This is a genomic window from Pseudomonas sp. SM4, assembly GCF_051913165.1.
Classification (GTDB): domain Bacteria; phylum Pseudomonadota; class Gammaproteobacteria; order Pseudomonadales; family Pseudomonadaceae; genus Aquipseudomonas.
Genome location: NZ_JBODOE010000004.1, coordinates 330,467 through 388,137, shown reverse-complemented (window position 1 = coordinate 388,137; position 57,671 = coordinate 330,467). Strand labels below are relative to the sequence as shown.

Here is a 57,671-nt window from a genome sequence, read left to right as displayed (position 1 = left end):
TACGCCAATCATGTGAACACCGAAAATCCCTGTGGGAGCTGGCTTGCCAGCGATGACGGCCGATCAGACGCCAAGACTCTAAAGCCTGCTGCTCTGCTACCATGTCGCGCAATCGCCCCAGCCCGTGACGACGTCCGCCCATGCCCCACGCTTCCCGCTCCACCTCCCTGCCTGAATTGACCGCCCTGTTCGGCGCTGTGCAACAGCACTTCGTCAACGTGATCGTGCCCCTCTGGCAAGGTCCGGGCTGGAACGCCGACATGGCGTTGCCCTTTGAGGCGCTGGACGCCGCGCATCAACCGCTGCCAGCGCAACGCTATCGAGCGATGGCCTGCGCGCGCCAGTTGTATCTGTTTTCCAGTTTGATCGGGGTGGTGGATAACGCTGAAGTGCGCGCCGCGGCGCTGTTTCGTTCGCTGCAACGGCATTTCCATGATGCCGAGCACGGGGGCTGGTTCTACAGCATCGACGCGCAGGGCAAGCCGCTAGATCAGCGCAAGGATCTCTACACCCACGCCTTCATCCTGTTCGCCTGCGCGCATTACTGGGCAAAGTCCGGCGATCCGCTGGTCGAGTCGACCCTGAATGCGGCGCTGGAAATCATTGGGCGACGCTTTGCCATGGGTGATGGTTTGTACGAGGCCTGCCTTGATCGTGACTGGATCACCCTGGAAACCGGCCCTTTGCAGAATCCTTTGATGCACTTGGCCGAAGCCTTCCTCGCCACGCTCGCCGCTCGCGAAGATGCCCAGACCCAGACCGCGTTGCTGGAGTTATGCACAGCCATGCACAAGCGCTTCGTCGATCCGCAATATGGTGTGTTGATGGAGAAGCCGCTCGGGGCTGTGGATAACTGGTACGAACCCGGCCATCAATTCGAATGGTATTTCCTGCTCGAATCGTCAGCGTTGTTGCGTGGTTCGAAACTGCATGCAGCGCTGGATCGGGCGTTTGCGTTCACCGAGCAATACGGCGTGGTGCAGCCATCCGGCGCGGTGCGGGCGATGCTCGATCTGGAATCAAACGGACGTCCACGAGATTCGACCCAACGGATCTGGGCTCAGGCGGAATATTTGCGTGCGCTGACCTTGCGTCAGGGCAGTGAAGCGGTGGTGCTGCGCCAATTGCAGGCGTTGCAGCAACGGTTTCTGCATGCGGGTGGCTGGTATGAGTGCCGGGATGAATTGGGTGAGGTTAGTCGCAAGGACATGCCTTCGACCACGCCGTATCACCTTGCGACTTGCTATAGCGGCCTGGCTGAATATTTGCGCTGATCTCATGGCACATGAGATCCAGTGTGCTGAGGAGATCTACTGTGGCGAGGGGATTTATCCCCGTTGGGCTGCGCAGCGGCCCCGCTCTTTTTAGGGCCGCTTCGCGCCCCAACGGGGATAAATCCCCTCGCCACAATAAATCCCCTTCTCCACAAATCTGTTCTCAACAGAGATCCGGGTTACATCAGGCAATCCACTTCTTGTCCCCGGTGAAGCTGATGGTCAGCCAGCGCGCCGCATCCGGTTTGCCCAGCTTCGCCGAAATCGCCTCGCGCAATGCATCCAGCTGCCCGACATTGCTCAGCGCATAGTCCGCCGGCAACACCACATGAATCTCGATAAACCGCGCCCGCCCGTGCTTCTGCACGTATGACACGTAGTCGTCGAAACCATGCTCGACCTTCGCCTCTTCCATCACCTGACGCACTTGATCATCCAGCGTGTCCGGGGCAATCCCCAGTACATCGCGCAACGCCGGGCCAAGGATCTTGAACGCCGGTGGCAGCATGGTCAGGGCCAGCACGATCAGAATCAGCGGGTCGACATACACCGCCCACTGGCCATAGCCCTGGGACTTGAGCAGCAGCGCCGCAAGGAAACTGATCAACAGGCCCACGGACAACATCGCGTCCACCAGCCAACTGATGTTGTCGAACTGGATCAGGCTGGATTTGAGTTTGCGGTTACGCCGGCGCACGTAGAAGAAGTAGGCGAACTCGACAACGGTAAACACCGCGGCATAGATGATCACCAGCCCCAGTTCGATCTCCCGACCACCGTTGATGATGCCAAACACACCGTTGAGAAACGCGTAGATCGCGATCAGCAGCAGGAAACTGCCTTCGATCACCAACACCATGGGCTCCAGATGCCAGAAACCAAACTGGAAACGGTGGTTACTTTTTTTGGCGATCAACTTGGCGGTGATCAGCATCAGGACTTTGATGAACGTTGCGATCAGCGAGAAAAAACCATCGAACAGGATGGATTGGGAACCAGAAACAAAACCGGTGACGATCCCGGCAATCGCCACGGCGAACATCAGAATGGTCGATTGTTTGAGCAGTGCCTGCTCACCTCGGTTACTCACTTTAACTCCTCGAAAAACCTTGAAAACCGCGGGGTGCGGTTGGGTTGTTGCGAGGGGAGTTTACCTTATCGGCATTTTTTGCCTGTTCTGGCCTCATCGCTGGCAAGCCAGCTCCCACAAATATCGAGCCGTTCACAAGATTTGTGTACGCCAATAAACCTGTGGGAGCTGGCTTGCCAGCGATTGGCCGTAACGCGGTATCAGGCCTTGTTACGCTCAATCGCAAAGCCAGCCCAGGTCTGGCTCACCGGCATCAACTCCAGGCTGTTGATGTTGATGTGCGCCGGCGCATTCATCACCCAGAAAATCGTCTCGGCAATGTCTTGCGGCTGGATCGGCTCGGCACCGGCGTAAGTCGCGTTGTATCGCTCCTGATCGCCGGCAAAACGCACCAGCGAAAACTCGCTCTCGCACAAACCTGGCTCGATGTTGCTGACCCGTACGCCAGTGCCCTGCAAGTCGCAGCGCAGGTTCAGCGAGAACTGTTTAACGAACGCCTTGGTCGCGCCATAGATGTGACTGCCCGGATACGGGTAGTTGCCGGCGATGGAGCCGAGGTTGACGATGCCGGCGCCACGGCCATGGGCGATCAAACGCGGCAGCAGCAAACGCGTGGCGTACATCAGGCCTTTGACGTTGGTGTCGACCATGGTGTCCCAATCGTCCAGATCGCACTTCGGTGCAGGATCAACGCCCAGCGCCAGACCGGCGTTGTTGATCAGGCCACGCAGCTTGGCGAAGGACGGCGGCAGGTTGGCAATCGCCTCTTCCATCGCCTTGCGATCACGCACGTCGAGCACCAGGCCATGCACTTCGGTCTGCTTCGACAATTCGGCGCACAGCGCATTCAGGCGTTCCTCACGACGGCCGGTCAGCACCAGTTTCCAGCCATCCGCAGCGAAACGACGGGCGCAGGCTTCACCAAATCCTGACGTTGCGCCGGTGATAAACAGGGTGTTGGACATCGTGTTCTCCTTGCTTCGGCCACCTGGGCAGCCCTTGGAATAGAAAATCAGCCAGCAGCATGCCCGGCCCGCGAATATCGGGCAACCACCGCCTCCGTGTAGGAGCTGCCGAAGGCTGCGATCTTTTGATGTTGTTTTTCAAGATCAAGAGATCGCAGCCTTCGGCAGCTCCTACATGATCGAACAAAAAATGATCAACTTTCGCAACGCTATACAGGGCGTGGCCTGTAGCCATGTGCAAGCATGTTATCCACAGTCCCTTCCACAGTTTCCGGGGGCAAGTGCAAACGCGCAAAGCCGCGCCACACAAGGCTTTGCGGGGGAAATAGAAAGTTTTTTGCTTGACCCTGAAGCGGCAGATGTGCGGCACATGGCATTCTGCACGACTGGCCGGTCAGCACAGTGATTGCGCGAGGCCAGTAATTACGGCCCTCAGCGAGGTCTTTCCAGAGTTTAATCACAGACTTATCCACAGGATCGCTGCCACTGAATTGCCTCTGAGGCGATGTCCAAAAAAAGGTTGACAACGACGCCTTCAGCTCGCGGAAAAGCGCCTGATCAAAAAACAACCACACTCTTGCAAGCCACGGATTACAAGGCGTTCAGCCAGATACACCCACGTTATTCACAGCCAGTTCCACAGTAACCGGGGACAAGTCAAAACTGTGGAAAAACAGCTATTTGCAGCGTCTATATGTCGCGCTTTGGCAGCTTGGGGAATTTGTTTTCCACAATTTGACGGAACAGCCGTTTTCCCTGTAGGAGCTGCCGCAGGCTGCGATCTTTTGATCTTGAAAAACAACATCAAAAGATCGCAGCCTGCGGCAGCTCCTACAGGGGATTGCGGGTATTAAAAAGCCCCGGGACTTGCGTCGCCGGGGCTGTGTACAACCATGAAAGAATCAGTGCCCGCCCAGATAGGCGTTACGCACCTCCTCATTCACCAGCAACTCCTTGCCGGTGCCGGTGAGGCGAATCTCGCCGTTGACCATCACATACGCGCGATCCGACAGCTTCAGCGCATGGTTGGCGTTCTGCTCGACGAGGAAAATCGTCATGCCGGTTTTCGCCAACTCCCGCAGGGTCGAAAAAATCTGCTTCACCACGATCGGCGCCAGGCCCAGGCTCGGCTCATCAAGCAGCAACAGCTTCGGCCGACTCATCAACGCGCGGGCAATCGCCAGCATCTGCTGCTCCCCACCGGACATGGTCATCGCCCGCTGGGTACGGCGCTCTTCCAGCCGTGGAAACAGCGTGAACATGCGCTGCATGTCCTCTTTGGCGTACTTGTCGCCAATCGGGATGGTGCCCATCAGCAGGTTTTCCTCGACGGTCATGTCGGGAAACACCCGCCGGCCTTCCGGCGACTGCGCGATGCCGTGGGAGGCGATGTAGTGCGAGGACTTCTGGGTGATGTCGACGCCCTGATAAATGATCTGCCCGCCCGCCGCCCGTGGCTGACCGAAGATCGACATCAGCAACGTCGATTTGCCGGCACCGTTGGAGCCGATCAGGCTGACGGTTTCCCCCTCGTTGATCTGCAGCGAAACACCTTTGAGCGCCTGGATCGGTCCGTAGAACACGTCGAGGTCTTTGAGTTCGAGGATCGGTTGCGTCATACCAGCTCCTCTTCGTCGGCGCCGAGATAGGCGGCAATCACTTTCGGGTCGTTACGAATCGCTTCAGGCCCGCCTTCGGCGATGACGATGCCGTGGTCCAGCACCACGATGTGGTCGGAAATACTCATAACCATGCCCATGTCGTGTTCGATCAGCACCACGGTCAGATCGTGCTCGTCGCGCAGCAGCCGGATCATCGCGCTCAGCGCTTCGGTTTCCTGAGGGTTGAGGCCGGCGGCCGGTTCGTCGAGGCAGATGATCTGCGGCCGCGTGCACATGGCCCGAGCAATCTCCAGACGGCGTTGCTGGCCGTAGGAGAGTTCACCGGCGAGACGGTTGGCGCAGTCGACCAGATCGACCACTTCCAGCCAGTAGAACGCAACGTCCAGCGCGTCGCTTTCAGCCTTGCGGTAGCCCTTGGTATTGAGGATGCCGGCGAGCATGTTGCGGTTGACCCACATGTGTTGGGCCACCAGCAGGTTTTCCAGCACCGACATTTCCTTGAACAGGCGAATGTTCTGGAATGTCCGCGCCAGCCCCGCACGGTTCACCAGGTGCGTACCACCGAACATCTTGTAATACAGACGGCTGAGGAAGGATTTCGGCGAGACGAAGTCGGTCGCTTTAAACGACTCGCCCAACAACTGGATGACGTTGGTCTGCTGGCCGCGCACATTGAGTTCGATCTTGCCGCCGGAGGCTTTGTAGAAACCGGTCAGGCAGTTGAACACCGTGGTTTTGCCAGCGCCGTTAGGGCCGATCAGGGCGAAGATCGAGTTGCGTTTAACCTTCAGGCTGACATCGCTCAAGGCCTTGATGCCACCGAAATGCATCATCAGTTTTTCAACAGAGAGTACGACTTCACTCATGGCGCAGTCCTCTCATAGTGAATGGCACCTTTGCGTGGAGTGACCCCGGTGCGGCTGATGCGGATCAGCCCGCGAGGTCGCCAGATCATCATCAACACCATCAGGATGCCGAACAGCAGCACACGATATTCAGCGAAACCGCGCAGCAGTTCCGGAGCGACGGTCAGCACGAACGCGGCGATCACCACGCCGATGGTTGAGCCCATGCCGCCGAGCACGACGATGGCCAGAATCAGCGCCGATTCGAAGAAGGTGAACGACGTCGGGTTGACGAAACCTTGATAGGTGGCGAAAAAAACACCGGCCAGACCCGCCGTCGACGCGCCAATGGTGAACGCCGAGAGCTTGACCAGCACGTGGTTGAGGCCCATCGAACGGCAGGCGATTTCGTCTTCACGCAAGGCTTCCCACGCGCGACCGACCGGCATCTTCACCAGACGATGCTTGATGTACAGCACGGCCAATACCACGAGGAACAACACCGCGTAGATGAAGTAATACTTCACGTCCGGGTTGTAGGCGATGCCGAAGAACTCGTGGAACGGCACCCCGCCATCCTTCGCGCGTTTGCCGAACTCCAGACCGAAGAAGGTCGGCAGTGGCGCCGGCATGCCGTTCGGGCCGCCAGTCAGCGACAACCAGTTATTGAGGATCAGGCGAATGATTTCACCGAAGCCCAACGTCACGATCGCCAGATAGTCGCCATGCAGACGCAACACCGGGAAACCGAGGATGCAACCGGCCAGACCCGCCATAATCGCCGCCAACGGCAGCACCGTCCAGAAACCCAGACCGAGATACTGGTAACCGAGCGCCAGACCGTAGGCACCGATGGCGTAGAACGCCACGTAACCGAGGTCGAGCAGACCGGCCAGACCGACCACGATGTTCAGCCCCAACCCCAGCAGCACGTAGATCAACCCGAGGATGACCACGCCCAGCAGATAGGAGTTGGAAACAAACGGCACGATGACCGCCAGCACAATCAGCAGCGGGATGATCCAGCGCAGTCTCGATTTGTGATCGCTTGGCAGTACGTGCACACCGGAACCGGTGCTCTCGAATCCGTCGAGAATCTTCAGGCCCTTGGGCGTTTGCAGGAACAGGCTGAGGGCGAAGCGGCCAATCATGACGATACCGATGATCCACGCCACGCGGGTCGGTTCGAGATTGAAGCTGTACCCCTCAAGGACGACACCGACAATCGGCCCGAATACGATCAGGGCAATCAGGCCGGCCAGAATCGCCTCAACCAGGCTTTTTTTGATATCAATGCTTTTTTTGGTGGTTGAAGACATCGCTTACACCTTCGACACAAGAGGACGGCCCAACAGACCCTGCGGCCGGAAGACCAGAACAAGTACGAGCAGCGAGAAGCTGAACACGTCTTTGTAGTCGGAGTTGACCAGGCCGGAGAACAGCGACTCGGAGATGCCGAGGATGATCCCGCCCAGCATCGCACCCGGCAGCGAACCGATCCCGCCGAGTACCGCAGCGGTGAAGGCTTTAATGCCGATGACGAAGCCTGCGTAGAAGTCGAACGTGCCGTAGTTCATGGTGATCAGCACGCCGGCCAATGCCGCCATGGCTGCACCGATGATGAACACGTAGGAGATAACGCGGTCGGTGTTGATCCCCAGAATCGAGGCCATCTTGCGGTCTTGCTGAGTGGCGCGGCACATACGGCCGAGCTTGGTGTATTTGATCACATAGGTCAGCAGACCCATGCCGACGAACGCGGCCACCAGGATGAAGATCTTGGTGTAGGTGAGCTGAACGAAACCGGTGCCGATGTCGACGCGCCAGGCGCCAGTGAGCAGCGTTGGAACACCCTGTTGACGGGCGCCCTGGCTGATCTGGGCATAGTTTTGCAGGATCAGGGAGATGCCGATGGCGCTGATCAGCGGTGCCAGTCGGGTGGAGTTGCGCAGGGGTTTGTAGGCGACTCGCTCAATCACCCAGCCATACACCGCCGTGACGACGATGGTGAAGATCAGCGTGCCGAGCATCAGCAGCGGGAAAGATTCGATACCGAAGTAAGCCAGCAGAGCCAGACTGATTGCCGCCAGGTAAGCGGAAATCATGTAAACCTCGCCGTGGGCGAAGTTGATCATGCCGATGATGCCGTAGACCATTGTGTAGCCGATGGCGATCAGGCCATAGACCGACCCGAGGGTCAGGCCGTTGACCAGTTGCTGCAGGAAAATACCATCCATAACGCAATCTCACGCAGTGAGAACCTGCACACCTGTGGGCGGGCGGCTCTTCTAGGGAAAATACAGATTTACGTCGGAGCAATGTCAGAGCGCGATTGACCCAATCACTCCAAACCCTGTGGGAGCTGGCTTGCCAGCGATAGTGGTGGATCAGTCAACCTGTGTGTCGACTGACCTGACGCCATCGCGGGCAAGCCCGCTCCCACAGTTATGGGAGGGGATCAAATGATCGCGTCAGCCCTTACTTCTGTTTTTCCAGCTGGTGATATTTGCCAGTCGCATCCCACTGGTAAACCACGTAGTCGGAGACTTTCAGGTCACCCTTCTTGTCCCAGGCCTTCTCACCCATGACGGTTTTCACCGGATTGGCTTTCAGCCACTCGGCGGCTTTTTCGCCACTGTTGGACTTGGCGCCATTGAAGGCGGCCGCCAGGGTCTGAACCGAAGCGTAAGCGTACAGGGTGTAGCCTTCAGGCTCGGTGCCGGCCTTGCGGAAGGCATCCACCACGGTTTTACTTTCCGGCAGCATGCGCGGGTCGGCGCCAAAGGTCATCAGCACGCCGTCGACGTATTGCGGGCCACCAGCGGTGGTCACCAGTTCGTCGGTGACGATGCCGTCGTCAGACATGAACTTCACGTCTTTCAGGCCTTCAGTGCGCAGTTGTTTGACCAACGGGCCGGCTTCCGGGTGCAGACCGCCGAAGTAGACGACATCGGCGCCGGCGGCGCGGATTTTGGTGACCACGGCGCTGAAGTCTTTCTCACCACGGGTCAGGCCTTCGTACAGCACCGGCTTCACGCCACGCTTCTCAAGCTGTGCCTTGGTGGCATCCGCCAGGCCTTGGCCGTAGGTGTCCTTGTCGTGCAGCACGGCAACCTTTTTGCCTTTGAGCACGTCAACGATGTAGTCGCCGGCGACGATGCCCTGCTGATCATCACGGCCGCACATACGGAACATGGCGCTGAGGCCGCGTTCGGTCACTTGCGGGTTGGTGGAACCTGGAGTGATCGCGATCACACCGGCTTCGTCATAGATTTCCGACGCTGGAATGGTCGAAGAAGAGCAGAAGTGACCGACGACGCCAGCGACTTTCTGGTTGACCAGGTCCTTGGCGACCGTCACCGCCTGCTTCGGTTCGCAGGCGTCATCGCCTTTGACCAGAACGATTTTCTCCCCGTTGACGCCACCTGCCGCGTTGACTGCGTCAGCCGCTGCCTGTGCACCCTTCATGTACTGCTCGCCAAATGCCGCGTTGGCGCCCGTCATTGGACCCGCTACGCCGATTTTGATATCAGCCTGAGCAAACGCAGAAACACCCAACGCAGTAGCCACTGCGAGGGCCAGAAAGCCTTTCTTGTAAAACGTCTGGGACATGAGGTGGTGCTCCAAGGTTTTTTTTAGTTGGCACTGCGACTTCACTTCACTGAATGCTCAGAGCAAGGGCCGTGCCATCGGTTTTTTATTCTTCAAAAAGTCGCTGCTTTCTTGTTATTTCGACTGTTTCGTTCCCATTTTCATTGGGCGTGCAACCGTCTAAACCGCGGAAGGTGAAACCATTTATTTCTAAAGGCGCAACCCGCATGCGCCATCATTGCAACCGCGGCACCAAACGACGTGCAACCAGCCTGTAACAGCCCGCGTCACCGAACTGCACACTGCTGGTGCGGGACTGCTACAACCCGCACCATTACAGGCTAGTCGCTGCATCGGAAAGCGCCGCTTCCGGCAACATATTTCAACACTCAAATGACGATGCGCAGGCACTGGCCCGCGTGATACAGCGAGAACCCGGCCTCGTACAGGCAACTGCGCAAGCCTACGCCCGCCAAGGGCTGCATCGGTGCGAAGGGGATTGGCAGTGCTTGTGGATTGCCGTTACACAGATAGTCGGCGAAAGCCTTGCCAACCACCGTGCCCGTCGTGACGCCACGGCCGTTATAGCCAGTGACGGCCACCAGTCCCGGCGCTGGCTCGAACAGACGCATCAGGTGATCGGGGGTGAACGCGATGCGCCCGGTCCAGGTGCATTCCCATTCGACCGGTTTCAAATTGGGGAAGTAATGCTGTTGCACGCGGTCGGCCCAGGCTTTCAGGAACCATGTCGGTTTCTGATTACCGTTGCCCAGGCTACCGAGCAATAACCGCCCTTCTTTGTCGCGGCGAATGCTGCTCAACACTTGGCGGGTGTCCCACGAACCCTGCCCGCCGGGAAGAATCTCCTGCGCAGCGTCTTCGGTGAGCGGCACCGAGGCGACCTGATAGTAATAACCGGGGAAGAAGTTGCGCTTGAGTTCGGTCCAGTCGCCCTCGGTGTAGGCGTTGGAAGCGATGACCACTTGTTCGGCGAGCACCGAACCGTGCTCGGTTTGCACCGACCATTTCGCGCCCTGACGTTCGAGTCGGGTGACCGGTGAATGGTCGAACATCTGCCCGCCGAGATCGATCACGGCATTCGCCAGCCCGGTGACATAGGCCATCGGGTTGAGCGTGCCGGCGCGGCGATCGAGCAGTGCCGCAGCAATTTTTTGCGTCCCGGTGGCTTGTTCGCAGGCCTTGCCGGTCAGCAACTCGACCGGTGCGCCACGGCGTTTCCATTGTTGCTCGCGACTGCGCAGATCGGCCTCGCCCTTGGCGTTATGCGCCATGTGCAGCGTGCCTTCGCGGCGTAACTGGCAATCGATGTTGTACTTGTCCACAAGGCTGAACACCAGCGCGGGCGCGGCCCCGAGCATGCGATTGAGCTGACTGCCAACGGCCTCGCCGAAACCGGCTTCGATCTCGTCCGGTGGAATCCACATGCCGGCGTTGACCAGCCCGACGTTGCGCCCGGAGCCACCGTGACCGGCGCGATGCGCTTCCAGCACGCAGACGCTTTTGCCTTTTTCCAACAGATGCAGCGCGGCCGACAACCCGGTAAACCCGGCGCCGATCACGCAGACATCGACTTTGACTTCGCCCCTGAGCGCGGTGTTATCCGGCCTTTTTGGCGTGAGCTGTTCCCACAGACATTCTTCGCGTAACGGCATTGCCAGACTCCAACAGAAACCTGCCAAACACACAATTCAATGTAGGAAAGAAACCATTTGTGATGTAAACCCTGTGGCGAGGGGATTTATCCCCGATCGGCTGCGAAGCAGTCGTCGCTCTTAAATTTTCAGGGCCGCTGCGCAGCCCGTCGGGGATAAATCCCCTCACCACAAAAGCCCGCTCCCACAGGGGATCGGTGTCATTCCAAACTCAGTCGAACGTAATGCCCTGCGCCAGCGGCAACTCCAGCGAATAATTCACGGTGTTGGTCTGGCGGCGCATGTACCCGCGCCAGGCGTCGGAGCCCGACTCACGGCCACCACCGGTTTCTTTCTCGCCGCCAAACGCACCACCAATCTCCGCGCCGCTCGGGCCGATGTTGACGTTGGCGATCCCGCAATCACTGCCCACCGCCGACATGAATTGCTCAGCCTCACGTACATCAGTGGTGAAGATGCACGATGACAACCCTTGCGGCACCGCGTTGTTCAGGCGCAGCGCTTCCTGGAAATCGTTATAGCCAACCACATACAGAATCGGTGCGAAGGTTTCGCTGCACACCACATCACTCTGCTCGGGCATTTCAATAATCGCTGGCGACACGTAGTAGGCGTTGGGGAACTGATCTTCCAGTTGGCGCTTGCCGCCGAATACCCGGCCACCCTCGCTCAATGCCTGCTCCAGCGCATCCTGCATGTTTTCAAAGCTGTGCTTGTCGATCAGCGGGCCGACCAGATTGCCTTCCAGCGGGTTGCCGATGCGTACTTTCGAGTACGCAGCTTTCAGGCGAGTGACGATTTCTTCCTTTACCGATTCATGGGCGATCAGACGACGCAACGTGGTGCAGCGCTGGCCTGCGGTACCGACGGCGCTGAACAGAATCGCGCGCACGGCCATGTCGAGATCGGCGCTCGGGCCGAGGATCATCGCGTTGTTGCCGCCCAATTCCAGAATGCTGCGAGCAAATCGCGCGGCGACTTTCGGCGCCACTTCGCGGCCCATGCGCGTGCTGCCGGTGGCGCTGATCAGGGCGACACGCGGGTCATCGACCAGCGCTTCACCCGCGTCGCGACCACCGATGATCACTTGGCAAAGATTCGCCGGCGCATCGGTAAAATTCTTCACCACACGATCAAACAGCGCCTGACAGGCCAGCGCGGTCAGCGGGGTTTTCTCCGACGGCTTCCATACCACCGGGTTGCCGCAAACCAGCGCCAGCGTGGTGTTCCACGCCCACACCGCGACCGGGAAGTTGAACGCACTGATGACGCCGACCACGCCCAGCGGATGCCAGGTTTCACGCATGTGGTGGCCAGGACGCTCGGAGGCGATGGTCAAGCCGTACAGCTGGCGAGAAAGACCGACGGCGAAATCGCAGATGTCGATCATCTCCTGCACTTCACCCAGACCTTCCTGGGTGATTTTGCCCGCCTCCCACGAAACCAGTTCCCCGAGGTCGGCTTTGTATTCACGCAACACTTCACCGAACTGACGCACCAATTCGCCGCGACGCGGGGCCGGAATCTTGCGCCATTGCTCGAACGCATGATCTGCGCGACTGATGTGCTGCTCGACTTCGGCCGGGCCTTCCCAGTTCACAGCGGCGATGCGGCTGCCGTCGATCGGCGAATGCACCGGCACTTTGCCGTTCTGATACAGGGCCGGGTTCACACCTAGACGATCAAGCAATGCGGCAACCATGGGTCACTCCTCAAGCAAAAAACTGAATGTGTGCGGCCGCTGTTTGCACGACCGGGCAGGCCTTTAGTTGTAGCGTCACATTGGCAAGGCAACAAACGACCTTTACGCGAGATATCATTCCGTTTATTCATGCTGAGCATAGAAAGACAAGAAAAGGATCGGTCATGCTGAACAAACGCCACTTGCCCTCGATCACTGCCCTGCAGTGCTTCGAAGCCGTGACCCGCCACCTGAGCTTCACCCGCGCCGCCGAGGAGCTGAACCTGACCCAGAGTGCGGTGAGCAAGCAGGTCGCGCAGCTTGAGGAATTGTTACAACACTTATTGTTCCTCCGCGTGCGCCGACGTTTGCAGATGACCCCGGCCGGGGATTTGTACTTGGTCGAAGTACGAAAAATCCTCACGCAGGTGGAGATGTCGACCCATTACCTGCGTTCCTACGGTGGCGAGACCGAAGTCTTACGCGTATCGACGCCATCGACCTTCGGCGCGCGCTGGCTGGTGCCGCGTTTGAAAGGCTGGCGGCTACGTCATCCGTCGATTCATCTGGACCTGTGCAACGAGCAGGAAGCGGATGATCTGCTGCAGGGGCGCAGCGATCTGGCATTTTATTTCGGCCAGGGTTCGCGGCCCGGCACGGAATGCCTGAAGCTGTTCGGTGAAGAGCTGGTGCCGGTCTGCGCGCCAGGCAGCATGCCCGACAAGCCGTTTACTGATCCGACGCAACTCACCGATCTGGTCCTGCTGCAAAATGCCTCGCGCCCGCAGGCCTGGCACGACTGGTTCGACAGCCAGGGCTACCAGACCGAACACAGCTATCACGGGCCACGGTTTGAAACCTTTTATATGTGCATTCGTGCCGCGCAAGTTGGATGCGGGGTGGCACTGCTGCCACGGTTTCTGGTGGAAGAGGAATTGGCCGACGGCAAACTGGTCATTCCCTGGCAGCATGCAATGCCGAGCTCCGACGCCTATTACCTCGCCTACCCGGAGCACGCGGCGGAAGTACCGAAGGTGCGCGACTTCGTCAAATGGATGCTCGAACAGATCGACAATCCCTGACCGACCTCTCCGTAGGAGCTGTCGAGTGCAACGAGGCTGCGATCTTTTGATCTTGAAAACCAACATCAAAAGATCGCAGCCTGCGGCAGCTCCTACAGAAGCCCAGCAGAAATTGCTGGCAATCCCCACCGCTGATATGCGCCACTAGCGCTATTGATTGAGACCGCGCCACAGCGCGGCGCACCTGGAGACCCCGTTATGAGCGAGAGCGTGTTTGCCGATCGCATCGTGCAGAACCTGCTCGACACCGACTTCTACAAATTGACGATGATGCAGGCGGTGCTGCACAACTACCCCAACGTCGAAGTCGAATGGGAGTTTCGTTGCCGTAACAGCGAGGATCTGCGCCCGTATCTGGCCGAGATCCGCTATCAGATCGAGCGCCTGGCCGAGCTGAGCCTGAGCGCCGACCAGTTGAATTTCCTTGAACGCATCAGCTTCCTGAAACCGGACTTCCTGCGTTTCCTCGGGCTGTTCCGCTTCAACCTGCGCTACGTGCACACCGGCATCGAGAACGGCGAGCTGTTCATCCGTCTGCGCGGGCCATGGCTGCATGTAATCCTTTACGAAGTGCCACTGCTGGCGATCGTCAGCGAAGTGCGCAACCGCTATCGCTACCGCGAAACCGTGCTCGAACAGGCGCGCGAGCAGCTCTATCGCAAGTTCGACTGGCTGACCGCCAACGCCTCGGCCGACGAATTGTCGCAACTGCAGGTCGCCGATTTCGGCACCCGTCGCCGGTTTTCTTACCGTGTGCAGGAAGAAGTGGTGAACGTGCTCAAGCACGATTTCCCCGGGCGTTTCGTCGGCACCAGCAACGTGCATCTTTCCCGCGAACTGGACATGAAACCGCTGGGCACCATGGCCCACGAATGGATCATGGCCCACCAGCAACTCGGCCCACGGTTGATCGACAGCCAGATCGCCGCGCTCGACTGTTGGGTGCGTGAGTACCGGGGTTTGCTGGGGATCGCGCTCACCGACTGCATCACCACCGATGCCTTCCTCGGCGATTTCGATCTGTTTTTCGCCAAACTGTTCGATGGCCTGCGCCACGACTCCGGGGATCCGGTGGTGTGGGGCGAAAAATGCATCGCGCATTACCACAAGCTCGGCATCGACCCGATGAGCAAGACGCTGGTGTTCTCCGACAGCCTGACCCTGCCCAAGTCGCTGGAGATCTTCCGCGCGCTGCACGGTCGGATCAACGTCAGCTTCGGCATCGGCACCAACCTCACCTGCGACATTCCGGGTGTCGAACCGATGAGCATCGTGCTTAAAATGACCGCCTGCAACGGCCAACCGGTGGCGAAGATCTCCGACGAGCCAGGCAAGTCCCACTGCAAAGACCCGAATTTCGTCGCCTATTTGCGACACGTGTTCCAGGTTCCTGCCGATTCCCGTCTATCCAGCAAGGAGTGAATTCATGCAAGCCGTACAGCGTGAGATTGCGCAGCAGCTCAAGGTGCAACCGCCGTTCGCCGACTACCAGGCCCTGCAGGCCGAAGTCGCCCGGCGCATCGCCTTTATTCAGGATTGCCTGGTCAATTCCGGGCTCAAGACGCTGGTGCTGGGCATCAGCGGCGGCGTCGACTCACTGACCGCAGGCTTGCTGGCCCAGCGCGCGATGCGCGAACTGCGTGACCAGACCGGCGACAACGACTACAAATTCATCGCCGTGCGCCTGCCGTACGAAACCCAGTTCGACGAGCACGACGCCCAGGCCTCGGTGGATTTCATCGCCCCGGATGAACGCCACACCGTCAACATCGGCCCGGCCGTGAAGTCGCTGGCCAGTGAAGTCGCAGCCTTCGAAGGCAAGCACGCGGTCTCGGTGGATTTCGTCCTCGGCAACACCAAGGCGCGGATGCGCATGGTTGCTCAGTACACCATCGCCGGCGCGGCGCACGGGCTGGTGATCGGTACCGACCACGCGGCGGAAGCGGTGATGGGTTTCTTCACCAAGTTCGGTGACGGCGCCTGCGATCTGGCGCCGCTAAGCGGTCTGGTGAAAAATCAGGTTCGCGCGATTGCCCGCAGCTTCGGCGCGCCGGAATCGCTGGTCGAGAAAGTGCCGACGGCGGATCTGGAAGACCTGTCGCCGGGCAAACCCGACGAAGCGTCCCACGGCGTGACCTATGCCGAAATCGACGCCTTCCTGCATGGCGAACCGGTGCGCCAGGAAGCGTTCGACATCATCGTCGCAACTTACAACAAGACCCATCACAAACGCGTGATGCCATTCGCCCCGTAAGTTGCAAGCCCCTGTAGGAGCTGTCGAGTGAAACGAGGCTGCGATCTTTTGATCCGGCTTTGAAGATCAAGAGCAAAAGATCGCAGCCTTCGGCAGCTCCTACAGAAAACAAAAAAGCGTCCCGAGGGACGCTTTTTTTATGCCTGACTCAATTACTTGACGGTAATCGTGCCTTTCATCATCGAGATGTGGCCAGGGAACGAGCAGAAGAAGCCGTAGCCGCCGTCTGCAATCTTCGCCACGTCGAAGGTCAGCGAGTCGGTTTCCTTGGCGCCGATGATCTTGGTGTGAGCAATGATGCGCGCGTCACCTTCCGGCAGGTAGTTCTTGTCGATACCGGCGGCCAGGCCAGCGGTAGCGATTGGCTGCATATCAGCTTCTTTGCTGATCACCAGGTTATGGCCCATGACGTTTTTCGGCAGGCTGCCGGAGTGGGTCAGTTCGACGGTGAAGGTCTTGCAGCTCTTATCGATCACGATTTCCTTGGTGTTGAAGGACATCTGATCGGTGGAGTCAACGGTGGTTTTGCACTCGGCAGCCATCAATTGGCTGCTGGCCAGGGCCAGCAGGGATACCGCAACAACTTTGGAAAACATGGTGAATCTCCAAGGCAGGGTTAACAAAAACACTAATGGTGGAAAGACTGCCTGAAATCTTCGCAAGTTCCTATGACTTGAGTCAAAAATTGTATACAACTTTCAGGCTATGACACTCATCGAGACAATCTAACGGCCAGATTCCCCGGCCCGCCCTATGATCGGCGCATCTACTGAGACGGAGTGCCTGTCATGTTCTTTAACGGTCTGTTGTGCAGTTTGCTCGCCGCCTACGCCTGTGGCGCCAGCGGTACCTTTGAATCACCGGAGCGCGAAGTTTAGTCCTTGGATCGAGGCCTGCCAGCCATTACCCTGTGACGGATTGACCCAGGAGGAAGGCATGTCTGTGAAATCCGTGTGTGTATTTTGTGGTGCCAACGCCGGCACCGTCCCGGCTTACACCGAAGCCGCCATCGCCCTTGGCCAAGCCCTCGCCGAGCGTAAGCTGACGTTGGTTTACGGCGGTGGCGCCGTGGGTTTGATGGGAATTGTCGCCGACGCTGCCCTGGCCGCCGGCGGCGAAGTGATCGGCATCATTCCGCAGAGCCTGATGGACAAAGAGATTGGCCATAAAAGCCTGACACGCCTGGAAGTGGTCGACGGCATGCACGCGCGCAAGGCGCGCATGGCTGAACTCAGCGATGCGTTCATCGCCCTGCCCGGCGGCCTCGGCACGCTGGAAGAGCTGTTCGAAGTCTGGACCTGGGGCCAGCTCGGTTACCACGGCAAACCGCTGGGGCTGCTGGAAGTGAACGGTTTTTACAGCAAACTCACTGCTTTTCTTGACCACATCGTCGGCGAAGGCTTCGTTCGTGCGCCACACCGTGACATGCTGCAAGTGAGCGAATCGCCACAAACGCTGCTCGATGCCCTGGATAACTGGAAGCCGACCGTCACGCCAAAATGGGTCGACCAAAAACCCGGCTAACCGCAAGGCACCGATACAGGGCAGAATACGCGCCGCTCAACCTCACCTTCGACCAAGAGGAACGCCCATGGCCAAACCCAATTACTCCTTCGCCAAACGTCAACGAGACCTGGCAAAGGAACAGAAGAAAGAGGAAAAGCTTCAGCGCAAGAAACAAACAGCTGAAGAAGCAGCACTGAACCCTGAGGGTGAAGTGGCAACAGAAGATGATGTTGATGCAATTGAAGCACCGAAAGATCAGGCGCCCGACGCCTGAGCCCCACCGGGTTTGATGATCGAATCAGACCCTGCGGATTTGTGACGGGGCTGGCGGTTCCACCGCCGGCCCTCACAGCCCTTCCCCTCAGAATTTGCCACAAAACCCTGTGGGAGCGGGCTTGCCCGCGATGATTGCGGCACAGCCAAAAAAGTCATCACAGACACTCCGCCATCGCGGGCAAGCCCGCTCCCACAGGGTGCTTTATCACTCATTGATGGGCATTACGGTGACGCGCACTTCCGGGTCGTGATTGCCGCCGCCAAGGATCACCCCGCGCAACGGCGATACATCGGAAAAATCCCGCCCCCACGCCAATGTGATGTGTTCCAGCGCCGGTTGCACATTGTTGGTCGGATCAAAATCTACCCAGCCCAGCACCGGACAAAACACCGACACCCAGGCATGTGACGCATCGGCGCCGATCAAGCGTGGCTGCCCCGGTGGTGGCTGAGTCAGCAGATAGCCACTGACATAACGCGCCGCCAGGCCTCGGGAGCGCACACACGCCAGCATCAAATGAGCAAAGTCCTGACAGACCCCGCGACGCCGCTCCAGCACTTCCACCAGCGGCGTCGCCACCTGGGTCGCTTCGGCATCAAAAGTGAATTCGCTGAAAATCTTCTGCATCAAGGCTTGCACGCCGAGCATCAATGGCTGCCCAGGTGGAAAGCAGCTTTGCGAGAACTCGACGAAGCTGCGCTTCAAATGAACATACGGTGACTGGAACCGATAGCGACACGCCTCAAGTATTTCGGCGGACAACGGCTGACTGCTGTAGGTCAACGCATCGCGGGTCTGCTCCCATGCCGGCGACTGCGTGAAATCCAGTGCAGGCCGCGCCAGCACTTCCACGGTCAGCCGTGCATTGACCTGCAATTCATCGTGCGGCCGTTCGAAGGCCAATCGGGTCAGCGGGTTGCCAAACACATCCAGCTCATCGCGGCGCGCCGTCGGCTCCGGGCTGATCAACAACGCTTGTTCAGTGCAGCGCTGCCAGGCGCATTCGCGCGGCCACAGATGCGCCAGTTGCTGCGCCAGCGATACCGGACTGTCGTAGTGATAACAGGTGTCGTGGAAGATCTGGTAATGCGCGCTCATCAGACGGACACCGTACGCTGGCTGACATCATCGACATGGGCAAAATGGCGCAACGCCAGACGATCCGAGACTTGGCCGCTGGCCTCGGCGATGGCTTGCAGCAGATCCGCCAGGCCATCGAGGGCCGCACGCACGCTGTTCTCGCCGAACAACGGGTTTTCCAGACAGCCCAGATCGAACCGCGCCAGACGCTCGACCAACTGCGGCAATCCCGCCTCCCTTGGCGCACCGAAATCATCGTTCAAACGTTTCAACGTACGCGTCACCAATTTCAACTGGAACAACACCGCGTGCGGGTTTTGCTCATCGAGCAGCAACAGATCAAGCACTGGAATCAATTGCGCCACCGCCAGATAACGCGAGCGATAGGTGATGCTGCTGTTGCCCAGTTCCAGCAGCCATTCCAGCCCCGACTGATCGAACGCGCCGGCGCCGCGTAGAAATGCCGCCAGACTGCTGCTGAGAAATTGCAGACGCTCAATGCGTCGACCAATCATCAGAAAGCGCCAGCCTTCGTCGCGGGTCATGTCGTCGAGGGCAAAACCGGACAACGCCGCCAGCGACATCACCAGACGGTTGAGAAAATCCAGCAACTCGCCGAAATCCGGCTCGTCGGTGTCCAGCTCAGTGGCTTCGCGCTGCAATTCGACCAGTGCCTGCCAGTTCTCCCGCGAAAGCTTGCCGCGCACCTGCGAGGCGGCCCACTGCAAGCGTTGCAGGTTGGAGCGCAGGCTGAACGACCAGTCATCGCCGAGCAGTGCGGCCAGCAAACGTTCAGGCAACTCACCTTCGTCCGGTAACAGCGTCAGTCGCTCGCCGAGGTCGACGGCTGCCTGCAAGGCTTGCGGGTCATCGCCATCGACATACCGCGCGAGCATGATCCGCAGCAGCCGCGCACTGTCGTCGCAGCGTTCGCAATAACGGCCGAACCAGAACAGGTTTTCCACCACCCGCGACGGCAGATAGGGATCACGCCTCACAAGATCATGCACGCCGACATTGCGCTGGGTTTTCCATTGTTCGCCGCTCGGCGCCCGCTCGCCCAGCACCCAGGTGTCCTTGCTTGCGCCGCCGCGCTGCATCGACACCACCTCGGCATCAGCCTCGGCGGCCACCCGGGTCAGGCCACCGGGCAGCACACGATAACCGTCGCGACTGGCGACGGCGTACATGCGCATGCCAATCGCCCGGGGTTGCAGTTGACCGTTCTCGGCCTGCCAGATCGGCGCGTGGGACAGTTGTGCCAATTCTTGCGCCACGTAGGCATAAGGCCGCGCTTGCATGCGCAAAGCCAGATCCTGGCGCTGTTTTTCGCTCAGATCCCGGCCAAATACGGGCGCAAAAGTCTGTGAGGGAAACGCCGGTTTGATCAACAGTTCCGGCAGTTTTTCCAGCGCCTGCGCCAGCACCGGCGCTTCGCCGCACCACCACGTGGCAATCGACGGCAGGATCAGTTCTTCGCCGAACAGGTATTGGTTGATCTTCGGCAGAAACCCCAGCAACCCCGGCGACTCCAGCACGCCGCTACCCAACGCGTTAGTCACCAGCACGCGGCCCTGACGCACCGCTTCGAGCAGACCGGGAACGCCGAGCGCCGAGTCCGTGCGCAGCTCCAGCGGATCGCAGAAGTCATCGTCGAGTCGGCGCATGATCGCGTGCACGCGGCGCAACCCGCTGAGGGTTTTCAGGTAGACCGTGGCGTCGCGCACGGTCAGGTCGCCGCCCTCGACCAAGGGATAACCGAGCTGGCGGGCGAGATACAAATGTTCGAAGTAGCTTTCGTTGAAGCGTCCCGGCGTGAGCAAGACCACCAGCGGCGCGTCATCGCCGCTCGGCGCCTGACGCACGAGGGTTTCCTGCAAGGTGCGAAAGAAACCGGCCAGGTGCTGCACCTTCAGATCGCGGTACAGCTCGGGAAAGGCACGGGAGACAATGGTGCGATTTTCCAGCGCATAACCGGCACCCGAGGGTGCCTGGGTGCGATCAGCCGTCACCCACCAGCGGCCGTCTGGCGTGCGCGCCAGATCCACCGCGTAAAGATGAAGAAAAGCCCCTTCCGGTGGGGCAATGCCCTGACACGGCCAGAGAAAATTGTTGTGGCCGAAGACCAGTTCCGCCGGCAGCAACCCATCACTGATCAGCTTTTGTGGGCCATAGAGATCCGCCAGCACGGCATTGAGCAGGCGCGCACGCTGAGCGATCCCGGCTGACAACTGTTGCCATTCATCCGCCGCAATCACATGCGGCAAAAGATCCAGTTCCCACGGCCGATCCGCGCCTTTGGGGTCGGCATAGACGTTATAGGTAACGCCGTTTTCCTGAATCTGCCGCGCCAGCAATGCCTGCCGTTGTACCAACTGCGCCGGGGTGCTGCGCTGCAACTGATCGAACAGCCGCTGCCAGTGCGGGCGCACCGCGCCACTGCCGTCGAGCAGTTCGTGATAAGTGCCCGCCGTCAGCGGGTAGCGGTCTAGCAGGTCAGGCATGGAAAGCTCGGCAGACAGCAGGGAACGGTCAGACTAACGCAGGCACATGACCTGCGGATAGACGAAAAATCCGCATGTCGTGTAGGCCTTAGAAACGTCGTAAATCGATTGTCATCGGCAGCTCGTCACTGATTTCCACGTTCGGTACAGGAAGTTTCCCTGGCGTGTGTCCGACACGGAAGAATCGCGCCATGCGCCGGCTCTCCGCTTCGTTGGCATTGACCGGCAACGTCTCGTAATTACGCCCGCCGGGATGAGCGACGTGGTACTGACAGCCGCCCAGCGAGCGTCCCATCCAGGTATCGAGCAGGTCGAACACCAGCGGTGCGTGGACAGCTATCGTCGGTTGCAGACAGTTGGCTGGTTGCCAGGCGCGGTAACGCACACCGGCGACGAATTCACCGACGCGCCCGCTCGGGTGCAACGGCACCGCGACGCCATTACAGGTCAGCAGATAACGCTGCGGCGGCAGCCCTTTGACCTTGACCTGCAAACGCTCCAGCGATGAATCGACATAACGCACCGTGCCACCTGCCGCGCCCTCCTCGCCCAACACGTGCCAGGGCTCCAGCGCCTGTCGCAGTTCCAGTTCAATGCCGTTGACGGCGTAATCGCCAACCTTGGGGAACCGAAACTCCAGGTGCGCGGCGAACCATTCGGCCCGCAGTGAATAACCGGCATTGTTCAGTTCGACGATAACGTCAGCGAAATCCTGCTCGATAAAGTGCGGCAACAAGAAGCGATCGTGCAGCTCGGTGCCCCAGCGCGCCAGTTTCGGCGGCGCATAAGGTTCACGCCAGAACCGTGCGACCAACGCCCGCAGCAATAACTGTTGAGCCAGGCTCATGCGCGCATGCGGCGGCATTTCGAATGCGCGCAACTCCAGCAAGCCGAGACGCCCGGTGGCGCCATCCGGCGAATACAGTTTGTCGATGCAGAACTCGGCGCGATGAGTGTTGCCAGTGACGTCGATCAGCAAATTGCGCAGCAGTCGATCGACCAGCCACGGCGCGCACTCCTCGCCCGGTTCCGGCATCTGCGCGAAAGCGATTTCCAGTTCATACAGCGCGTCATTGCGTGCCTCGTCGACGCGCGGCGCCTGTGAGGTCGGGCCGATGAACAATCCGGAAAACAGGTACGACAGCGATGGATGGTTGTGCCAGTAACTGATCAGGCTGCGCAGCAGATCCGGACGTCGCAGAAACGGTGAATCCGCCGGCGTCGCGCCGCCGAGCACAAAGTGATTGCCGCCGCCGGTACCGGTGTGGCGGCCGTCGATCATGAATTTCTCGGTGGTCAGGCGGGTTTGCCGCGCTTCTTCATAGAGGAATTCGGTGCGCTCGACCAACTCGTCCCAGGTCGCCGACGGCTGCACGTTGACCTCAATCACGCCAGGGTCCGGGGTGATGCGGAAGTTGCTCAGGCGCGGGTCGCTCGGCGGCTCGTAGCCTTCCAGCAGTACCGGACAATGCAGTTCTTCGGCGGTGGCCTCGATGGCCGCCACCAGTTCCAGATAGTCTTCGACCCGCTCCAGCGGCGGCATGAACAGGTACAACCGCCCCTCGCGGGCTTCGGCACAGAACGCGGTGCGGGTCAGCCAGTCGGCGGATTCGTCGATCTTCGGGGCCCGCTCGTCAACCAGCGCCGGTTCGCCGTGACGGTTGAGCTGCGCGGTTTGCGGCAGTTCGGGAAAGTCCTGATTCGGATCCTGAGGGTGAATAAACGGGTATTCGGCAGCCTTTACCCACGGCTGCGAACCGAGCGGCAGGCGATAGCCCAGTGGCGAATCCCCTGGCACTAAACGGCAGTGCTCATCGCGCAGATACCAGCGGCCGCTTTGCCATTGATCGCCCTTGGCTGTGCGCGCTAACGGCAGCACTTGGCCGATCACCTTGTTCAGGCCCTGACTGAAGACCTTGCGCAGGCGTGCGCGCTCCAGCGGTTCCTCCAGACGTGAATCTTCGGCACTGACGTTGCTCGGCAACGTGCCCTCGCGCCAGAGGTAATAGAAGTTGTCTTCGTAGGCCGGGAACACAAAGCGTGTAGGCAGTTTCAGGCGTTCGGCGACACTGGCGAGAAAACGCCCGGCCAACTCACCCGTGGCACCGTAACCCTGTTGTTCGTCAGCAATCAGCGCGTCGTTGTGCCAGATCGGTATGCCGTCGCGGCGCCAATAGCAATTGAGCGACCAGCGCGGCAGTTGCTCGCCGGGATACCACTTGCCCTGACCAAAATGCACCAGGCCCTTCGGCGCGTAGTGCTTGCGCATGCGCTGGAACAGTTCGGCGGAGAGCCGGCGTTTATCCTCACCCAATGCAGCGGTGTTCCACTCGGCGCCATCGGGGTCATCGATAGAGACGAAAGTCGGCTCGCCGCCCATGGTCAGGCGTACGTCGTCTGCCAGTAGATCGGCATCGATCTGCCGGCCCAGTGCCTGAATCGCCAGCCATTGCTCATCGGTGTAAGGCTTGGTGACGCGCGGCGCCTCCCATATTCGTTCCACCGACATTTCGTGGCTGAACACGCATTCGCACGGTTCGACCAAGCCACTGATCGGCGCCGCCGAGGACGGATCGGGACTACAGGCCAACGGGATATGCCCTTCACCGGCGAACAACCCGGACGTGGCGTCCAGACCAATCCAGCCAGCACCCGGCAAGTACACCTCACACCAGGCGTGCAGGTCGGTGAAATCCACGTCGGTGCCGGACGGCCCGTCGAGACTTTTCACGTCGGCCGTCAGTTGGATCAGATAGCCGGAGACAAATCGCGCAGCCAAGCCGAGGTTGCGCAGCAATTGCACCAGCAACCACGCCGAGTCGCGGCACGAGCCGGACGCATGTTCGAGGGTGTGCTCCGGGGTTTGCACGCCCGGTTCCATGCGGATCAGGTAGCCGATGTCTTCACTCAGGCGCTGATTGAGCGCCACAAGGAAGTCCACTGCCGGCAGCGGCGTGCGGTCGATGGCGTCCAGATACGCTTTGAATTTCGGTGTCAGCGGCAGGGTTTCGAGGTACGGCGCCAGTTCCTTGCGTTCATCGGCGGCGTAGGCAAAGGGGATTTTCTCGGCGTAGGGTTCGAGGAAGAAGTCGAAGGGATTGAACACGGCCATTTCGGCCAGCAGATCGACTTCGATGCGCAATTCATCGGTTTTCTCCGGGAACACCAACCGCGCGAGGTAGTTGCCCTGCGGGTCTTGCTGCCAGTTGATGAAGTGCTGCTCGGGCGAGACTTTCAGCGCATACGACAGAATCCGCGTGCGGCTGTGGGCGGCCGGGCGCAGGCGAACGATCTGCGGGCCGAGTTCGACAGCGCGGTCGTAGCGGTAATGCGTGACGTGATGCAATGCGACATGAATCGACACGGCGTGCCTCCTGCGAGCCTAAGCGTATTCGAAAGCGCGCAAGACTTATGCCATGCAGAGGCTTGGGCGCTTTCCCGGAATGCTCAGGGCAGTACAGCACCAAAATCGGGCGATGCGGGGAAATGGTTGGGCGAAGTTGCGCCTAAATGTGGCGAAGATCAAAAGATCGCAGCCTGCGGCAGCTCCTACAGGGAAACGCGAATCCCACTGTAGGAGCTGCCGCAGGCTGCGATCTTCTGACTCAAAAAAAACGCCAACCCGAAGGTTGGCGTTCTGTTCAGCTAAAAAGCAACTTAGCGCGGTACGACCGGCTTGCGGGTCGGCTTCGGCCCTTTGCCTTTCGCGGCGTCCTTACGCTCCTTGGCCGCCTGCTGATTGCGGGCAAACGCCGCCGCCTTGGCCTGTTCACGCTTGTCCCAAGGATTACCACCATCACTGGCACGTGGCGGCAAGCCGGTGTGCTGGGTGAGGATCTTGGTGGTCTTCTCTTTGCCTTCCTTCGCCACTTTATGGCTGCCGGCCGGCGTCGAGTTCTTGCGACGGGCGCTCTGGTAGCTGTCGGTGGTCGGCTGGTGCGTCGGGATCAACTGATCCTTGCCCGAACCGATCAGGTCGGCGCGACCCATGCGGATCAGCGCTTCACGCAGCATCGGCCAGCCTTTCGGGTCGTGATAACGCAAGAACGCCTTGTGCAGACGACGCTGCTCTTCGCTCTTGACGATGGTCACCGCGTCACTCTTGTAAGTGACTTTGCGCAGCGGGTTCTTGCCCGAGTGGTACATCGCGGTGGCGGTGGCCATCGGTGACGGGTAGAACGCCTGCACCTGGTCGGCGCGGAAGCCGTTGCCCTTGAGCCACAGAGCGAGGTTCATCATGTCTTCATCGGTGGTGCCCGGGTGGGCGGCGATGAAGTACGGAATCAGGTACTGCTCTTTGCCCGCTTCCTTGGTGTACTTCTCGAACATGCGCTTGAACTTGTCATAGCTGCCAATGCCCGGTTTCATCATCTGGTTGAGCGGACCTTCCTCGGTGTGTTCCGGGGCGATCTTCAGGTAACCGCCGACGTGGTGGGTCACCAACTCTTTGACGTACTCCGGCGACTCGACCGCGAGGTCGTAACGCAGGCCGGAAGCGATCAGAATCTTCTTCACACCCGGCAACGCACGGGCGCTGCGGTACAGCTGAATCAGCGACGAGTGGTCGGTGTTCAGGTTCGGGCAGATGCCCGGGAACACGCAGGACGGCTTGCGGCATGCCGATTCGATTTCCGGCGTCTTGCAGGCGATGCGGTACATGTTCGCGGTCGGGCCGCCGAGGTCGGAAATGACGCCGGTGAAGCCCGGGACCTTGTCGCGAATCTCTTCGATCTCGCGAATGATCGACTCTTCGGAACGGTTCTGGATGATCCGGCCTTCGTGCTCGGTGATCGAGCAGAAGGTGCAGCCACCGAAGCAGCCACGCATGATGTTCACCGAGAAACGGATCATGTCGTAGGCCGGGATCTTCTCCTTGCCGTACGCCGGGTGCGGAACACGGGCGTAAGGCATGCCGAACACGTAGTCCATTTCTTCGGTGGTCATCGGAATCGGCGGCGGATTGAACCAGACGTCGACTTCGCCGTGCTTCTGCACCAGCGCACGGGCGTTGCCCGGGTTGGTTTCCAGGTGCAGCACGCGGTTGGCGTGGGCATACAGAACGGCGTCGCCACGCACTTTTTCAACCGACGGCAGACGAATCACAGTCTTGTCACGGGTCATGCGCGGGCTGGCCAGGATCTGTACGACCTTGGCTTCCTGCGGATCTTCAACCGGACCTTTTTCCTGCTCGATGGCGCAGGCCTGGGTGTCTTGAGTATTCACGTACGGGTTGATGATCTTGTCGACCTTGCCCGGACGGTCGATGCGTGTCGAGTCGACTTCGTACCAGTCTTTCGGCGTATCGCGACGAATGAACGCGGTGCCGCGCACGTCGGTGATGTCTTCGATCTTGTGACCGTAGGACAGACGCTGGGCGACTTCGACAATCGCGCGCTCGGCGTTGCCGTACAGCAGAATGTCGGCGCAGGCGTCGATCAGGATCGAGTTACGCACGCGATCCTGCCAATAGTCGTAGTGGGCGATGCGACGCAGGGAAGCTTCGATGCCGCCGAGGACGATCGGCACGTTTTTGTAAGCCTCTTTGCAGCGCTGGCTGTAGACCAGGCTCGCGCGATCCGGACGTTTGCCGGCCATACCGCCTGGGGTATAGGCGTCGTCGGAACGGATTTTCTTGTCGGCGGTGTAGCGGTTGATCATCGAGTCCATGTTGCCGGCCGCGACGCCGAAGAACAGGTTCGGCTCGCCGAGCTTCATGAAGTCGTCTTTGGACTGCCAGTTTGGCTGGGCAATGATCCCGACGCGGAAGCCTTGCGACTCCAGCAGCCGGCCGATGATCGCCATGCCGAACGACGGGTGATCGACGTAGGCATCACCGGTGACGATGATGATGTCGCAGGAATCCCAGCCAAGCTGATCCATCTCCTCCCTGCTCATCGGCAGGAATGGCGCTGGCCCGAAACATTCGGCCCAGTACTTTGGATAGTCAAATAACGGCTTGGCTGCTTGCATGTCGATAACCGGTGTTGGCTTTCATTGAATTTCGCGGGCGCGGAATATAGCACAAATTTTGACCAATTCCGACGGCTGTAGTCGGAAATTGGTGGCGACCCTATCGCTGGCAAGCCAGCTCCCACAGGACCGATGCGATCCCTGTGGGAGCTGGCTTGCCAGCGATGGGGCCCTTCAGGACGCTAAATTACTCGTCGTCGTCGAAGTTATAGCTGCCCGGCGCGAGGTTTTCGAAACGGGTGTACTTACCGATAAACGCCAGGCGGATAAAGCCGATCGGCCCGTTCCGCTGCTTGCCGATGATGATTTCGGCAATACCTTTATGCTCGGTCTCCGGGTGATAAACCTCGTCCCGGTACACAAACATGATCACGTCAGCATCCTGCTCGATCGCTCCGGATTCCCGGAGGTCGGAGTTGATTGGACGTTTGTTCGGCCGCTGCTCCAAGGAACGGTTGAGCTGGGACAGCGCCACCACCGGGCAGTTGAATTCCTTGGCCAGGGCTTTCAAGGAACGCGAGATTTCCGAAATCTCGTTGGTCCGGTTGTCGCCACCGGAGCCCGGAATCTGCATCAACTGCAGGTAGTCGATCATGATCAGGCCGATCTCGCCGTGTTCACGCGCCAGACGCCGGGTCCGCGCACGCATTTCCGACGGGCTGATACCAGCCGTGTCGTCGATGAACAGTTTGCGGTCATTGAGCAGGTTGACCGCCGAGGTCAGGCGCGGCCAGTCGTCGTCTTCCAGTTGGCCGGAACGCACCTTGGTCTGGTCGATGCGGCCCAGCGAGGAGAGCATACGCATGACCAGCGATTCGCCTGGCATCTCGAGGGAATACACCAGAACGGCCTTGTCGCTGCGCAGTACGGCGTTTTCCACCAGGTTCATCGCGAAGGTGGTTTTACCCATCGATGGACGACCGGCGACGATGATCAAGTCAGCCGGCTGCAGGCCACTGGTCTTCTCGTCGAGGTCGGTGTAGCCAGTGGACAGGCCGGTAATCGCGTTGTCAGTGTTGAACAGCGTGTCGATGCGATCGATGGCCTTGGTCAGCAAATCGTTCACGCCTACCGGGCCACCGGTTTTCGGCCGGGCCTCGGCAATTGCGAAGATCTGCCGTTCGGCTTCGTCGAGGATTTCCTCGGCGGTGCGCCCTTCCGGGTTGAAGGCGCTGTCGGCGATCTCGGTGCTGATACCGATCAGTTGGCGCAACGTCGCACGCTGGCGGACGATCTGCGCATAGGCCTTGATGTTGGCGACGGACGGCGTGTTTTTCGCCAGTTCGCCGAGGTAACCGAGACCGCCGACTTGCGAGGTCTGACCTTCCTTGTCCAATTGTTCGGCAAGGGTCACGACGTCGATCGGCGAGTTCTGATCGGCCAGCTTGGCGATCGCACGGAAGATCAGGCGGTGGTCATGTCGATAGAAATCGCCGTCGGAGACTTGATCGAGCACGCGTTCCCAGGCGTTGTTGTCCAGCATCAGACCACCGAGTACGGCCTGTTCGGCCTCGATGGAATGCGGCGGCACCTTCAGGGCAGCGGTTTGCAGATCGTATTGCTCGGGAGCGGAGATATCGTTCATGGCCACTTGTGTTGTTTGGAAAAACAGGGAGTTCAGAAAGACAAAGGGCACGACCTGTAAACAGGATCGTGCCCGATGTTAACCGTCTGACGGACAAGCCGCCAGCCGATCAGGTGTTGCTTAAGCTGCTACCACGACAACGCGTACGGTGGCTTCAACTTCGGCGTGCAGGTGCACAGCCACGTCGAATTCACCTACGTTGCGGATGGTGCCGTTCGGCAGACGAACTTCGCTTTTCGCAACTTCAACGCCGGAGGCGGTCAGTGCGTCAGCGATGTCGTGAGTACCGATCGAACCGAACAGCTTGCCTTCGTCGCCAGCGGTGGCAGTGATGGTCACTTCCAGCTCGGCCAGTTGGGCAGCACGGCTTTCAGCCGATGCTTTACGGTCTGCAGCAGCTTTTTCCAGCTCGGCACGACGCTCTTCGAACGCAGCGATGTTCGCTGGGGTCGCGGCGGTAGCTTTGCCGTAAGGCAGCAGGTAGTTACGACCGTAACCGGCCTTAACGTTTACTTTGTCACCCAGGTTGCCCAGGTTGGTGACTTTTTCCAGAAGGATCAGTTGCATGTGAAAATCCTCTAACTTTTAACCTTCACCGTTCGCGCTGTCGGTGTCTTTCGACACGTGACGACCGCGAAAATCAATCAGGCTGTCGACAATGGCCAAGACCACGAGCAACGGATAGATCAGCTGCATGAACAGCAACAGCGTGACGTACAACCCCACCAGCCAGAACCCGGCCAGTCGCTTCTGCCCGACCAGCCCGTGAATCAGGGCCAGTCCGGCGAACACCAGCGGTACACTGCACAACGGCGTCAACATGGCCATCTGTGCACCGAGATTCGGGCCCAGAAGCATCAACGCCAGCAGTAACATCGCCGGCCCCAGCGGGATCCGGATGGCGCGAAACTCGCGACCAAAACCACCCGGGTTGTACAACAACGCCTGCCAATGACGCCCGACAATCAGGCTCAGCACGCTGACGATCTGCAACAAAGCCGCAATCAGTCCGGTCAGGACTGGCGCAATCAGGGACGCGAAACGCGCTTGCTCTTCGACCGACAATTGCTTGTAGGTCTCACCGAGAAGCGCAGGCATGACCTTTATCAAGGCTTGCGCGAGCATCTCGATCTGGGCTGCAAACGCTGCCCCGAGCACCACCGAAAACACCACCCCTACCGCCACGCTGACCAGCAGCGTGCGAACCCAGGATTCACTTGCGCGCAAAACCAACGCAAGTCCCGAAGACCCCAGCAGCACCAGAAGTGCCCGTGGATCATCGGCGTACAACCACCAGACCAAGGCCGGCAGCAGTCCCAGGGACAGAACGCCAAGAGCGTCCGTCAATCCGCGCCGCAGCAGCACAAGGCTCCCGGCGGCAGCGCCCAACCAATACAACAACGGCAATGTTGCACATCCGGCCACTACAAGAGTGGCCTGCATGCGGCCGCGCATGATGAACTCAGCTAAGGCACGCATGCATTCAATCCTTTGCTACTTGTCGACTGCCCGGTCTCAGCGGCCGTGGCTGTCGGTGTAGGCCAGCAGGGCCAGGAAGCGGGCGCGCTTGATAGCGGTGGCCAGCTGACGCTGATAACGAGCTTTGGTACCGGTGATGCGGCTTGGAACGATTTTGCCGGTCTCGGATACGTAGGCTTTCAGAGTGTTGAGATCTTTGTAATCGATCTCCTTCACGTCTTCAGCGGTGAAGCGGCAGAATTTACGACGACGGAAGAAACGTGCCATTTGATAGGCTCCTTAAAAGGTCCGTGGATTACTCGTCAGCGTTATCGCTGTTGTCGCTGTCATCACTATCAGCGCTATCAGCGCCTTCGTGCTCAGGACGGTCGCGACGCTCACGGCGCTCACTGCGGTTTTCTTCAGCCTTGAGCATCTCGGATTGGCCGGTAACGGCTTCTTCGCGACGGATGACCAGGTTACGGATCACTGCATCGTTGTAGCGGAAGTTGTCTTCCAGCTCGGCCAGGGCCTTGCCAGTGCACTCAACGTTCAGCATCACGTAGTGAGCCTTGTGAACATTGTTGATTGCGTAGGCCAGTTGACGACGGCCCCAATCTTCCAGACGGTGGATTTTGCCGCCGTCTTCTTCGATCAGCTTGGTGTAACGCTCAACCATGCCGCCGACTTGCTCGCTTTGATCCGGGTGGACCAAAAAGATGATTTCGTAATGACGCATGAATGCTCCTTACGGGTTGTAGCCTGCCGCTCAAAAACGGTCAGACAAGGAGTGAATGACACTTATGGACTTGCTGGCGCGGGGCACATGCGTGCCTGCCGTCACAGCAAGGGGCGCAATTGTAGAGAAGGGACAGAAGAGGTGCAAGGCAATTGGTGAATATTTGAACAATCACCAAAGAACACCTGTAGGAGCTGCCGCAGGCTGCGATCTTTTGATTTTGTCTTAACATCAAGATCAAAAGATCGCAGCCTGCGGCAGCTCCTACCGGGGGGTTATTTCTTGGTGGCGGTCTTGGCCTTGGCGCCGCGTTGGCGCTGGGCTTCGAACAGGCATACGCCCGTAGCGACCGAGACGTTGAGGCTGCTGACGCTACCGGCCATCGGCAGTTTCACCAGATAGTCACAGTGCTCGCGAGTCAGGCGACGCATGCCTTTGCCTTCGGCGCCCATGATCAGAATGGTCGGGCCCGTCAGATCCTGGTCGTAAATGCTGACTTCAGCTTCGCCTGCCGTGCCGACAACCCACAGACCGCGCTGCTGAAGTTTTTCCAGCGTACGCGCCAGGTTGGTTACAGCGACCAACGGAATCACTTCCGCCGCGCCGCAAGCGACTTTACGCACCACCGGAGTCAAGGTTGCCGACTTGTCTTTCGGCACGATCACCGCCAGCGCACCGGCGGCATCGGCCGAGCGCAGGCAGGCACCGAGGTTGTGCGGATCGGTCACGCCGTCGAGCACCAGCAGCAATGGTGCGCCGTCGGTGCGATCAAGCAGTTCGTCGAGCATCGCTTCGCCCCAGACCTGGCTCGGGCTGACTTCCGCGACCACGCCTTGGTGAACGCCTTCAACCCAAGCGTCCATTTCGCGGCGCTCGGCCTGACCGACCTGGACACGGTTTTCGTTGGCCAGCTCAACCAGCGTCTGCACGCGAGGATCGTTGCGGCTTTCCGCCAGCCAGATCTGCTTGACGCGCTTCGGGTGATGACGCAGCAACGCTTCTACCGCGTGAACGCCGTAGATTTTTTCCAACTGACTCATGACTTCGCCTTCGGTTTACGTGCCCCGCCACTTTTGGCTGGAGCAGAACCCGCTTTTGGCGGGCCTTTACGATGTTTGCTCGGTTTTGCTGGCTTGCTGCCGGAGGCCTTTTCAGGCGCCGACCGCCCGGTCTTTCCCACAGGCGCCGCTTTACCACCGTTTTTGGCGTCGGAAAGCAGAGCTTTCTTCATTTCACGGCTTTTGCGCAGCTCGGCGTTTTTCGCCACAGCGTCGCTTGGGCGATAAGCTTCGGGAGCTTTCTCTTTCGCTGGACGGCGACCTGCGGTTTTTGCAGGAGCCGCTTCGGCTTTTTCCTTCGCGGCTGGCGCAGCAGTTTCAGCACCACGTTTTTTGCGACCGATCGGCGCGCTGATGGTTTTTTCAGCCATCTCGAAGTCGATCTTGCGTTCGTCGAGGTCAACGCGCATCACGCGCACTTCAACGGTATCGCCCAGACGGAAGCTGCGACCGGTGCGCTCGCCCGCCAGGCGGTGGTGCACAGGATCGAAGTGGTAGTAATCACCCGGCAGCGCGGTGACGTGCACCAGGCCTTCGACGTAAATATCGGTCAGCTCGACGAACAAACCAAAACCGGTCACCGCAGTGATCACGCCCGGGAACGACTCGCCCACGCGATCCTTCATGAACTCGCACTTGAGCCAGTTCACCACATCGCGGGTCGCTTCATCGGCACGGCGCTCGCTCATCGAGCATTGCTCGCCGAGTTGCTCCAGCGCCGCTTCGTCGTACGGATAGATGCGCGCTTTCGGAATGGTCATCGCGCCGGCACGACGAACGTGCGGGGTGTCCTGTTTCGAATGGATCACGCTGCGGATCGCGCGGTGCGTGAGCAAATCCGGGTAACGACGGATCGGCGAGGTGAAGTGGGTATAGGCTTCGTAATTCAGGCCGAAGTGGCCCTGATTGTCAGCGCTGTACACCGCTTGGCTCAGCGAACGCAGCATTACGGTCTGGATCAGGTGGAAGTCCGGACGATCCTTGATGCTCGCCAGCAATGCCTGGTAGTCCTTCGGCGACGGGCCGTCCTTGCCTTTATGCAGGGACAGACCGAGCTCACCAAGGAAGGCGCGGAGTTTTTCCAGACGCTCCGGTGGCGGGCCATCGTGGACGCGGTACAGCGCAGGAATTTCGTGCTTCTTGAGGAATTCGGCGGTGGCCACGTTGGCCGCCAGCATGCATTCTTCGATCAGCTTGTGCGCATCGTTACGGGTGGTCGGACGGATCTCGGCAATCTTGCGCTCGGTACCGAAGATGATCCGGGTTTCCTGCGTTTCGAAATCGATCGCGCCACGTACGTGACGAGCAGCCAACAGAACCTTGTACAGCGCATACAGCTGCTTGAGGTGCGGCAGAACGTCGTTGTACTCACCGCGAAGCTGACGCGCCTCGGTGATTTTCGGCGTTTCCAGCATCGCGCTGACTTTGTTGTACGTCAGGCGAGCGTGGGAGTGGATCACCGCTTCATAGAAGCAGTAGTCGGTCATTTCGCCGGATTTGGAGATGGTCATCTCGCAAACCATGGCCAGACGATCGACGTGTGGGTTCAGCGAGCACAGGCCGTTGGACAACTGCTCAGGCAGCATCGGCACCACGCGCTCGGGGAAATACACCGAGTTGCCGCGCACTTGCGCTTCGTTGTCCAGCGCCGAACCGATTTTCACGTAGCTGGAAACGTCGGCAATCGCCACGTACAACTTCCAGCCGCCGGAGAACAGGCGCAGCTTGCCCGGTTTGGCTTCGCAGTAAACAGCATCGTCGAAGTCGCGGGCATCTTCGCCGTCGATGGTGACGAACGGCAGATGGCGCAGATCGACGCGCTTCTCTTTGTCTTTTTCTTCGACTTCCGGCTTGAGCTTGGCCGCTTCTTTCAGTACGGCTTCAGGCCAGACGTGCGGAATGTCGTAGGTGCGCAGGGCGACATCGATTTCCATGCCCGGCGCCATGTAGTTGCCGACCACTTCGACCACGTCGCCTTGCGGCTGGAAGCGCGGCGTCGGCCAGTGGGTGATTTTCACCTCGACGAACTGACCGATCTGCGCGTTGGCGTTGCGACCCGGCGTGACCAGCACTTCTTGCTGGATCTTCGGGTTGTCGGCAACGACGAAACCGATGCCGCCTTCTTCAAAGTAGCGACCGACGATGGTTTCGTGAGCACGCGACACGACTTCGACGATAACGCCTTCGCGGCGACCACGACGGTCAAGACCGGAAACACGGGCCAGCGCACGGTCACCGTCGAACACCAGACGCATTTGCGCCGGGCTCATGAACAGGTCATCGCTGCCGTCGTCCGGCACCAGGAAGCCGAAACCGTCACGGTGACCGCTGATGCGACCGAGGATCAGGTCAAGCTTGTCGACCGGCGCGTAGGTGCCACGACGGGTGTAGATCAGTTGTGCGTCGCGCTCCATGGCGCGCAGACGGCGGCGCAGGGCTTCGATCTGGTCTTCGGTGGTCAGACCGAACTCTTCGACCAGTTGCTCGCGGGCAGCAGGCGAACCCCGATCGGCGAGGTGCGCCAGGATCAGTTCGCGGCTAGGAATAGGGTTTTCATATTTTTCCGCTTCACGAGCGGCCTCGGGATCGAGGGACTGCCAATCGGCCATTAGAGAGTTTTCACCTTGTCTATATGCGGGTTAGTTTGGCATAGGCGCCATGAAACGGGAAATTTCCGACTCTATAAGGCCCATATCAGGGCCTGCAGCGTCACTTGGAAGCCGTTTTGAACACCGCCGGTAAAAAAAATCATGTTTTTTGCTGAGAGGGGTTTACAGTTAAAAAGACGCTCCGTATAGTGCGCGCCATCGACGACGCACAAGCGTTGCCGATACTGCCCAGATGGTGAAATTGGTAGACACGCCAGCTTCAGGTGCTGGTGACCTTACGGTCGTGGAAGTTCGAGTCTTCTTCTGGGCACCAATTTCGAGATTGAGACTAGATCAGTTTCAAGGCTCACACAAAAACCCGCGAAAGCGGGTTTTTTGCATTCTAAGCCCAGGTTTTCTTAAAACTGATTTATTAAAATTAAATCAGGGGTTTACAGATCAAAAGACGCTCCGTATAGTGCGCCACATCAACAGCGGCAACGCTAGCGATGATTGCCCAGATGGTGAAATTGGTAGACACGCCAGCTTCAGGTGCTGGTGACCGCAAGGTCGTGGAAGTTCGAGTCTTCTTCTGGGCACCAATTCAAATCCAAGGTTACGACCATGGATTTCACAAAAACCCGCGAAAGCGGGTTTTTGCGTTTCTGCCCTCCCGAAATCCTGATATCTCCATGTAGGAGCTGCCGAAGGCTGCGATCTTTTGATCTTGTTTTTCCAAAGAGCAAGATCAAAAGATCGCAGCCTTCGGCAGCTCCTACGGTTCAAAGCAGACGCCGTATCAGAGCTGGCAGCCTCTCGCAAGGCGCACTTGAGAAACAATATCGTTTATCATTGTTGCAAGTTTTTGCAATGCGACAGTGAGGAACCCTGCGAATGACGTTTCGAAATACCCTGCGCCGAGGCCTGACCTTCACCCTCCTCGGCCTGGCGCTCGCCACTCCCCTCACCCAGGCTGCCGATGCGGTTTCCCTGACTCTCTATAACGGCCAGCACAAGGAAGTCGGCGACGCGATCGCCAAAGCCTTCGAAGCCAAGACCGGCATTCACGTCAATGTCCGCAAAGGCAGCAGCAACCAGCTCGCCAGCCAGGTCATCGAAGAGGGCGACCGCTCCCCCGCCGACGTGATCTACACCGAAGAATCGCCGCCACTGAACAATCTCGGCGAACTCGGCCTGCTGGCAAAAACCGATGACGCCACTTTGGCTGTGCTTCCGGAAAAATACGTCGCCGGCAACGGCACCTGGATCGGCGTGACGGCGCGCGTTCGCGTGGTTGCCTACAACCCGAAACTGGTCGATGAAAAAGACTTGCCGAAATCGGTGATGGAATTCTCTGATCCGCAGTGGCAAGGCAAAGTCGGCTTCGTACCGACCAGCGGCGCATTCCAGGAACAGGCCGTAGCCATCATCAAGATGCACGGTCGCGACGCCGCCGAAGAATGGCTGACGGGCCTGCGCGCGTTCGGCAAGACCTACAGCAACAACATGGTCGCCCTCAAAGCCGTGGAAAACGGCGAAGTCGCTACCGTGCTGGTGAACAACTACTACTGGTTCGCCCTGCAACGCGAGAAAGGCAAACTCGACTCGAAACTGCATTACTTCACTGGCGGCGACGTCGGTGGTTTGATCACCGTATCCAGTGCTGCCGTGCTGAAATCCAGCAAACATCCAAAAGAAGCCCAGCAATTTCTTGCCTACATGGCCAGCGAAGAAGGTCAGCGCGTGATCACTCAGACCACCGCCGAATACCCGCTGCACAAAGGCATGGAATCGGATCGCGGGCTCAAGCCGTTCAGCGAACTGGAAGCACCGAACGTAACGCCGGCCGACCTGGGCAATGCCGAAGAAGCGCTGGAACTGGAACGTGAAGTTGGCTTGAACTGATGGCCGCATCGTTATCCGCCCCCGCCGCGCGCGGGGGTTACGTACCAAAGCGCAAGCGGCCGTCGATCTGGCTGGTACTGCCGGTGTTGCTGCTGGTGGTGCTAAGCCTTTTGCCGCTCGCCTACGTTGGACTGAAAGCCTGGCAGGCCGGCTGGGCCGAGGCTCTGCATTTGTTGTGGCGCCCGTATGTGTTCGGCCTGCTACGCAATACCTTGGCATTGATGGTTGGCGTAACCCTCACCTGCGGCGTGATTGGTCTGTCGCTGGCTTGGCTGCTGGAGCGCAGCAATTTGCCGGGCCGGCGTCTATGGGGCGTGATTCTGTGCCTTCCGTTCGCAGTGCCGGCATTTGTCAGCAGTTTCACCTGGGTTTCGCTGAGCGCGCAGTTCGAAGGGCTGGGCGGGGCGATTCTGGTGATGAGCCTGTCGAAATACCCGCTGATCTTTCTGCCGGTAGCGGCAACCCTGCGCAATCTTGATCCGTCGCTTGAAGAGTCTGCCCGCACGCTGGGGCAGAATCGCTGGGGGGTGTTTTTCCGCGTCACCCTGCCGCTGCTTTGGCCGTCGTTGTTGGCCGGTTCGCTGTTGATTGCTTTGCACATGCTGGTGGAATTCGGCGCGCTGTCGATCATCGGCCTGCAAACCTTCACCACGGCGATCTATCAACAGTTCGAACTGGAATTCAGTAACGCCAACGCGGCGATGCTTTCTGCGGTGCTGCTGGCGCTGTGCCTGGTGTTGTTGTGGCTGGAGCTGCGTGTGCGCGGCAAAGGCCGGCATGTGCGCACCGGCCAAGGCGCGGCGCGTCAGGCTGAACAGGTTCGATTGGGGCGCTGGGCTTCGCTGGGTCAGTTGTATTGTCTGGCGCTGGCGATTGTCGGCAGCGGGATTCCGCTGGGGATGCTGGCGTACTGGCTGGCGGTGGGTTCGTCGGCAGCCTTTCCGGTAGCGGCGATCACCGAAGCATTGCTGTCGTCGCTGGCGTTGTCGCTGGGCGGCGCGGCGCTGTGTCTGGTGCTGGCAGTGCCGGTGGGTTTGCTGGTGGTACGTTACAAAGGCCAATTAGCGATTTGGGCTGAGCGTCTGCCGTACCTGTTGCATGCGCTGCCGGGCTTGGTGATTGCGCTGACGCTGGTGTATTTCGCCCTGCATTACGTGCCGGCGCTGTATCAGACTTCGGGGTTGTTGCTAATTGCTTATGCGCTGTTGTTTTTACCGCTGGCTCAAGCACCGATTCGTACTGCACTGAACAAGGCTGCGCCGCAGCTTGAAGAGGCTGCACGCACGCTGGGCGCTTCGTCGTTCACAGCGTTTTGCCGAGTGACGCTGCCGATCATCTTCCCGGCATTGGGCGCGGCGTTTGCGCTGGTGTTTCTCGATGCGATGAAGGAATTGACGGCGACGTTGCTGTTGAGTCCGACCGGGCTTAATACGCTGGCGACCGAGGTGTGGGCGCATACCGCGAATGTCGAGTTTGCGGCGGCGGCGCCTTATGCGGCGTTGTTGATTTTGGTGTCCGGGTTACCGGTTTATCTGTTGACGACGCGGATGTATCTGAGCCGCTAAAAGATCGCAGCCTGCGGCAGCTCCTACATGGGATTAATGTAGGAGCTGCCGCAGGCTGCGATCTTTTGATCTTAAGCCCTGAACTGCCCCAGACTGGCTTTCAGCTGTGCAGCCAAACCATCCAACACCTTGCCACTCGCCGTGGTTTCCACGACCGCCTGCGCCGCCTTCTCGGCCTGCGCATGAATCGTCTCGACTCGCCCGCGCACCGCCTGCGCACCCTGCGCCTGATGCGCTGCAGCCTGCGTCGCCAGGCCAATCGCCGCGTGCACCTGCTCGACCGACGTCTGCACCGATTGCTGCAACCGCGCGCTGTCACGCAACACCAGCAAACCTTCGCTGGCCTGACGCCCGGCCTGACCGATCGCCTCGACCGCCTCACGCGCGCCCTGCTGCAACGCGACGATGTGCGCCTGAATATCGCCGGTAGAACTTTGCGTCTTGCTCGCCAGCGCCCGAACCTCGTCCGCTACCACGGCAAAACCACGCCCGGTTTCGCCAGCGCGCGCCGCTTCGATCGCAGCGTTCAGCGCTAGCAGATTGGTCTGCTCGGCAATCCCGTGGATCACCGTCAGCACCACTTCGATCTGCTCACTCTGCTGCGCCAGTCGCTCAATGACTTTCGCCCCGGTATCAACCTGCCCCGCGAGCGCCTCGATCAGGCTGCCGACCTTGGCGGAGGTGCGAGTGTTTTCATCCGTGGCCTGACGAATATCCACCACCTGCTTCAGCGCCGCTTGCATGGCATGGCTTTCCGATTGCGCCTCATCAGCCATTTGCGACAGCGCGCGCAGGCTTTCCGCCACTTCGTCACGCTGCATCCCGGCCGCCGCATCGGCACCGGCATTGCGCAAAGTCATTGCGCCAATTTCGACGCCGGTGCGCTGCGCGACATCGCCCGCCTCGCGCACGATCGGCTGCAACTTATCCACAAAGCGATTGACCGCCGCGGCCATGTCGCCGATTTCGTCCTTGCTGTTGATCTGCACACGCTTGGTCAGATCACCCTCGCCCGCCGCCAGGTCATCCATCGCGGCATTGAGCATCTTCAGGCGATTGACCACGCGATGGCCCAACACCACAGCCAACAACAGCAGCACACCGCAGCCAACCAGCGCCAGGCCCAAGCCGATTCTCCAGCGCAGGGTCGCCGCTGCTTCTTGCACCGTGCTCGCGGTATTGGCCTTCATCTCGGCGGCGGTGGATTGCGCCGATTGCAGACGCGCTTGCATCGCCGTGGCGCTGTCCGCTGCAGCGCCTTTGAGGCTGTCGCCGACCAGTTGATCGCTGCTGGCGATCAGCGCCGAGAAACGTTTGTCCAGCGCTGCCAGATCAGTTTCCACCGAGGCCGTGGAAACGCCCATCAGCACCTTGCCGATTTCCACGCCATTGGGGTTGATCGAGGCTTCGAGGTAGTAGACCGACGGATCGTTTTTCGCCGCATCCAGCACTTTATCCAGCGCACGCTCGCCCTGACCTTTTTCCAGCAAGGCCTTGTTGATCGGGTTTTCGCGATTGAGATAACGGGTCAAGTGCTGGCCGGTGGCGTCGTCGTAGACCACGAACAGCACATTGGGATTGCGCTGGGCCCGGCGGGCGAATTCAGACAGGGTCGGCACGTCGCTGTCCCACATGGCGCGCGGCGCGACGGAGGCCAGCAACTGCGCCATGTCATTGGCCGAATCCTTCAGATCCTTTTCCAATGTCGTACGCAGTTGCGCCTGCTCGTCCTTCAGCCGCGAGGACAGACCGGCAGTCAGACGCTGGCGGGTGCTGGCGGACAGGGCGTCGAGGCTCGACGTGACTTCACGCCCCGCCTGCTCCAGTTCGCCCGAGAGTTTCTGGCTGTCGGCGCCGAGGCGCACAGCCAAATCTGCTTCCAGCGCCGTGACGGTGCTCCGTGTCAGGGCGACGGCCACCAGCACTTGCACCAAAAGAGCGATACCAAGGGTAACGAATACCGGGCGCAACAAACGGCTTTGTAACAGTGAGAGAACGGCCGACACTGTGAATACCTCTACTTCTGACGCCATTAATTTGATGGCACTCTTGTAGGAAGATTCACAGCAAAGGTCATGCCGTCCAACAGGCATAAACGACAAAGGCCCCGATTAAGGGGCCTTTGTTTTTTACATCAACGACTTATCAAGCGAACGGATGGCGCAGAACGATGGTTTCGTTGCGGTCCGGGCCCGTCGAAATAATGTCGATCGGTGCGCCGATCAACTCTTCGACGCGTTTGATGTAGGCACGAGCGTTAGCTGGCAGCTCTTCCAGGGTCTTGGCGCCCACGGTCGATTCGGTCCAGCCCGGCACTTCTTCGTACACAGGCTGCAGGCCTACGTAGCTGTCAGCGTCGGTCGGAGCAACGGCGTTGCCTTGCGCGTCTTTGTAGCCGACGCAGATGTTGATGGTTTCCAGGCCGTCGAGTACGTCCAGCTTGGTCAGGCAGATGCCCGAGATGCTGTTCACATCGATCGCGCGACGCAGGATAACGGCGTCGAACCAGCCGCAACGACGGGCACGGCCGGTGGTAGCACCGAACTCGTGACCTTGCTTGGCGAGGTGTGCACCGACGTCGTCGAACAGCTCAGTCGGGAACGGGCCCGAACCGACGCGAGTGGTGTAAGCCTTGGTGATGCCCAGGATGTAGTCCAGGAACATCGGGCCAACGCCCGAACCGGTCGCCACGCCACCAGCGGTGGTGTTGGAGCTGGTCACGTACGGGTAGGTACCGTGGTCGATGTCGAGCAACGAACCCTGGGCGCCTTCGAACATGATGTCCTTGCCGGCGCGACGCAGGTCGTGCAGCTCGGCAGTGACGTCGAGCATCAGCGGCTTGAGCAGCTCAGCGTATTCCTTGCACTCGGCCAGGGTCTTTTCGAACTCGATGGCCGGCTCTTTGTAGTAACCGACCAGCATGAAGTTGTGGTAATCCACCAGTTCACGCAGCTTGTCTTCAAAGCGCGGCATGTTCAGCAGGTCGCCGACACGCAGGCCACGACGAGCGACCTTGTCTTCGTAAGCCGGGCCGATGCCGCGACCGGTTGTACCGATCTTCAGCTCGCCACGAGCCTTTTCACGAGCCTGGTCCAGCGCTACGTGGAAGGACAGGATCAGCGGGCAGGACGGGCTGATACGCAGACGCTCGCGCACCGGTACGCCTTTCTCTTCCAGCTTGGTGATCTCGCGCAGCAGGGCGTCAGGTGCAACCACCACGCCGTTGCCGATCAGGCACTGCACGCCTTCGCGCAGCACGCCCGACGGGATCAGGTGCAGGACGGTTTTTTCGCCGTCGATCACCAATGTGTGACCAGCGTTGTGGCCACCTTGGTAGCGCACTACGGCGGCAGCATGTTCGGTCAGCAGATCAACGATCTTGCCTTTGCCCTCATCACCCCATTGGGTGCCCAGGACTACGACATTCTTACCCATAACACTTGTCCTCATTCGCGCAAACTTGGTGCCGGCGATGGCCGGCAGGAAAACTCAAGAAGCCAGTGGCGAAACTTGCCAAAGCCCGTTCTGCTGAATCAATTGCCGGTCGCAGTCCGCATCACGGGCGGCGGCCAAAGGTTGCCCAGGCAAAGCCTGAACGACACGCTGACCCTCACTGCGCAACTGGCAAACCTGCTGCCAGAGTGCCGCATCCGTACTGTCAGGCATCCAGATACCGCCAGACGGTAGCTCGATCTCAGCACGCCCCAGGGTCACCAGGGTTTTCAAATCGGTGGAGAAGCCTGTCGCCGGACGGGCGCGGCCAAAATCCGCGCCGATGTCGTCGTAGCGACCGCCCTGAGCGATGGACTGGCCAACGCCCGGCACGAACACCGCGAACACCACACCGGTGTGGTAGTGGTAGCCACGCAACTCGCCCAGATCAAAATACAGCGGCAGCTCCGGGAAACGCGCCGACAGACGCTCGGCGATCGCCAGCAAATCTTCCAGTGCCGCCAGCACCGGCGCCGGCGCATTGGCCAGACGCTCGCGCGCAGCGCTCAACACTTCACGGCCGCCGCACAGATCAACCAGCGCACGCAACATGCCGGACAGATCGGCCGGCAGGCCTTCGGTCAAGGTAATGACCTCGTCGATGGCCTTGCGTTGCAGGGCATCGAACAACTGCTGTTCGACTTCACCAGACAGACCGGCGGCACGCGCCAGACCACGGTAAATGCCGACATGCCCCAGATCCATGTGCACATCCGGCACGTCGGCCAGTTGCAACATGGCCAGCATCAGGCTGATCACTTCAACGTCGCTGCTCGGGCTGGCGTCGCCGTAAAGCTCGGCGCCCAACTGGATCGGGCTGCGCGAGGACGACAATGCCCGCGGCTGCGCATGCAGCACGCTGCCGGCGTAGCACAGACGGCTCGGGCCTTCGCGACGCAGGGTGTGCGCATCAATGCGCGCCACTTGCGGCGTGATGTCGGCACGGAAACCCATCTGCCGGCCCGATTGCGGGTCGATGACCTTGAAGGTACGCAGATCCAGGTCCTGGCCCGCGCCGGTCAGCAGGGATTCCAGGTACTCGATATGGGGAGTCACGACAAACTCGTAACCCCAGCTCTGGAACAGATCCAACACCTGACGACGCGCGACTTCAATGCGCGCCGCTTCCGGTGGCAGTACTTCTTCGATGCCATCTGGCAGCAGCCAGCGGTCTACCGTTGCCATTACGCCATTCCCCTTTGATCCGGGCGGCCAGCCTGCGGGCGAGCCTTGAGTGAAGCAGAAAATGACCGATCCGTTCAAAACGCACGCGCATGAACGACGCGGCGAAAGGCCTGTTACCGGCTTCGCCCATCACTTTCCTCGAAATACTCTCGGGCCATTCAACCCGATGCCTGCAACAAAAAACAGCAATCAAACGTGCAGACGCAAAAAAGCCGGGAATTTCCCGGCTGCCGCATCATACACACGTTTTCCCAAAGGATCACCCCGCCCGAGGTTTTAGCCGCCGGGCGGAATGATTCAGGTCAACGCCGTATCAAGGCTTGGACTTTTCCAGGTAACGGAAGAAGTCGCTGCTTGGGTCGAGGACCAGGACGTCGGATTTATTCGCGAAGCTTTCACGGTAGGCGCGCAGGCTACGGTAGAAACCGTAGAACTCCTGATCCTGACCATAGGCCTTGGAGTAGATCGCAGCGGCCTGGGCATCACCGTCACCGCGAATCTCTTCGGATTCACGATAGGCTTCAGCCAGCAGCACGCGGCGTTGACGATCGGCGTCGGCACGGATGCCTTCAGCCAGTTCGTTACCCTTGGCGCGGTGCTCGCGAGCTTCACGCTCACGCTCGGTGCTCATACGTTCGAACACGCTGCGGTTGACTTCTTTCGGCAGATCGATGGCCTTGACCCGGACATCGACCACTTCGATACCCAGCTCTTTTTCCGCCATCTTGTTCAGCGAGGCAGTGATGTCAGCCATCAGTGCGTCACGTTCACCCGACACCACTTCGTGCAGGGTGCGCTTGCCGAACTGGTCACGCAGACCGGATTCCAGACGACGCGACAGACGCTCGTCGGCGATTTGCTTGAGGCCCGAAGTTGCGGTGTAGAAGCGCTCGGCATCTTTCACGCGCCACTTGGCGTAGGCATCGACCATGACGGCTTTCTTTTCCAGCGTCAGGAAGCGCTGTGTCGGTGCATCCAGCGTCATCAGCCGTGCGTCGAATTTACGCACCTGGTTAACGTAAGGCACTTTCACATGCAGGCCCGGCTGAACATCGGCCTGAACCACACGACCGAATTGCAGCAGCACCGCACGCTCGGTCTGAGCGACGATGTAGAAGCAGTTCCAGCCAACCAGTAGCACGACGACGCCAACAATAAGGGCGATCAGCGATTTATTGCTCATCAGCGGGTCTCCCTTGTGCGCGACTGCGGCAGGTCAGTGACGTGCGGCGTGACATCCGTGTTGCTGGCGGCAGCCGAACCGGTGACCGGCGCATTGCTGCCCGAACTGTTCTGAATCATTTTGTCCAACGGCAGGTAAAGCAGGTTGCTCTGGCCGTTCTTGTTACCGGTCACGAGTACCTTGCTGGTATTGCTGAAGACTTCCTGCATGGTGTCCAGGTACAGACGCTGGCGGGTCACTTCAGGTGCCTTGCGATACTCGGCGACCAGTTTAGTGAAGCGATCAGCCTCACCCTTGGCGCGCGAGACCGTTTCGTCGCGGTAACCGTTGGCATCCTCAAGGATACGCTGGGCCTGACCACGGGCTTCCGGCACGACGCCGTTGGCGTAGGTTTCAGCCTGGTTGCGCGAACGCTGCTCGTCTTCACGGGCGCGGATCACGTCATCGAAGGCTTCTTGCACTTCACGCGGTGCCGCTGCGCTCTGTACGTTGACCTGAGTGACGGTGATACCGGTGCGATAGGTATCGAGGAAGCGTTGCAGACGCTCCTTGATTTCGCTGGCCATCAGCTCACGACCTTCGGTCAGCACCTGGTCCATGGCGGTGGAACCCACCACGTGGCGCAGGGCGCTGTCGGTCGCGTGCTGCAGGCTGATTTCCGGCTGATCAACGTTCAGCACGAAATCCTGCAGGTTGCTGATCTTGTACTGCACGGTCAGCGGTACTTCGACGATGTTCTCGTCTTCGGTCAGCATCTGGCCCTGCTTGGTGTACGCCCGCTCACGCGTGACGTTTTCCATGTACTTCTTGTCGATCGGCGGGAAGTAGATGTTCAGGCCCGGGCCGACGGTCTCGTAGTACTTGCCGAAGCGCAGCACCACGGCTTGCTCCTGCTCGTCGACCACGTACACCGCGCTGTACAGCCAGACAGCCGCGAGCACGACCAGGCCGATGCCGAGCAGGGCGCCGAAGCCACCACCACTGCGACCCGAACCACCGCCGTCATCACCGCGTTTCTTACCACCACCGAACAACCCGTTCAGGCTTTCCTGCAGCTTTCGGAAGGCCTCGTCGAGATCCGGTGGCCCCTTGCGGTCGCCGTTATTGCGGCGCTTGCCACCCCAAGGATCCTGATTATTCGAGTTGCCACCCGGCTCATTCCAAGCCATAGCGCTCTCCATCTGATAAAGCAAAGACGCACCCACGGCGCGCCGACCAATGCTACAGAATGCCTGCCGTTACGGCACAACCGCTTCTTCAGGCTTTTATTGCAAAGTGTGTTGCTCGATGAATTCCATCGGCTGCAATCCTTCGCGGCTTACCAGTCGATTCAACTCGACACGGGGCAAACGAACGGCCAGCAAACTGATGCCTTCTTCGTCGTGTTCTTCTTTCTGCACCGCACCGAGTTCGAAAAACTGCGCACGCAGTCGCGCGAATCGTTGCGGCAAGCGCAAGGTACCGATAAACAAATCACTGCCAAGTAACTCGGCGATGGCTTGCTCAAGCAATTCCAGACCACTGCCATCACGCGCCGACAGCCAGACCCGCTGGGGCTTGCCGTTTTCGTCGCGCTGGATTTGTGGCTCAACGCCTTCAAGCAAATCGAGTTTGTTATAGACCTCGAGGATCGGCAAGTCCTGGGCTCCGATCTCGCCCAGCACCAGCATCACCTGCTCGATCTGCAACATGCGATCCGGTTCGGCCGCATCGATCACGTGCAACAGCAGGTCGGAATTGCTCGACTCTTCGAGCGTAGACCGAAATGCCTCGACCAGCTTGTGCGGCAAGTGACGAATGAACCCCACCGTGTCCGCCAGGACAATCGGCCCCAGGTCGTCCAGTTCCAGACGGCGCAGGGTCGGATCGAGCGTGGCGAACAACTGGTCGGCCGCGTACACGTCGGATTTCGTCACGTTGTTGAAGAGCGTGGATTTGCCGGCGTTGGTGTAGCCCACCAGAGACACGGTAGGAATGTCCGCACGGGAGCGGCCGCGACGCGATTGCTCGCGCTGGCTGCGCACTTTCTCCAGCCGGCCCTTGATCTGACGCAGGCGCACCCGCAGCAGACGACGGTCGGTTTCGAGTTGGGTTTCACCCGGGCCGCGCATGCCGATACCGCCACCTTGACGCTCAAGGTGAGTCCAGCCACGAACCAGGCGCGTGCTCATGTGGTCAAGCTGGGCCAGTTCGACCTGGAGCTTGCCTTCATGGGTACGGGCGCGTTGGGCGAAAATATCGAGAATCAGACCGGTACGGTCGATCACGCGACACTCGAAAACACGTTCGAGGTTACGTTCCTGACTGGGCGTGAGGATGTGATTGAAAATCACCAGATCGGCTTCTTCAGCCTTGACCAGGTCGCGCAGCTCCTCGACCTTGCCGCTGCCGATCAGGAATTTGGCGGTTGGCCGATGACGCGGCACGTTAAAAAACGCAACGGTCTCGGCGCCCGCCGAATTAGCCAATTCCTGAAACTCCTGCGGATCTTCGCGCGCCTCAGGGTCCTGTCCATCCAAGTGAACGAGGATCACTCGTTCACCACCACCGTGGCGCTCAAAGAACAAAGGAGACTCCTATCAGGCGTTACCTGGCTCAGCGTCACCTGCTTCGGATTCGGTTGCGCTAGGCAGACGAATTGGACGAACCGGCACGACTGTCGAGATAGCGTGTTTGTAAACCATCTGGCTCACGGTGTTTTTCAGCAGGATCACGAACTGGTCGAACGACTCGATCGTGCCTTGCAGTTTGATACCGTTGACCAGGTAGATGGAAACCCCAACTTTCTCTTTACGTAAAGTATTCAAGTAAGGGTCTTGTAGCGAATGCCCTTTTGACATGTGCCGCACTCCTTTAAGGATTCAATAATAAAAAATAGGTAATTCAGATGGCTTTGGCCGTCACACCCCCAAGGATAGACGGCAATTGCAAGGACTCAGCTCAATATGGAGATGGTCCCAAGGTATTTCAAGGCGCGTGGCAGATTGTCGCAATCAAGACTGTCCAGCCAGTGTAAATCTTCCCAGCTGCGCAGCCAGGTGAACTGGCGTTTGGCCAATTGGCGCGTGGCGATGATGCCGCGCTCTTGCATTTCGGCCAACGTCAGCTTGCCATCCAGGTAATCCCAGACTTGGCGGTAACCTACTGCACGTATAGACGGCAACCCGGCATGCAGGTCACTTCTTTTACGCAGGGCTACGACCTCGTCGATGAATCCCTGTTCCAACATATTTGTGAATCTTTGTTTAATGCGCTCGTGCAATACCTGACGATTTGCCGGGGCAATGGCCAAGTTCGCGACAGTATAGGGCAATTGTTGCAGTCCCGAAGCGGCTGCTTCAGTACTTTGCGCAGATTGTTTCTGACGCAGGGCGGTCATGCTCTGACCGCTGACCCGATAAACTTCCAGCGCCCGACTCAAGCGCTGCGGATCGTTCGGGTGAATCCGCGCCGCCGACACCGGGTCGATGATCGCCAATTGATCATGCAAGGCTTGCCAGCCAAGGCGTGCAGCTTCTTCTTCGATCTGCGCGCGGATCTCCGCATCGGCCGCTGGCATATCCGCCAGACCTTCAACCAAAGCCTTGTAATAGAGCATCGTGCCGCCGACCAGCAGCGGAATTTTTCCGCGTGCGGTGATTTCAGCCATGGCTTGCAGGGCATCGCGACGGAAATCCGCAGCCGAATAGGCTTCGGCCGGGTCGAGGATGTCGATCAAACGGTGCGGATATTCGGCCAGCAGTTCTTTCGAAGGCTTGGCGGTACCGATGTCCATGCCGCGATAGACCAACGCCGAATCGACACTGATCAGCTCGCACGGCAGCACCTTGGTCAGCTCGATGGCCAGATCGGTCTTGCCCGCAGCGGTCGGGCCCATCAGAAAAATCGCTGGAGGGAGCTGATTCATCAACGACCGCGCAGGAACAGTTTGTCCAGATCGTCCAGGCCCAGTTGGGTCCAGGTCGGTCGGCCATGGTTGCATTGACCGCTGCGCTCTGTGTTTTCCATGTCGCGCAGCAGGCCGTTCATTTCCGGCAAGGCCAGGCGCCGGTTGGCGCGGATCGCGCCGTGGCAGGCCATGGTGCCGAGCAATTCGTTGAGGTGTGCCTGAATCCGGTCGCTGGTGCCGTATTCCATCAAGTCCGACAGCACGTCACCGACGAGGCGGTTGGCTTCAGCCTGCTTCAACAAGGCCGGAATCTGACGGATCGCCAGGGTTTCCGGGCCCAGACGCTGCAATTCAAAGCCCAGACGCTGGAACCATGCCGCGTGCTCTTCAGCACAATCGGCTTCGCGCTGACTGACGGCCAGCGACTCCGGCACCAACAAGGGCTGACCGCTCAAGCCTTCGCTGGCCATGGCGATTTTCAGGCGTTCATACATGATTCGCTCGTGCGCGGCGTGCATGTCCACCAAAACCAGGCCTTGGGCGTTCTCGGACAGAATGTAGATGCCCTTGAGTTGCGCCAATGCGTAACCAAGCGGTGGAATGTCTTCCTGACCGGCGGGCAGCGCGTTGGCGTTGGCCTCAGGCAACGGCGCAAAAAATTCGCGATAAGCAGCCTGAGCTTCGGCAGCCGGCGGCATGCCTGACTGCGGCCGCGGCGTGTACTGATACTGATAAGCGCCGCCGGCACTGGCGCCGGACGAGGTATTGAACGCCGGTTGCGCCTGCGGTTGCTCCAGCAGCGCATTGGCCGCCAGACGCATTTCACCTTGCGGGCCGAATTCCCCGGCATCGAGGCCGCTTGGACGAACGATGGCGGTGGTTACTGAGCCGGCCAGTTGATCTTCCGGACGCACATCGCCCAATGCGCGATGCAGCGTGCCATACAGAAAGTCATGCACCATGCGCCCGTCACGGAAGCGCACTTCGTGTTTGGTCGGGTGCACGTTGACGTCGACGGCTGCCGGATCGACCTCGAAAAACAACGCAAACGTCGGGTGGCGACCATTGAACAGCACGTCGCGATAGGCCTGGCGCACGGCGTGGGCGACCAGTTTGTCGCGCACTGCCCGGCCATTCACAAAGAAATACTGCAAATCCGCCTGGCTGCGGTTGAAGGTCGGCAAACCGACCCAGCCCCACAGATGCAAGCCGTTGCGCTCGATCTCGATGGGCAGCGCCTGCTCAAGGAACCCCGAGCCACAGATCGCCGCCACACGCCGGGCGCGGGCCGCATCATCGTGGGCCTCGTGCAGGCTGAGGATGGTTTTGCCGTTGTGACGCAGATGGAACGCGACGTCAAAACGCGCCAGCGCCAGACGCTTGATCACTTCTTGCAGGTGATCGAATTCGGTTTTTTCGGTCTTGAGGAATTTGCGCCGCGCCGGAGTGTTGAAGAACAGGTCACGGACTTCCACCGAAGTACCGACCGGATGCGCGGCCGGTTGCACCCGCGGCGCCATGTCACGGCCTTCGGTTTCGACCTGCCAGGCTTGCTCGGCATCGCGGGTACGCGAGGTCAGCGTCAGCCGCGCCACGGAGCTGATCGACGCCAGTGCCTCACCCCGGAAACCGAGGCTCATCACTTGTTCGAGGTCTTCGAGGTTGCGGATCTTGCTGGTGGCGTGACGGGCCAGCGCCAGCGGCAAGTCATCGGCGGAAATGCCGCTGCCGTCATCACGGACGCGCAGCAGCTTGACGCCGCCCTGCTCGACGTCGACATCGATGCGCTTGGCGCCGGAGTCGAGGCTGTTTTCCAGCAACTCCTTGATGACCGAAGCCGGACGTTCAACCACCTCACCGGCGGCAATCTGGTTCGCCAGCCGTGGACTGAGCAGTTCGATGCGCGCGGCAGCGTTCAGCACTTCGTTCATTCTTTGGACGCCAGTTCGGTGCCAGGAATGGTCAGGTGCTGGCCGACTTTCAGCTCATCGCTTTTCAGGTTGTTCGCGCTGCGCAATGTGGCCGGCGACACCTGATAGCGCACACCGATCATCGCCAGGGTTTCACCCGGGCCGACGCGGTGATCACGCGGGCCTTGGGCGATCTTGCCGGAGTCACGCAGCCAGGCAATGTAGGTGCCCGGTGGCGGATTCTGCTGGAAGAACTGCCGCACGCCGCTGCTGATCGAGCGCGCCAGCGCTTGCTGGTGGCCCGAGGCCGAGAGCTTGTTGGCTTCGTTGGCGTTGGAGATAAAGCCGGTTTCGACCAGGATCGACGGAATGTCCGGCGACTTCAGCACCATGAACCCGGCCTGCTCCACACGCTGTTTGTGCAGCGGGGTGACGCGACCGATGTTGGTCAGGACTTTCTGGCCGACGTTGAGGCTGGAGGTCAGCGAGGCGGTCATCGACAGATCGAGCAGCACGCCCGCGAGCATGCGGTCCTTGTCGTCGAGGCTGACGTTGCCGGCACCACCGATCAAGTCGGAACGGTTTTCGCTGTCGGCCAGCCAACGCGCGGTCTCCGAGGTTGCGCCGCGATCAGACAGGGCAAATACCGATGCGCCAAAAGCGGCCGCCGAAGGCGCGGCGTCGGCGTGAATCGATACGAACAGGTCAGCGCCCTTCTTGCGGGCGATTTCGGTACGGCCACGCAACGGGATGAAGTAGTCGCCAGTACGGGTCAGTTCGGCGCGGAAGCCTTTCATGCCGTTGACCTGACGCTGCAATTCGCGAGCGATCTGCAACACCACATCTTTCTCACGTTGACCGCGCGAGCCGGACGCACCCGGGTCTTCGCCACCGTGACCGGCGTCGATCACCACAATAATGTCGCGCTTGCCGGCCGGGGCTGGCGGCAGCTTGATCGCTGGTTCTGTCGGGGTCACCGGCACGGCTGGCACGGTTGCGACCGAAGGTGTCGGCGCAGGTGCAGGTTCGGCATCGGCTGCGTTATCGAACAGATCGACCACCAGACGGTTGCCGTATTGGCCATTCGGCGCCAGCGAGAAGCTTTTCGGGGTGACGGCTTTCTTCAGGTCAATGACCACCCGCAGATCGGTCGGCGTGCGCTGAGCCGAACGCATCGCGGTGATCGGCGTGTTGGCAGTCTGCACATTCAATGGCGCACCGAGGGTGGCACCATTGATGTCGATCACCAGCCGGTCAGGCGCGGTCAGGGTGAAGACGCTGTGCTGCACCGGTCCGCTGAGGTCGAAGACCAGTCGCGTGTTATCCGGCGCTCGCCACAAGCGCACGCTGTTGACCTTTGAATCGGCCACAGCGTTGACGGTTACTGCCATCAACAACAGTCCAACGGCAGCCACCAACGCGCGAAAGCGCATACCTAACCCCATCATTTAATTGGATTCCAATGCCAAAGCGGCACACCAGGCCTCGCCACGCGAGCCCTGGGATAAAATTTTCAGCGAACGCCCGCTGTCTTGCGGGCTAATGGTAATGGTCAGGTCAGGCTTTGGCAAAAAGCCTGCACCTTTATCGGGCCACTCGATCAGGCACAGGGCATCGTCTTCGAAATAGTCGCGGATGCCGAGAAACTCCAGCTCTTCCGGATCGACCAGTCGATACAGGTCGAAGTGGAAGGCGCGGACGTCGCCGATCTCGTAGGGCTCAACCAGGGTGAAGGTCGGACTTTTTACTGCGCCGACATGACCGAGCCCACGAATGATGCCCCGCGACAGCGTGGTTTTGCCCATTCCGAGGTTGCCTTCAAGGAAGATCAGGCCATGACCCTGGGTCACGCGGGCGATCCGTGCGCCAAAGTCGCTCATGGCTTGTTCATCGGCCAGGTACAGGGTTACTTCAGACACGGTGCATGCTCCTCCAACAACTGACGAATGGCTGGAATCAGATCACTGGCCGCCAGCCCACGGCCCAATTTGCCTTGTTGCATCCCCGCATTGGCGTGCAGCCAGACCGCCAGGCAAGCGGCATCAAAACCGTCCATGCCTTGCGCCAGCAGCGCACCGGTCAAACCGGCCAACACATCACCGAGTCCCGCAGTGGCCATGGCGGGATGGCCTTGGTGACACAACGCCAGACGGCCATCGGGATGAGCAATCAGGCTGCCCGCGCCTTTGAGCACGACCACCGCTGAGTATTTTTTGCTCAGCGCCAGCGCCGCCGCCGGACGATCCGCCTGCACCTGCGCTGTGCTGATTCCCAGCAAGCGCGCCGCCTCACCCGGATGCGGGGTGATCACACAGTCCTTGGGCAGATCAACGAAACCACTCGCAAGCAAGTTGAGCGCGTCGGCGTCCCACACTTGCGGCAATGCCGCATTGGCTGCCGCCGACAACAACGCACGCCCCCAACTGGCCTGCCCCAACCCCGGCCCCACCACCAGCACAGAGACGTTCTCCAGCAAAGCCATCAACTGATTGGCCGACGAAGTCCCGAGCGCCATCGCTTCTGGCACTCGCGTCAACGCTGCCGGGACATGTTCAGGACGGGTCGCCAGCGAAACCATGCCCGCGCCGCTGCGCAGGGCCGTTTCGGTGCTGAGTAAAATCGCCCCGCCAAAACCGTGATCGCCACCGATCAACAGCACGTGGCCGAAACGGCCCTTGTGCGCAGCCGGTGCTCGCGGTGCCAACCTTGGAAGGTTAGCCGTGGTGAGCCGTTGGGCGATCAGCGGAATGTCACGATAGATGTCGGCGCCGGCCTGCAAATCGTTAAACAGCAATTCGCCGACGTGATCCGCCGCGTCCCCGTTGAACAAGCCGAGTTTCAGGCCGATGAAGGTTACCGTCAGATCAGCCTGCACGGCGGCACCGAGCACGTGTCCGGTGTCGGCGCACAATCCAGAAGGAATATCGACGGCCGTCACCGGCAGGCCACTGGCGTTGATGGCCTTGATCGCCGACACGTAAGGCTCGCGCACATCCCCGCTCAGACCCGTGCCGAGCAATGCATCGAGAATGATCCCGCGCAGTTCGCTCTGAGCCTGCCAGCCCTGGACCGCGACACCTTCCGCCAACGCCTCGGCATGGGCCAGCGCAGCATCGCCCTGCAGGCGCTGCGGATCGCCGACCGCCAAAACGTGCACGTTCCACCCGGCTCGCCGGGCCATGGCCGCGACCAGGTAACCGTCACCGGCATTGTTGCCATGCCCGGCCAGCACCGTCAGTTCAGTCGCCGACGGCCATTGCCGCACCAGCGCTCGCCAGGTCGCATGCGCAGCGCGCTGCATCAGTTCGAAGCCCGGTGTACCGGCGGCAATCAGCCGTGCATCGAGTTCGCGCACCTGTGCGGCGCCATACAGCGCGTCGGGTAATTGATCTTTCGTGTGCGGCATGCGTCTTCGGGCTCCGATGTCTGGCAGAATTATACGCATCTCAGCTCCGGTTTCTCTCGCCTCATGTCCGCCATCACCACAGACCTGCCCGCCCTCGCCCAATCGATCAAGGATTGGGGCCGCGAGCTGGGCTTTCAGCAAGTCGGCATCAGCGGTCTGGATCTCGCCGAGCACGAGCAACACCTCGCGCGCTGGCTCGAGGCCGGCTACCACGGCGAAATGGACTACATGGGCGCCCACGGCAGTAAACGTTCGCACCCGGAAGAACTGGTTCCGGGCACGTTGCGCGTGGTTTCGCTGCGCATGGACTACCTGCCCGGCGACACCGAAATGGCCAAACGCCTGGCCCAACCGGAAAAAGCCTACGTCTCGCGTTATGCCTTGGGCCGCGATTACCACAAATTGATCCGTAAACGCGTTCAACAATTGGCCGACAAGATTCAATCCGAGATCGGTCCGTTCGGTTTCCGTGCCTTTGTCGACAGCGCGCCGGTGCTGGAAAAAGCCATCGCCGAACAGGCTGGACTGGGCTGGATCGGTAAAAACACCTTGGTATTGAATCGCAAGGCTGGCAGTTATTTCTTCCTCAGCGAATTGTTCGTCGATCTGCCGTTACCGGTGGATGAGCCGCACAGCACTGAACATTGCGGCCGCTGCACCGCGTGCCTCGACATTTGCCCGACCAACGCGTTCGTCGGCCCGTATGTGCTGGACGCGCGCCGCTGCATTTCGTACCTGACCATCGAACTGAAAAACGCAATTCCTGAAGACCTGCGCCCGCTGATCGGCAACCGCGTGTTCGGCTGCGACGACTGCCAGATCGTCTGCCCGTGGAACCGCTTCGCCAAACCTTCCGGCGAAAGCGACTTCAAGCCACGGCACAATCTCGACAACGCGGAACTGGCTGAGTTGTTTATGTGGGACGAGGATAAATTCCTCAGCAGCACCGAAGGCTCACCGCTGCGCCGCGCCGGGTATGAGCGCTGGTTGCGCAATCTGGCGGTAGGGCTCGGTAATGCGCCGTCGAGCATTCCGGTGCTGGAAGCGTTGAAGGCGCGGCGGGACTATCCGTCAGAGCTGGTACAAGAACACGTCGAATGGGCTCTGAAACAACACGGAATCGCATAATCCCCTGTAGGAGCTGCCGCAGGCTGCGATCTTTTGATCTTGAACGTCAAAAGATCGCAGCCTTCGGCAGCTCCTACATGGAATATCGCGTTACGGTTGATCGTTGTAAACGAACTTGGGCATTTCCCAGTGGAAGCGGATCGCCAGCAAGCGCAGCAGGAAGCCGCCGAACAGAGTAATGAGGATCGCCTGCTCGCCCGGCACGTTCAGATACAGGCAAAGCATGTAGCACCACGCCGCCGCGAACGAGACGCTGGCGTAGAGTTCTCGGCGGAAGATCAACGGGATGTCGTTGCAGAAGATGTCACGCAGGATGCCGCCGAAGACGCCGGTGATCACGCCGCTAACCGAGGCGACCAACATGCCGTGGCCCATTTCCAGTGCGGTCATGCAGCCGATCAGGGTGAAGGCCACCAGGCCGACGGCGTCGAGCACCAGAAACAGTGAGCGCAGGTGACGCATCCAGCGCGCGGTAAATACGGTGAACATCGCCGCCACCGAGGTCAGCACCAGGTATTCCGGGTGTTTGACCCACGTCAGCGGGTAGTGCCCGAGCAGCACGTCACGCACCGAACCGCCGCCCAACGCCGTGACGCAGGCGATCAGCACCACGCCAAACCAGTCCATGCCACGACGGCCGGCAGACAGCGCGCCGGTCATGGCTTCAGCGGTGATGGCAATCAAATAGAGCATCAGCAACATGGTGGCGATCCAGGCAGGAAGGCGCGCAGTCTAGCCATTTCGGCGCGGCACCAAAAGAGGGCGCCACAGCAAACACAAAACCCTGTAGGAGCTGCCGAAGGCTGCGATCTTTTGATCTTTGTTTTGAACCTGAAAATCAAGATCAAAAGATCGCAGCCTTCGGCAGCTCCTACCGGGATCGCATCAGAATTTGATGAAGTGCTTGCGGTAGTGCTGTAGCTCGGCGATCGATTCGCGAATATCGTCCAGCGCCAAATGCGTGCTGCCCTTTTTGAAGCTGTCGCGCACGTCCGGTGCCCAGCGTGCCGCCAGTTCCTTGAGCGTCGAGACGTCGAGGTTGCGGTAGTGGAAGTAGCTTTCCAGCCCTTTCATGTGGGTATACAGGAAGCGGCGATCCTGGCAGATGCTGTTGCCGCAGATCGGCGACTTGCCTTTCGGTACCCATTTCTCGAGGAAGGCGATGGTCTCGGCTTCGGCTTCGGCCATGCTGATGCGGCTGTCGCGCACGCGCTGGGTCAGGCCGGAGTTGCCGTGGGTGCGGGTGTTCCACTCGTCCATGCGGGCGAGCACTTCATCGCTGTGATGAATGGCGATCACCGGGCCTTCGGCCAGGGTGTTGAGGTCACTGTCGGTGACGATGGTGGCCATTTCGATGATGACGTCGTTGTCCGGATCCAGACCGGTCATTTCCAGGTCGATCCAGATCAGGTTCTGCGGGTTTTGCATAATGGGGCTCCTAGGCAATGCTGCGCAGTTTAGCCTAGGCAGCTTGCCGGGCGTGCTAAACTCGCGGCCGTTTTACCTAATCGCTGCATTCTTCAGACGGAACACCCATGGCCAAACGCCAACTCAATCGTCGTCAAAACTGGCGCATCGAAAAGATTCAGGGCGAACGCGCCGCACGCGCCGCCAAACGCGAGTCCTCGGCTGTCGAAGCCCTTGAGGGCGGCGACCTGGGCCCGGAACAAACCGGTCTGGTGATCGCTCACTTCGGTGTGCAGGTCGAGGTCGAGGCCATTGACGGCGAACAGGCTGGCCAGGTTTTCCGCTGTCACTTGCGCGCCAACCTGCCGGCGCTGGTGACCGGCGACACCGTCGTCTGGCGCGCCGGCAATCAGGGCATCGGTGTGATCGTCGCGCAATTGCCGCGTACCACCGAGCTGTGCCGTCCGGACAGCCGTGGCCAGTTGAAGCCGGTCGCCGCCAACGTCGACATGATCGTCATCGTCTTCGCGCCGCTGCCCGAGCCGCATGCCAACCTGATCGACCGTTATCTCGTAGCCGCCGAACACGCAGGCATCCGCCCGTTGTTGCTGCTGAACAAGTTCGACCTGATCGACGAGCAGAACGCACCGGCGCTCAACGCGCTGCTGGCGGTGTACCGCACGCTCGGTTATCCGGTGCTGGAAGTGTCGGCGCACCACGGTGACGGCATGGAACAACTGCAAAAGCAGCTCGACGGGCGCATCAGCGTGTTCGTCGGTCAGTCCGGTGTCGGCAAGTCGTCGCTGGTCAACAGCTTGCTGCCTGAAGTGGAAACCCGTGTCGGGCCGTTGTCCGAGCTGTCCGGTCAGGGTACGCACACGACGACTACCGCGCGGTTGTTCCACTTCCCAGGCGGCGGCGAACTGATCGACTCCCCGGGTATTCGCGAATTCGGCCTCGGCCACGTCAGCCGCGCCGACGTTGAAGCCGGTTTTATCGAGTTCAATGATTTGCTCGGCACTTGCCGTTTCCGCGACTGCAAACACGACCGTGAACCGGGCTGTGCGCTGCTCAAGGCGCTGGAAGATGGCCGCGTGCAGCAACAACGCATGAACAGCTACCGCTCGATCATCGCCAGCTTGCCTGAAAACGGCTATTAAACAGTCGTACCGGCAGCCCTTTGCCCAAGGGCTGCCGGATGTCGGTTTTCACCTGACACCTCCCTACCGCTTTTAAACATCAGGTTTTTCTGTAGGACTTCTGCACGCCTGTTTGCAGGACATTTCTCTTTCTCCGCCCAAGCCTTGTAGGCTCATTTCATGGGCCTACATTGAGTTCCTCGTCGCACGTTCGCGCCCCAGAGGAACCCCCATGCAAACCTACCATTTGTTCATCAGCCACTCGTGGAACTACTCCCACGCCCACGACAATCTGGTGCGCCTGCTCAGTGCCCACCCCGACTTCACCTACAAGAATTTCTCGGTGCCGACGCACAACCCGATCATGGGCGCACAGACCGACCAGCAGCTCGAAGAAGCCATCGAAAACAAGATTCGCCCCTGCTCCGCCGTTCTGATCATGGCCGGCATGTATTCGACCTACAGCAAGTGGATCAACAAGGAAATCGAGATCGCCAAGCGCATGGGCAAGGTGATCATCGCGGTGAAACCGTTCGGCGCCGAGCGTATTTCCACGGTGGTGCGTAACGCCGCACACGCCGAATGCGCGTGGAACACTAACAGCATCGTCGGCGCGATCC

At 59.8% G+C, this 57,671-nt stretch carries 46 protein-coding genes and 2 tRNA genes (1 of these 48 cut by a window edge); 13 read left to right on the top strand and 35 right to left on the bottom strand.

What is annotated here, in order from left to right:
• The first annotated feature begins 140 nt into the window (after window positions 1-140).
• Window positions 141-1,274, top strand: coding sequence for an AGE family epimerase/isomerase (locus ACQ4MY_RS10050; RefSeq protein WP_440094923.1), 1,134 nt, complete (start codon window positions 141-143; stop codon window positions 1,272-1,274).
• Between the two features lie 184 nt (window positions 1,275-1,458).
• On the opposite strand, the gene ACQ4MY_RS10045 is transcribed toward ACQ4MY_RS10050, so the two are convergent.
• The 9 genes from ACQ4MY_RS10045 to amaB form a co-directional block, all read right to left on the bottom strand.
• Complete coding sequence (locus ACQ4MY_RS10045; protein ID WP_440094922.1) at window positions 1,459-2,364, bottom strand: cation diffusion facilitator family transporter; 906 nt, start codon at window positions 2,362-2,364, stop codon at window positions 1,459-1,461.
• Between the two features lie 200 nt (window positions 2,365-2,564).
• Window positions 2,565-3,329 carry an SDR family oxidoreductase gene (locus ACQ4MY_RS10040; RefSeq protein ID WP_440094920.1) on the bottom strand — a complete coding sequence of 255 codons (765 nt, stop codon included), beginning with the start codon at window positions 3,327-3,329 and terminating at the stop codon, window positions 2,565-2,567.
• Window positions 3,330-4,231: 902 nt separating this feature from the next.
• Window positions 4,232-4,948, bottom strand: coding sequence for an ABC transporter ATP-binding protein (locus tag ACQ4MY_RS10035; RefSeq protein WP_440094919.1), 717 nt, complete (start codon window positions 4,946-4,948; stop codon window positions 4,232-4,234).
• Window positions 4,945-5,817 carry an ABC transporter ATP-binding protein gene (locus ACQ4MY_RS10030; protein WP_008078277.1) on the bottom strand — a complete coding sequence of 291 codons (873 nt, stop codon included), beginning with the start codon at window positions 5,815-5,817 and terminating at the stop codon, window positions 4,945-4,947. Before ACQ4MY_RS10030 ends, ACQ4MY_RS10035 begins: the two co-directional genes overlap by 4 nt.
• Window positions 5,814-7,115 (bottom strand): high-affinity branched-chain amino acid ABC transporter permease LivM, encoded by a 1,302-nt coding sequence (gene livM / locus ACQ4MY_RS10025; RefSeq protein ID WP_440094917.1) that lies wholly within the window; start codon window positions 7,113-7,115, stop codon window positions 5,814-5,816. The genes ACQ4MY_RS10030 and livM overlap by 4 nt, the downstream gene beginning before the upstream one ends.
• A 3-nt stretch (window positions 7,116-7,118) precedes the next feature.
• Window positions 7,119-8,033 carry an ABC transporter permease subunit gene (locus tag ACQ4MY_RS10020; protein WP_008078282.1) on the bottom strand — a complete coding sequence of 305 codons (915 nt, stop codon included), beginning with the start codon at window positions 8,031-8,033 and terminating at the stop codon, window positions 7,119-7,121.
• Window positions 8,034-8,274: 241 nt separating this feature from the next.
• On the bottom strand, window positions 8,275-9,408 hold the full coding sequence (locus tag ACQ4MY_RS10015; protein ID WP_008078283.1) for an ABC transporter substrate-binding protein: 1,134 nt from the start codon (window positions 9,406-9,408) through the stop codon (window positions 8,275-8,277).
• Window positions 9,409-9,776: 368 nt separating this feature from the next.
• Window positions 9,777-11,060, bottom strand: coding sequence for an L-pipecolate oxidase (gene amaA, locus ACQ4MY_RS10010; RefSeq protein ID WP_440094916.1), 1,284 nt, complete (start codon window positions 11,058-11,060; stop codon window positions 9,777-9,779).
• Between the two features lie 211 nt (window positions 11,061-11,271).
• Window positions 11,272-12,762, bottom strand: a complete 1,491-nt coding sequence (gene amaB / locus ACQ4MY_RS10005; protein WP_440094915.1) for an L-piperidine-6-carboxylate dehydrogenase — start codon at window positions 12,760-12,762, stop codon at window positions 11,272-11,274.
• Window positions 12,763-12,926: 164 nt separating this feature from the next.
• Between amaB and ACQ4MY_RS10000 the strand changes: the two genes are divergently transcribed.
• The 3 genes from ACQ4MY_RS10000 (at window position 12,927) to nadE (ending at window position 16,077) form a co-directional block, all read left to right on the top strand.
• Window positions 12,927-13,823, top strand: a complete 897-nt coding sequence (locus tag ACQ4MY_RS10000; protein WP_440094914.1) for a LysR family transcriptional regulator — start codon at window positions 12,927-12,929, stop codon at window positions 13,821-13,823.
• Between the two features lie 198 nt (window positions 13,824-14,021).
• Window positions 14,022-15,245, top strand: coding sequence for a nicotinate phosphoribosyltransferase (gene pncB, locus ACQ4MY_RS09995; RefSeq protein ID WP_008078294.1), 1,224 nt, complete (start codon window positions 14,022-14,024; stop codon window positions 15,243-15,245).
• 4 nt (window positions 15,246-15,249) lie between these two features.
• Entirely contained in the window at window positions 15,250-16,077 is an 828-nt protein-coding gene (gene nadE, locus ACQ4MY_RS09990) for an ammonia-dependent NAD(+) synthetase (RefSeq protein ID WP_008078295.1), read from the top strand.
• A 152-nt stretch (window positions 16,078-16,229) separates the two neighbouring features.
• Here nadE and azu read toward each other — a convergent pair whose 3' ends face one another.
• Complete coding sequence (gene azu, locus ACQ4MY_RS09985; RefSeq protein ID WP_008078296.1) at window positions 16,230-16,673, bottom strand: azurin; 444 nt, start codon at window positions 16,671-16,673, stop codon at window positions 16,230-16,232.
• A 340-nt stretch (window positions 16,674-17,013) separates the two neighbouring features.
• Between azu and ACQ4MY_RS09980 the strand changes: the two genes are divergently transcribed.
• Both ACQ4MY_RS09980 and ACQ4MY_RS09975 read left to right on the top strand, forming a co-directional pair.
• Window positions 17,014-17,601 (top strand): TIGR00730 family Rossman fold protein, encoded by a 588-nt coding sequence (locus ACQ4MY_RS09980; RefSeq protein ID WP_008078297.1) that lies wholly within the window; start codon window positions 17,014-17,016, stop codon window positions 17,599-17,601.
• A gap of 67 nt (window positions 17,602-17,668) precedes the next feature.
• Window positions 17,669-17,857: a hypothetical protein gene (locus tag ACQ4MY_RS09975; RefSeq protein ID WP_008078298.1), complete on the top strand. Its 189-nt coding sequence runs from the start codon at window positions 17,669-17,671 to the stop codon at window positions 17,855-17,857.
• A 207-nt stretch (window positions 17,858-18,064) separates the two neighbouring features.
• Here ACQ4MY_RS09975 and ACQ4MY_RS09970 read toward each other — a convergent pair whose 3' ends face one another.
• The 11 genes from ACQ4MY_RS09970 to rnr form a co-directional block, all read right to left on the bottom strand.
• Window positions 18,065-18,958, bottom strand: a complete 894-nt coding sequence (locus ACQ4MY_RS09970) for a transglutaminase family protein (protein WP_440094912.1) — start codon at window positions 18,956-18,958, stop codon at window positions 18,065-18,067.
• Complete coding sequence (locus tag ACQ4MY_RS09965; RefSeq protein ID WP_440094911.1) at window positions 18,958-21,444, bottom strand: circularly permuted type 2 ATP-grasp protein; 2,487 nt, start codon at window positions 21,442-21,444, stop codon at window positions 18,958-18,960. The genes ACQ4MY_RS09970 and ACQ4MY_RS09965 overlap by 1 nt, the downstream gene beginning before the upstream one ends.
• Before the next feature lie 88 nt (window positions 21,445-21,532).
• Entirely contained in the window at window positions 21,533-24,808 is a 3,276-nt protein-coding gene (locus ACQ4MY_RS09960; RefSeq protein WP_440094910.1) for a DUF2126 domain-containing protein, read from the bottom strand.
• 293 nt (window positions 24,809-25,101) lie between these two features.
• Window positions 25,102-27,414: a YgiQ family radical SAM protein gene (locus ACQ4MY_RS09955; RefSeq protein ID WP_045122956.1), complete on the bottom strand. Its 2,313-nt coding sequence runs from the start codon at window positions 27,412-27,414 to the stop codon at window positions 25,102-25,104.
• 187 nt (window positions 27,415-27,601) lie between these two features.
• Window positions 27,602-28,999 (bottom strand): replicative DNA helicase, encoded by a 1,398-nt coding sequence (gene dnaB / locus ACQ4MY_RS09950; protein ID WP_008078305.1) that lies wholly within the window; start codon window positions 28,997-28,999, stop codon window positions 27,602-27,604.
• Between the two features lie 120 nt (window positions 29,000-29,119).
• Complete coding sequence (gene rplI / locus ACQ4MY_RS09945; RefSeq protein WP_008078307.1) at window positions 29,120-29,566, bottom strand: 50S ribosomal protein L9; 447 nt, start codon at window positions 29,564-29,566, stop codon at window positions 29,120-29,122.
• An 18-nt stretch (window positions 29,567-29,584) separates the two neighbouring features.
• The gene (locus ACQ4MY_RS09940) at window positions 29,585-30,478 is read right to left on the bottom strand and encodes a hypothetical protein (RefSeq protein ID WP_008078309.1); all 894 of its coding nucleotides are present in this window, start codon (window positions 30,476-30,478) and stop codon (window positions 29,585-29,587) included.
• 36 nt (window positions 30,479-30,514) lie between these two features.
• Window positions 30,515-30,745, bottom strand: a complete 231-nt coding sequence (gene rpsR, locus ACQ4MY_RS09935; RefSeq protein ID WP_002551829.1) for a 30S ribosomal protein S18 — start codon at window positions 30,743-30,745, stop codon at window positions 30,515-30,517.
• Window positions 30,746-30,773: 28 nt separating this feature from the next.
• Window positions 30,774-31,196 carry a 30S ribosomal protein S6 gene (rpsF, locus tag ACQ4MY_RS09930; protein WP_003236224.1) on the bottom strand — a complete coding sequence of 141 codons (423 nt, stop codon included), beginning with the start codon at window positions 31,194-31,196 and terminating at the stop codon, window positions 30,774-30,776.
• Between the two features lie 275 nt (window positions 31,197-31,471).
• On the bottom strand, window positions 31,472-32,236 hold the full coding sequence (rlmB, locus tag ACQ4MY_RS09925) for a 23S rRNA (guanosine(2251)-2'-O)-methyltransferase RlmB (RefSeq protein ID WP_440094909.1): 765 nt from the start codon (window positions 32,234-32,236) through the stop codon (window positions 31,472-31,474).
• Window positions 32,233-34,863 carry a ribonuclease R gene (gene rnr, locus ACQ4MY_RS09920; RefSeq protein WP_440094908.1) on the bottom strand — a complete coding sequence of 877 codons (2,631 nt, stop codon included), beginning with the start codon at window positions 34,861-34,863 and terminating at the stop codon, window positions 32,233-32,235. Before rnr ends, rlmB begins: the two co-directional genes overlap by 4 nt.
• A 226-nt stretch (window positions 34,864-35,089) precedes the next feature.
• Between rnr and ACQ4MY_RS09915 the strand changes: the two genes are divergently transcribed.
• From ACQ4MY_RS09915 to ACQ4MY_RS09900, 4 genes are all read left to right on the top strand, one after another.
• A tRNA-Leu gene (locus ACQ4MY_RS09915) sits at window positions 35,090-35,176 on the top strand.
• A 181-nt stretch (window positions 35,177-35,357) separates the two neighbouring features.
• Window positions 35,358-35,444 (top strand) — tRNA-Leu (locus tag ACQ4MY_RS09910).
• A 292-nt stretch (window positions 35,445-35,736) separates the two neighbouring features.
• Window positions 35,737-36,747, top strand: coding sequence for an extracellular solute-binding protein (locus ACQ4MY_RS09905; protein ID WP_134175845.1), 1,011 nt, complete (start codon window positions 35,737-35,739; stop codon window positions 36,745-36,747).
• Window positions 36,747-38,312 carry an ABC transporter permease gene (locus ACQ4MY_RS09900; RefSeq protein ID WP_440094907.1) on the top strand — a complete coding sequence of 522 codons (1,566 nt, stop codon included), beginning with the start codon at window positions 36,747-36,749 and terminating at the stop codon, window positions 38,310-38,312. The genes ACQ4MY_RS09905 and ACQ4MY_RS09900 overlap by 1 nt, the downstream gene beginning before the upstream one ends.
• Window positions 38,313-38,383: 71 nt before the next feature.
• Here the strand turns inward: ACQ4MY_RS09900 and ACQ4MY_RS09895 are convergent, their stop codons facing one another.
• The 12 genes from ACQ4MY_RS09895 to ACQ4MY_RS09840 all read right to left on the bottom strand — a co-directional run bounded on the left by ACQ4MY_RS09895 (window position 38,384) and on the right by ACQ4MY_RS09840 (window position 53,377).
• On the bottom strand, window positions 38,384-40,318 hold the full coding sequence (locus ACQ4MY_RS09895; RefSeq protein WP_158836104.1) for a methyl-accepting chemotaxis protein: 1,935 nt from the start codon (window positions 40,316-40,318) through the stop codon (window positions 38,384-38,386).
• Window positions 40,319-40,457: 139 nt separating this feature from the next.
• Window positions 40,458-41,747, bottom strand: a complete 1,290-nt coding sequence (locus ACQ4MY_RS09890; protein ID WP_008078328.1) for an adenylosuccinate synthase — start codon at window positions 41,745-41,747, stop codon at window positions 40,458-40,460.
• A gap of 54 nt (window positions 41,748-41,801) precedes the next feature.
• Entirely contained in the window at window positions 41,802-42,989 is a 1,188-nt protein-coding gene (locus tag ACQ4MY_RS09885) for an ATP phosphoribosyltransferase regulatory subunit (protein WP_007915833.1), read from the bottom strand.
• 313 nt (window positions 42,990-43,302) lie between these two features.
• Window positions 43,303-44,172 (bottom strand): protease modulator HflC, encoded by an 870-nt coding sequence (gene hflC, locus ACQ4MY_RS09880; protein ID WP_008078329.1) that lies wholly within the window; start codon window positions 44,170-44,172, stop codon window positions 43,303-43,305.
• Window positions 44,172-45,341 carry an FtsH protease activity modulator HflK gene (gene hflK, locus ACQ4MY_RS09875; RefSeq protein WP_008078330.1) on the bottom strand — a complete coding sequence of 390 codons (1,170 nt, stop codon included), beginning with the start codon at window positions 45,339-45,341 and terminating at the stop codon, window positions 44,172-44,174. Before hflK ends, hflC begins: the two co-directional genes overlap by 1 nt.
• 96 nt (window positions 45,342-45,437) lie before the next feature.
• The gene (gene hflX, locus ACQ4MY_RS09870; RefSeq protein ID WP_008078331.1) at window positions 45,438-46,739 is read right to left on the bottom strand and encodes a ribosome rescue GTPase HflX; all 1,302 of its coding nucleotides are present in this window, start codon (window positions 46,737-46,739) and stop codon (window positions 45,438-45,440) included.
• A 12-nt stretch (window positions 46,740-46,751) separates the two neighbouring features.
• Window positions 46,752-47,012, bottom strand: a complete 261-nt coding sequence (gene hfq, locus ACQ4MY_RS09865; RefSeq protein WP_007902656.1) for an RNA chaperone Hfq — start codon at window positions 47,010-47,012, stop codon at window positions 46,752-46,754.
• A 95-nt stretch (window positions 47,013-47,107) separates the two neighbouring features.
• Window positions 47,108-48,079: a tRNA (adenosine(37)-N6)-dimethylallyltransferase MiaA gene (miaA, locus tag ACQ4MY_RS09860; protein WP_440094906.1), complete on the bottom strand. Its 972-nt coding sequence runs from the start codon at window positions 48,077-48,079 to the stop codon at window positions 47,108-47,110.
• Entirely contained in the window at window positions 48,079-49,980 is a 1,902-nt protein-coding gene (gene mutL, locus ACQ4MY_RS09855) for a DNA mismatch repair endonuclease MutL (protein WP_440095023.1), read from the bottom strand. The genes miaA and mutL overlap by 1 nt, the downstream gene beginning before the upstream one ends.
• Window positions 49,981-49,988: 8 nt before the next feature.
• Complete coding sequence (locus tag ACQ4MY_RS09850; RefSeq protein WP_202949183.1) at window positions 49,989-51,416, bottom strand: N-acetylmuramoyl-L-alanine amidase; 1,428 nt, start codon at window positions 51,414-51,416, stop codon at window positions 49,989-49,991.
• Window positions 51,417-51,419: 3 nt separating this feature from the next.
• A complete protein-coding gene (gene tsaE / locus ACQ4MY_RS09845) occupies window positions 51,420-51,890 on the bottom strand; it encodes a tRNA (adenosine(37)-N6)-threonylcarbamoyltransferase complex ATPase subunit type 1 TsaE (RefSeq protein ID WP_007967425.1) in 471 nt (156 codons plus the stop codon).
• Window positions 51,878-53,377 carry an NAD(P)H-hydrate dehydratase gene (locus ACQ4MY_RS09840; RefSeq protein ID WP_440094905.1) on the bottom strand — a complete coding sequence of 500 codons (1,500 nt, stop codon included), beginning with the start codon at window positions 53,375-53,377 and terminating at the stop codon, window positions 51,878-51,880. The genes tsaE and ACQ4MY_RS09840 overlap by 13 nt, the downstream gene beginning before the upstream one ends.
• Before the next feature lie 63 nt (window positions 53,378-53,440).
• On the opposite strand from ACQ4MY_RS09840, the gene queG reads away from it, so the two are divergent.
• Window positions 53,441-54,505, top strand: coding sequence for a tRNA epoxyqueuosine(34) reductase QueG (queG, locus tag ACQ4MY_RS09835; protein ID WP_440094904.1), 1,065 nt, complete (start codon window positions 53,441-53,443; stop codon window positions 54,503-54,505).
• 90 nt (window positions 54,506-54,595) lie between these two features.
• Here queG and ACQ4MY_RS09830 read toward each other — a convergent pair whose 3' ends face one another.
• Both ACQ4MY_RS09830 and orn read right to left on the bottom strand, forming a co-directional pair.
• Window positions 54,596-55,207 (bottom strand): trimeric intracellular cation channel family protein, encoded by a 612-nt coding sequence (locus tag ACQ4MY_RS09830; RefSeq protein WP_158833131.1) that lies wholly within the window; start codon window positions 55,205-55,207, stop codon window positions 54,596-54,598.
• 183 nt (window positions 55,208-55,390) lie between these two features.
• Complete coding sequence (orn, locus tag ACQ4MY_RS09825) at window positions 55,391-55,933, bottom strand: oligoribonuclease (protein ID WP_122593819.1); 543 nt, start codon at window positions 55,931-55,933, stop codon at window positions 55,391-55,393.
• 107 nt (window positions 55,934-56,040) lie between these two features.
• Here orn and rsgA point away from each other — a divergent pair, with 107 nt between their 5' ends.
• Both rsgA and ACQ4MY_RS09815 read left to right on the top strand, forming a co-directional pair.
• Window positions 56,041-57,072 carry a small ribosomal subunit biogenesis GTPase RsgA gene (gene rsgA / locus ACQ4MY_RS09820; RefSeq protein WP_008078342.1) on the top strand — a complete coding sequence of 344 codons (1,032 nt, stop codon included), beginning with the start codon at window positions 56,041-56,043 and terminating at the stop codon, window positions 57,070-57,072.
• 211 nt (window positions 57,073-57,283) lie between these two features.
• Window positions 57,284-57,671: the 5' portion of a TIR domain-containing protein gene (locus ACQ4MY_RS09815; RefSeq protein ID WP_440094903.1), read on the top strand. 20 nt of this gene lie beyond the right edge of the window; the window shows 388 of its 408 coding nt (coding positions 1-388); its start codon is at window positions 57,284-57,286; the stop codon falls past the right edge of the window.

Excerpts from the sequence above, each read along its gene's own strand:
- ACQ4MY_RS10030 (WP_008078277.1), bottom strand. The coding sequence starts at position 5,817 with ATGAGTGAAGTCGTACTCTCTGTTGAAAAACTGATGATGCATTTCGGT.
- queG (WP_440094904.1), top strand. The coding sequence starts at position 53,441 with ATGTCCGCCATCACCACAGACCTGCCCGCCCTCGCCCAATCGATCAAG.
- rpsF (WP_003236224.1), bottom strand. The coding sequence starts at position 31,196 with ATGCGTCATTACGAAATCATCTTTTTGGTCCACCCGGATCAAAGCGAG.
- rsgA (WP_008078342.1), top strand. The coding sequence starts at position 56,041 with ATGGCCAAACGCCAACTCAATCGTCGTCAAAACTGGCGCATCGAAAAG.
- ACQ4MY_RS09900 (WP_440094907.1), top strand. The coding sequence starts at position 36,747 with ATGGCCGCATCGTTATCCGCCCCCGCCGCGCGCGGGGGTTACGTACCA.
- ACQ4MY_RS09955 (WP_045122956.1), bottom strand. The coding sequence starts at position 27,414 with ATGCAAGCAGCCAAGCCGTTATTTGACTATCCAAAGTACTGGGCCGAA.
- ACQ4MY_RS09905 (WP_134175845.1), top strand. The coding sequence starts at position 35,737 with ATGACGTTTCGAAATACCCTGCGCCGAGGCCTGACCTTCACCCTCCTC.
- ACQ4MY_RS09980 (WP_008078297.1), top strand. The coding sequence starts at position 17,014 with ATGTCTGTGAAATCCGTGTGTGTATTTTGTGGTGCCAACGCCGGCACC.
- ACQ4MY_RS09850 (WP_202949183.1), bottom strand. The coding sequence starts at position 51,416 with ATGGGGTTAGGTATGCGCTTTCGCGCGTTGGTGGCTGCCGTTGGACTG.
- ACQ4MY_RS10035 (WP_440094919.1), bottom strand. The coding sequence starts at position 4,948 with ATGACGCAACCGATCCTCGAACTCAAAGACCTCGACGTGTTCTACGGA.
- ACQ4MY_RS10020 (WP_008078282.1), bottom strand. The coding sequence starts at position 8,033 with ATGGATGGTATTTTCCTGCAGCAACTGGTCAACGGCCTGACCCTCGGG.
- hflC (WP_008078329.1), bottom strand. The coding sequence starts at position 44,172 with ATGAGCAATAAATCGCTGATCGCCCTTATTGTTGGCGTCGTCGTGCTA.
- ACQ4MY_RS09970 (WP_440094912.1), bottom strand. The coding sequence starts at position 18,958 with ATGAGCGCGCATTACCAGATCTTCCACGACACCTGTTATCACTACGAC.
- ACQ4MY_RS09975 (WP_008078298.1), top strand. The coding sequence starts at position 17,669 with ATGGCCAAACCCAATTACTCCTTCGCCAAACGTCAACGAGACCTGGCA.
- amaA (WP_440094916.1), bottom strand. The coding sequence starts at position 11,060 with ATGCCGTTACGCGAAGAATGTCTGTGGGAACAGCTCACGCCAAAAAGG.
- miaA (WP_440094906.1), bottom strand. The coding sequence starts at position 48,079 with ATGAATCAGCTCCCTCCAGCGATTTTTCTGATGGGCCCGACCGCTGCG.
- ACQ4MY_RS10015 (WP_008078283.1), bottom strand. The coding sequence starts at position 9,408 with ATGTCCCAGACGTTTTACAAGAAAGGCTTTCTGGCCCTCGCAGTGGCT.
- rlmB (WP_440094909.1), bottom strand. The coding sequence starts at position 32,236 with ATGAGTCAGTTGGAAAAAATCTACGGCGTTCACGCGGTAGAAGCGTTG.
- ACQ4MY_RS10000 (WP_440094914.1), top strand. The coding sequence starts at position 12,927 with ATGCTGAACAAACGCCACTTGCCCTCGATCACTGCCCTGCAGTGCTTC.
- rpsR (WP_002551829.1), bottom strand. The coding sequence starts at position 30,745 with ATGGCACGTTTCTTCCGTCGTCGTAAATTCTGCCGCTTCACCGCTGAA.
- ACQ4MY_RS09885 (WP_007915833.1), bottom strand. The coding sequence starts at position 42,989 with ATGGCAACGGTAGACCGCTGGCTGCTGCCAGATGGCATCGAAGAAGTA.
- pncB (WP_008078294.1), top strand. The coding sequence starts at position 14,022 with ATGAGCGAGAGCGTGTTTGCCGATCGCATCGTGCAGAACCTGCTCGAC.
- ACQ4MY_RS09965 (WP_440094911.1), bottom strand. The coding sequence starts at position 21,444 with ATGCCTGACCTGCTAGACCGCTACCCGCTGACGGCGGGCACTTATCAC.
- orn (WP_122593819.1), bottom strand. The coding sequence starts at position 55,933 with ATGCAAAACCCGCAGAACCTGATCTGGATCGACCTGGAAATGACCGGT.
- hfq (WP_007902656.1), bottom strand. The coding sequence starts at position 47,012 with ATGTCAAAAGGGCATTCGCTACAAGACCCTTACTTGAATACTTTACGT.
- ACQ4MY_RS09830 (WP_158833131.1), bottom strand. The coding sequence starts at position 55,207 with ATGTTGCTGATGCTCTATTTGATTGCCATCACCGCTGAAGCCATGACC.
- rplI (WP_008078307.1), bottom strand. The coding sequence starts at position 29,566 with ATGCAACTGATCCTTCTGGAAAAAGTCACCAACCTGGGCAACCTGGGT.
- ACQ4MY_RS09940 (WP_008078309.1), bottom strand. The coding sequence starts at position 30,478 with ATGCGTGCCTTAGCTGAGTTCATCATGCGCGGCCGCATGCAGGCCACT.
- ACQ4MY_RS09890 (WP_008078328.1), bottom strand. The coding sequence starts at position 41,747 with ATGGGTAAGAATGTCGTAGTCCTGGGCACCCAATGGGGTGATGAGGGC.
- ACQ4MY_RS09840 (WP_440094905.1), bottom strand. The coding sequence starts at position 53,377 with ATGCCGCACACGAAAGATCAATTACCCGACGCGCTGTATGGCGCCGCA.
- nadE (WP_008078295.1), top strand. The coding sequence starts at position 15,250 with ATGCAAGCCGTACAGCGTGAGATTGCGCAGCAGCTCAAGGTGCAACCG.
- dnaB (WP_008078305.1), bottom strand. The coding sequence starts at position 28,999 with ATGAACGATATCTCCGCTCCCGAGCAATACGATCTGCAAACCGCTGCC.
- rnr (WP_440094908.1), bottom strand. The coding sequence starts at position 34,863 with ATGGCCGATTGGCAGTCCCTCGATCCCGAGGCCGCTCGTGAAGCGGAA.
- azu (WP_008078296.1), bottom strand. The coding sequence starts at position 16,673 with ATGTTTTCCAAAGTTGTTGCGGTATCCCTGCTGGCCCTGGCCAGCAGC.
- ACQ4MY_RS10050 (WP_440094923.1), top strand. The coding sequence starts at position 141 with ATGCCCCACGCTTCCCGCTCCACCTCCCTGCCTGAATTGACCGCCCTG.
- livM (WP_440094917.1), bottom strand. The coding sequence starts at position 7,115 with ATGTCTTCAACCACCAAAAAAAGCATTGATATCAAAAAAAGCCTGGTT.
- hflK (WP_008078330.1), bottom strand. The coding sequence starts at position 45,341 with ATGGCTTGGAATGAGCCGGGTGGCAACTCGAATAATCAGGATCCTTGG.
- ACQ4MY_RS10040 (WP_440094920.1), bottom strand. The coding sequence starts at position 3,329 with ATGTCCAACACCCTGTTTATCACCGGCGCAACGTCAGGATTTGGTGAA.
- amaB (WP_440094915.1), bottom strand. The coding sequence starts at position 12,762 with ATGGTTGCCGCATTGCTTGATCGTCTAGGTGTGAACCCGGCCCTGTAT.